The following is a 42,695-nucleotide window of genomic DNA, read 5'->3' as shown; positions in this document are numbered from 1 at the left end:
CAAATGTTGTATCAACGATGGCAACTACGGGGAGCAGGTGCGCTGGTGACGAGAGACCGAAGACAGTACGACTTCGAGACCAAACTCGAGATCGTGCGTCGCCACGTCAACGGAGAGTCCGGAAGGGTTCTGGCCGAAGAATACGACTTACCCTCGCCCACAACGGTAGCGAACTGGACTGTCATCTACCGACGCGACGGTGAGGACGGGTTACGCCCGAAGAGGCGCGGCAGGCCTCCAACCGATCGCGGGGATTCCCCTGACGAAAAGCGAGCGCGAGATCTGCGGTTTTGGTCCAGGCAAAGGGTTTCGGATTCTCGTTCCAGGCGGCGATTCATTCCCGCACGTCCTTCTCGAGTGCTGTGACATAGGTGGGTATTTCCGCGACTGAGCCGGTGCCGGTGGTCGTAGAACGTCGATCTGGGGAGGTGCGCGATCTGAAGCAAGAGGGGTAGCGGGTTGTGCGCCTTGAAATCATCGACAGCTCGAACTTTCAGCGTCGTTCCTGCAACCTCAAGGCCCGCAATTTTTCCCAGTACGCGACCTCAGCGCGAAGCCGTTCGTTCTCCGCGCGCAGTGGAAATCCTCACTTCGCTCGCAAAATATGTTGAACAAATTTCAGGCGCAGGACACTAGTGGCGGACATACCCGCACTCAGCAACGGACCCCGAGTCGTGCGCGCAGAGCGATACGACGAAGTAGGACACCTCTAATTCCCTCGCCGGAGGCTCGGATCATCTCACAGCGTGAACTAGTGCGTTGATCGTTACCCGTTCCTCCAAGGGCGTGATGAGAACTATCTGCGTCGGGTCAATATCGGAGATCGGGCGATACACGATGTCCTGTCGAGAAAATGCGGCGACGAGGCTTTCGGCGGTGACAGCGACTACATCGCTGGTCGCGACGACTTCGAGCATCTCCTCGACTCCGTGCACTAGCGGACCGTAGGTAACAGGGCTTCCATCCGGGCGCGGATCGACTGACCACCATCGCCGCCAACCCTCCGGGACATTATCGGTATCAACCTGAACAACCTCGGCCAGATCGGACGCTTTCAGTTCACTTTTCGCTGCGAGGCGATGATTGGCCGACATGGCCAGGACTCGCTGTTCGGTGAGGACGGGAAATGCGCGAATGTGTGTCGTATCCAACGGTGGGCGTGCAAACACGACATCGACGCGGCCGTCGAGGATGGCGAGGACTTGTTCACCCCAACCCACTTGGAGGAGTTCAATTTTGATATCGGGCACAGCATTTCGCAGTTTGTCCAAAATCTCGCGAGTGCGAGAGCCTGCGACTGTGGCAAAGAATCCGATCCGAATCTGTTGTTGTGCAGCGCGGCGATGCCGGCGAACGACACCGATTGCTTGATCATGCACGGACAGCAAATTGATGGCCATGGGAAGAAACTCTGAGCCCGCATCGGTAAGCCTCGCGCCGCGATGATCCCGCTCGAACAGTCGTACACCGATCTCATGCTCTAGTTTGCTGATCTGCTGGGACAGTGACGGCGTCGCGACGCGCAGAATTTCCGCGGCCCGTGTGTAGGTGCCGGCCTAGGCGAGAGCAACGAAGTAGCGCAGCACCCGAGTATTGAGGTCAGGGATGGATTGCACGCTATCGTCCCCTACTGCGGTTGAAGTGGCACGTTAGTCGAAACCTAACGACCCTGTGAACTCTGGTCATGGACGTCTCCTGTGCGCCGAGGCAAGTTTGTCAGTGGAATGTGACACCCCCCACAGACAGGCTAATCATGACACTGAGCACAGACGCCCGAACCCATCAGGGCCCCAGCCCGGCCCAACCGGCGGTTCCCAACGAGGGTTCCGACATCGACCCGGCACAGAATCCACCAGTTGCCGAAATCTTCAGTCGCGCAGTTGGGCCCGTGACCGAACCGACCAACAGTCTGGCTTCGCGGGTCACAAACTGCGACAGCATTTCGTGGACCCCGTTTCCGATGCCTGGAACCTCGTTCAAGCTTCTCAACATCAATGAGACGACTGGCGCCACCACCATTTTGCTGAACGTCTCCGAAGGGGCTGAGGCGCCGTTGCACCGCCATCTCGGCGGTGCGGAGGCCTACAACATCTTCGGCACATGGGCATACGAGGGAGAGGTCGACCCAATCGGACCGAACTGTTACGTATACGAACCCGCCGGGATCGTGCACCTGCCGAAACAGGAATCCGAATCGTTGATGTTGGGGATCTTCCACGGGCCGATCGTCGGGTACGACGACGACGGCAACGTCGCCGGCATCATTACCGCAGACTTGCTGTGGGATCTCGCCGAGGCCAACGGCGCTATTGCTCACCTACCGGCCCGCACCGGCCGCTGACAAAGGGGCCGAGTCCATGACACGACTGGCGGGAAAGACCGCATTCATCACCGGAGCCGCTCGATGAGTGTCTACACCTATCCGTCGAAGAAGGCGTTGCTTTCGATCATGGCGAAGGTGCGGGCACTGACAAAGAAGGCACGTCATCAAGGCTTGGCTGATCTCCTCGGACGCCTCAATCCGGTGCTCCGAGGATGGTGTGCGTATTTCCGTCACGGTGTGTCGAAAGCGACCTTCGGGTACCTCGATTCCTTTGCCTGGCATCGGGTTACCCAATGGCTGCTCAAACGGCACAAACGGATCACGTGGGCGGATCTCTATCGGCGTTTCCTGACCGGCAGGCCAGGTAATCGTCCGCAAGAGAACGGGATCATCATGTTCGATACCATGAATCGCACCGGCGAGTCCGGAGACTTTGATGTGCCCCGAGTTTTCCGGAGTTCGTTTGTTTTACTTCAGGCATTGATGCACCCGAGAGAGGTTCACGATGCCCCGACGTTATCCACCCGAGTTCCGCCGGAAAGTTCTCGATCTGTTGAAGTCAGGACGCACGGTTGCCGAGGTCGCCGCAGGTCTCGATGTCACCGAACAGACCATCTACAACTGGCGCAACCAGGAGCTCATCGATTCCGAACAGAAGCCGGGGCTGAGCTCGATCGAGAGCGCCGAACTCGCCGCCGCCCGCCGCCGCATCGCTCAACTGGAGACCGAACTCGCCATCGCCACACGGTCCACCGAGTTACTGAAGTCGGTGGTGCTCCCAAAAGGCGGTTCGAAGCGATCGAAGTGATGGCCAAGGAAGGACTACCCGTGCAGACGGCATGCCGGGTTCTGGAGGTGTCCGAGTCCGGTTTCTACGAGTGGCGAAACCGGCCACCCTCGGAACGCTCACTGCGACATGCCTGGCTGACACAGCTGATCACCGAGGTTCACACCGCCTCCCATGGCACCTACGGCGCCCGGCGTGTTCATGCCGAACTTACCCTTGGTCACGGCATTGCTGTTGGACACGGCTGTGTCGAACTCTTGATGAGAACTGCTGGTGTGAAAGGACTTCCGGGAAACAAACGTGCGCGTTCCAAGCATCAGACTCCGACCGCGAGCGATCTCGTGGACCGCAAGTTCACCCGCGACGAACCGAACAAGCTGTGGGTCACGGATATTACGGAACATCCCACGCGCGAAGGGAAAATCTACTGCGCTGTTGTCTTGGATACGTTTTCGAGGCGAGTCGTGGGGTGGTCTATCGATAGTTCTCAGACGGCGACGTTGGTGACGAACGCTCTGGGAATGGCTATTTCGAATCGGGGTCCGACGCCCGGTACGTTGATACATTCTGACCACGGAGTTCAGTTCACATCTTGGGCGTTCACCCGCCGGGCCCACGACTCGGGCCTGGTCCCGTCGATGGGATCGATCGGCGATTGCTATGACAATGCCGTGATCGAATCTTTCTGGGGCAGAATGCAAACCGAACTCTTGAATCGGAAACGATGGAGAACGAGGATCGAACTGGCCAACGCTATGTTCGAGTACCTCGAGATCTTCCACAATCGCCAACGCCGGCACAGTGCCCTCGGGATGCTGACCCCGATCGAGTTCGAGAACGTACACTTCACACGTCAACCCGTAGCCTGAAGTCAAATATGACGACTCCACGAAACTCGGGGCACATCATCTCCGGACTCGCCGGTGCGATTCAGTACAGATAGCCGCGGCGGCCGTGGGTGCGGTGTTTTTACTAGTTGGAATCCTCGGCTTTATTCCCGGTGTGACAACCGATTACGACATGCTGGCCGGAGCGGGCCATCATTCAGGTGCGAAGCTTTTCGGGATTTTCGAAGTCTCCTTTTTACACAACGTGGTTCATCTGGTCTTCGGTGTGGCGGGTGTGGCGATGGCTCGTATGGCTCGCACCGCACAGACGTATCTCATTGGCGGCGGAATCATCTACTTGGCGTTGTGGATCTACGGCCTGCTGATCGACCAAGACAGTTCCGCCAACTTTGTTCCGGTCAACGATGCCGACAACTGGTTGCACTTCGGACTCGGGGTCGGCATGGTGGCACTCGGATTCTTGACTCCCCGTCTCGCGCGGCGAGAAAGCCGCACGGACAGCCCGATTCGGTGAATTCTCCGCAATTGCGACGAGATGCCGGCGGCCACGTTTCTCATACGGTAGCGATGGGCAACCGTCGGTCATGACCTCCCTGTGGCTCGAAGGGGCGCGCCCCGAGTACTCATCCGAATTCACCGAGCGCGAATACGACACCGTTGTCGTCGGGGCCGGTATGACTGGTGTGGTTACGGCTTTGCTGTTCGCACGGGCCGGTCATGAGGTGGCGTTACTCGAATCCAGGACCGTCGGAGCTGTCACAACCGGCAATACGACTGGCAAGATCAGTTTGCTCCAAGGCACTCGACTTTCGAGTATTGCAAAAAAGCACTCACCGTCGGCGGTGCGCTCGTACGTCGAGGCCAATCGGGAGGGACAGCAGTGGCTGCTGCGCTACTGCGCCGACAGTTCTTTAGCAGTGCAACGTGAATCAGCTTTCACGTACACCACCAGCACCGACGGAACCGTCTCCCTACGGGAAGAATTGGATGCAGCGCGTGCGGCGGGCCTCGATGCCCACTGGACCGACGCGGTCGAATTACCGTTCCCGGTGGTTGGCGCGCTCCGCTTGGATGATCAAGCGCAGTTCGACGCAGTCCAGGCACTCGACGCGCTGATCCGGGAATTCGTCCGGCGGGGTGGGACCTTGCACGAAGGGACCCGGGTCAGGACCGTGCACGGCAATCGTCATCGACGTTCGGTGCATACGAACCACGGCGTAGTCACCGCTGCTCGAGTCGTGATCGCCACGGGAACACCAATACTCGATCGAGGCGGATTCTTTGCCCGCTTAGAACCACAACGCAGCTACGCAGCTGCCTTCGCAGTTCCCGGCGATATTCCACGAGGAATGTACCTATCTGTCGACGAACCGAAACGGTCAATTCGTTACGCTCCGCGCAATGACAGCAACTTGCTGCTCGTCGGTGGTAACGGGCATCCCGTCGGGCGCGCAGCATCGCCGTCACAGTGTCTGCAAGAGTTGATCGATTGGACTGGCAAGACCTTCCCCGGCGCCGAACTGACCCATTCCTGGTCTGCACAGGACTACCGGCCTGTGAACGAACTCCCTTATGCCGGGGAACTTTTGCCGGGAGATCCCTCGCTTCTCATTGCTACCGGTTACGCGAAGTGGGGAATCACCAACTCGGTCGCTGCCGCGCTGGCACTGGTCACGAGCGTCCTCGGTACCGGAGCGCAGTGGTCGGCAATCTATTCGCCGTGGGATTGGAATCAAGTATCGGGAGTGCCCCATACTGTTCGGGTCAATGCTGAAGTGGCTATTCACCTGGCGGGCGGCTGGGTAAAGCCTTTGTTCGATCGACTCGCGCGCAAGGACCCGGGATCCGACAGCCATGGCCAGGTCGTATGGGAAGGGCTTACGCCTGTTGCCCGAAGCACTGTATGCGGAGTGACGCAGGAGGTGTCCGCGGTATGCCCACATCTCGGCGGCATCGTGAGTTGGAACGATGCCGAACGATCTTGGGATTGTCCGTTGCACGGATCACGCTTCACCGCGAGCGGTGAGCTTCTGGAAGGTCCTGCAACCGAAGATCTCTCACCTTCGTGAGCTGGATCGCCCTCAGCTCATTCCACGGCCTCGCGCTCTAACCGGCATGGTGCTTTCGGACAGTTCCGCGATACCCACCATTCGGCAATTTTGTCGGATACAGCGTTCCGTCGCCAGCATATCGCTCGACCTTGACCCCTTTACTCACACCGTGATTGGCTTTCGTGGCCTCCTGGATTGCCTCATTGTCCGATCCGAAATACTCGTCGAGAGTCGAACCGTCCGGCATCGTGACCCGATAGAGGTCCATCTCGTCATCCTTGCTTCCGCATCATGGTTGGAACGGGGTACGTCGAGCCGGTTACGGCTCGCGCTTTCCTGTGAATCGTTTGCGCGCGACTACGAACGCGACTGCACCGACCAGAATAAGAATCACCAATATCTCCATGCCGGACAACTACCCGATCCCGGATGAAGGCAATCATCGGTCCCTGAGACTCGTCCATGAGCACAATTACCGCCGGTTCTCGAGCCAAACAGCTGTCGACAAGACCGTCGCAAATGCACACCAAAACGGGTACGGCGCCAATGCCACTCCCGCCGCTCGTCTGATCGGAAGTGTTCGTCGCGCCAATTCTGCGCTGCTTACAGTCAGGATGGCTGCGACGACGGCTGCTGTACGAAGTCGATGTGAGCGGAAGAACACCCAACTCCAGCCGGCGTTTATGAGGAGGTTGATCGCCAGTACTCGGGTGTAGTCGCGAGCGGCGGTCTCGTCCCCCTTCTCGGTGAGGCGCGCAAGAGTCAGCGCCGTGCTGACTGCGATGTCGGCGTACAAAACAGTCCACACGACGGGGAAGGCAACGGGTGGCGGCTGAAATGAGGGCTTGCGCAGCTTCTCGAACCACGCGCTTTGTGCTGGTCTCCCCGATGCAACTGAGCCGACAACGGCGGCCGCCGTCGTCATTGTCGCAGTGCGCGGTAGCCATTTCCTGAAGGAGCGGCGACTCTCGGGCATTGGTCAACTCCTGGCGCCTAATGTTTTGACGATACTTTGAAGGCACAACCACTATGAGCGTCTTCGGCACTCCATCGGTACTCGCGTCGGGCGACCGTCCGCTCTTCGCCGCACGAGGTGATGATCGCGATTTTTCGTCCGATCACCATGTCAAGGGTCTCAGACAGTCGCAAGTGTATCGGTGAGTTTCGCGCAGAACGCGGGTAAATCATCGGGCCTGCGGCTCGATATCAAGGTATTCGGGCCAGAAGTACAGACCACGACTTCTTGGTCTATCCACGTGCCGCCGGCGTTCGTGATATCGGTGCGCAAACTAGGCCACGAGGTCAGCGTACGACCGGCCACCACGCCGGCTTCGACCAGCGTCCACGGTCCGTGGCAGATTACTGCGACAGGCTTTCCGGCATCGAAAAAACTCCGGGCGAACGCCACCGCGTCGGGATTCATGCGGAGAAAATCAGGGTTGGCCACACCGCCCGGCAGGACGAGAGCGTCGTATTCGGACGACTCCGCCGACTCGACCACCGCGTCCACGTCGAAGACGTCAGCTTTGTCGAGATGGTTGAACGCCTGGATTGTGCCGGATTCTGTCGAAACAATCGACGGCTGAGCGTGTTCGGCAACCAAAGCGTCCCAGGGATCCGTCAACTCGATCTGTTCGACTCCCTCCGTCGCCACGAGAAATGCCACTTTCTTCCCTGTGAGTTGTTGACTCATGCTTGAACGTCCTTCCTCATCTTCGTCGCATCCGTTGAGCGACTGCTCAGCTGGATGCGCCCTCGGTGTCGTCGAAGAACGACCATTCGCCATCATGCTGAACTTCCATACGCCATCCCAGTTCCGAGTTGTCGGCGCGGGCATCTACAAACCAGGCGTGGGCGTCGTCAGCGCTTTCGATGTCGCGCGTCGCGGTGACGTCGCCTGCAGGATTGATCACTCTGTATGTAGCCATTCGGGTCGGCTTCCCCAGTCGATGTTTTCTTAATCATCCGTCGGGATGTCGTGGTAGATCTGCACCACGGTGGTTCACGAAGCTCTAGTTCCGAATCCGCACCCAGGTTTGAAGGTCTGGTCGGTACTCCACGAGACCCCTCTCTTCGAATGCATCGATCCATCCTTGCATCGGCCACTGCCCCCAACGCTGATGAAACACCTGCGCATTGGTCAAGATGTCGTCAAGGTGCTCGATGGGTGGATCGGACACGTGGTGGAATTGATGGTAGGCATCAGCTCCTCCGACCCAGGTCAATTTCACGCCCTTGTCTCGGGCGGACCAGGCGAAATCGGTGTCCTCTCCGCCGTACCCGCGGTATTCCTCGCAGAAGCCTTGCAAGGCAAGCCATGTCGGTACAGTGACCGCGAACGATAACGACCAGAAGAGATTGAAGTCGTCCCCGTGGAGGACCGTCCCGGCGGGGGGCGCTGGCCTTGCTGGATGTGGATTGTGCAGCAGTGCCATCTCATCCGGAGTAATCGGCGACGACAACGGCTGCGTCAAGTAAGTAACCGGTCCGCAGAACAGTGAGGCAGTAGAATTCTCCTCACTTGCCGTCTCGTGATATCGAGCGAGCAGTGTTGGCGCCGCAATGCAATCGACGTCGAGAAATACGAGCAGCTCGGCTCCGTGACATCGAGCTTTCGCTGCCCCAATGTTTCGGGCACGGGCGAGCGGAAGAGGATCCCCTTCTGGAACGTCGATCTCCACGACGCGAGCCGAGCTTCTCTCTTGCGCGACTATGTTTTTCACCATCTCGTCGCCCATCGCGACGATGATGTGCGAGTACGGCAGGGTCGTACTGGCAGCGAGGCCACGCAGGTGCATTCGCAAGTGCTCGTGACGCCCGTGCACGATCGTGATCACCGCTGTCCTCACGTCAGCGGGCCGTGTGCCGTCTCGCGACTGACTCGATGACTCGCGCCGCGCGGTCAGCAGCACCCGTGGTCCGCCACTTGGACCAGCCTGCGCGATCGAGAGCCTGCGCCTGCGTGATCAAATCGGGCCAGGATTCGAGTGCCGGCCATTCCTTCAGCGTCACGGCGAGATTGTGCATGGACAGGGCTCCAGCGGTCGCGACCTGTTCTCCGAAGGGACGTTCTTGTGCGATCACGATGGCAGGCTTACCGGCGATCGCGATGTCGGCCACCGCGTTCTGGCCTGCGTGCGAGACCATGATATCGCTCGAGCAGATGTCCGGCCAGGGATCTGCAACCCACGTCCCTCCCGGCAATCCGATCCCTGTCCAGTGGAAGGAACGATGCTGCGCCGCAGCAGCTTGAACGTCAGCGTTCGAGACCGCTGATCCGCCGGCGCCGCTCAACACCACAACTCGAGGAGACAGGGAAGTGTCGACGGTCCGAGATACGCACTCCCGATCCTCGAAGCGGCTGATACCTCCCACGTAAGTCGTCTTGTGCGCATGGGGGTGGAGCCAAGTCGGGTCGTAGACCTCGTGGGGCCAGGCGGCGATGATGTGATCAGCAAGTCGATACGCGAGCTGGTGGGCGGCATCGGTCCTGTCGCCTGGCATCGCCACTACGATGACGGGGACACCCATCAATCGAATGAATGTTGCAATTTCGACGGATACATCCACGACAACGGCATCGGGACGCGCGGTCGCTACCCAACGGGCGACTCGGGCCATCCGAGAACGAAGCCCGGTTTCGTGGATCGGTGCCCAATGAAGAGCATCGTTGGCCGTGGGGTCAACCTCGTGCGCGTCGCCGTAGTCGAGTTGCAACTGAACATGGTCGTCGAAGGCCTCCACTGCAACTGAATGGGCACTGGTGAGCGCGGTGACGTCGAGGCTCAGTTTTCTTGCGATCGACGCGGCACGGGTGAGATGGCCTCGCCCGTGATGGTGGATGTAGTAACCGATCATCAGCTTGCTCGACGCGTTGTGGCAGCGGGTGCCGCTGGGTGTGTATCGGACTGTATTGGAGCAGAGCAGATTTCGTCGTACAGTGCGACATACCGGTCCACCATTCTTCGTTCCGAACAGTGGTTCACAGCTCGCGCCCGAGCGTGCTGTCGAGCCAGCTGTTTAGCCTCGCCGATCGCGACGGACAGCGCAGCCACATCGTCGGCTGGGACCAACCGACCGCAATCCGGCGTGAGTATTTCCGGTATGCCACCCCGACTGTAAGCCACGACCGGGGTACCGCAGGCAAGCGCCTCGGCGACGACCAACCCGTAGGGCTCGTCCCACTGCGGGGTCACAAGTGCCACTGCAGACGTCCCTACCGCGTCAACAAGATCGTCAGTCATCAGATGACCGAGGTATCGAACAGAGCCGCCGAGGTGTGGTTCAATTCGCTCTCTGAAATACGTATGGTCACTGATCGGCCCGGCTAGTACCAACGGCATACCGGCTTCCCTGGCGGCCGCAATCGCATGGTGTGCACCCTTTTCCGGAACAAGGCGCCCAAACCAGATCAGTCGATGTCCGCCAGGTCCCTCAGTCCATTGATCGGTATCAACTCCGTTGTGCACGACCTCGACGTCGCCGGCTGCCTGTTTCCATGAATCGGCGGTGAAACGACTCACTGCAGCAAACCGACCAGGAGACCCCCCTGCCGCGATTGCTGATTCCAGCCACGGAGTCGGCGGCGTGTGCAAAGTGGTGAGCACTGGAGCACTCAGCGTGGAAGCCATCGCCACTGGGAGGTAGTGCAGGCTGTGGTTGTGGATGACGTCGAAGCTCTCCGTATAGTCACGCGAGAGGCGGAGCATCAGGTCGAGATAGGCATGGTGTTCTTGCATGAAATACTCTGCCGGCATGGAGATGTCAGTCCTGGCCGCCGTGCTGATGCGGGCTGGACGGACATCGATCAGCTCGCAAGCGAGTTCCGGATCCGAACCATGCCCGGCGAAAAGCGTGACATCGTGGCCGGCTTTTCGCAGAGCTGCGGCCAGGTGCCATACGTGAGCTTCGAGACCGCCGGCGAACGGTTGGGTGACGGGATAGCGACTCGATGCGATCAGAGCTATGCGTAACGCGCTCATGCGAGAGCCTTTTCATAGATTTCGCGGTGAGCAGAGGCAAGAAAACGACGCTGCCTGGCACGCATTCCCACGGAAAGACGCACGGGCTCTGCCGAATACAATTCGCGAACGCATCGATCCAGCGACTCCTGGTCGAAATGATGCTCGTCGAACCCGTAGATTTTGCAGTCCTGTTGTTGTGAGTAGAACCCACAGCTGGGAGCGATGACGGATGTCCCGAGGTCGTAACATGCCTCCAGCCATCCAGAATGCGTACCAAATCGATACGGCAAGACCGAAACCGACAGAGACATCAGATATCGCCACAGCTCGTCGTCGGTGAAATACGGATGTACCACGACCTCGACACCCGGTAGATCCTCGTATTCCAAGAGTTTCTTCGACGCCTGCGGTGCATACCAGTGATTGTCGGGATCGAAGATCTCATCATGGATGTTCACCACCAATCGCGCACCGGGCAACGTCGCAATCGTCGAGCACAGAGTGTTCAACACCGGAAAGGGATCCATGTTGGGACGCAGGCTTTTCACGTGCACTCCCACGGTGAATTGTGTTCCAGGAGGTCGCGCAAGACCGAATTTGTCCAATTCGATCACATGAGGATGAGGCAGCACTGTACATTCTCTCCCCCAATCATTCGCAACCGATGCCGCCGCCCCCGGTGTCAAGGTGATCAGGGAGTCCGCCGCCGGGATCAACACGTCCAGGATCTCGCGGTGCGGCTCGGGATCGGGATGGTGCGGATTTCGCAGGTCATGCACCGTATAGACCAAGGGGATTTCGTGACTGTGTAACTCGTGAACGATGTCCTCCATAACCTGCGGTGCGATCGCGTCGAAACCGAAGTGAACATGGAAAAGATCAAATAGGTGATGATGCTCGCGGATCCATCCCGGATCGAGCATCACGGGAGGCCACCAGCCGCCGGGAACCTTGCGGCCATCTGCGGGGATCGGATCGTCAAGACGAACGACGCCGTCCGTTCCCATGTGCGGTGCCAGATGCCGTACGTACACGTGCGACGCAGGAACAGACGCAACCCGAATCACGTCTGCAGTTCCGGCCACGTCGTCAACTCGAACCACGTCGACTTGTGTAGACAAATCAAAATCGGTCGACAACCGATCGCCGGGACGTGCTTGCCCGTTCATCTCACTCCTTGCATCAGGTCAGGGCGCGCTCGCGCCGAAGAGACGAGAAGACGGCTGTTTCTCGCTTCAACGGCTGGTTCCTCAACCGCGATACCTCATCACCATATCGTAGATGCGTCTGTTGGATTTGCTTGAGGCGGAACGTGTTTCGTGCCGCACGCCTGAACGCGACGGGCGCACTTCCCGGGGTCGACCTAGCGTTACCCATTTTTCGCGTAATTCACACAAGCGAAGAGCATCCTGCGATTTGGGCTCACCCGAAGCCGCGTTTCATGCACGCGCCTCATTCTCGAAATCGCAGTCGCCTCGGCCGCCGTGACAATCGCTTGGTGCCGGGGAGCGCTCGCCAACGGATGCTGATGCTGGTGAAGAACAGCTCACCTGTACGGCTCGTTGTTTCGTGTACGGGTTCACCCCACCGGGGCACAGACAAGGGCGCGGCACGGACCGGCGGGTACTCGATGTACTCGGGCGGGAGCCGTTCCACGACGACGTTCTCGCTACGTCCGGCCTCGACGACCGCCGATCGTCGAACAACTACCTTGCAGATGCCGAACGATTGATGGCCGATGCGGTGGGCGCGGACTATGCGTTCTTCTCGACCTGCGGTAGTTCACTGTCCGTCAAGGCAGCAATGATGGCAGTCGCGGGCAACGATCCCGGTGGGCTGCTGCTCAGTCGAGACAGTCACAAGTCGATCGTCGCGGGGCTGATCTTTGCCGGCATCACTCCCCGATGGATAACCCCGCAATGGGATGCTGCGCACCATATTTCGCATCCCCCTTCCCCTTCCCAAGTGCGCGACGCGTGGGAAAAGAACCCGGACGCGGCGGGGGCGCTGATCGTCAGCCCGAGTCCGTACGGCACCTGCGCAGACCTAGCCGCGATCGCAGACGAATGCCACCGCAGAGGTAAACCCTTGATCGTCGACGAGGCGTGGGGTGCACATCTCCCTTTTCACGAAGGATTGCCCACCTGGGCGATGGATGCAGGAGCGGACGTCTGCGTGGTCAGTGTGCACAAGATGGGGATGGGTTTCGAACAGGGGTCGGTCTTCCACGTCCAGGGAGATCTTGTCGACACTGCTCACCTGTCGGCGTGCGCCGATCTGTTGATGACCACGAGCCCCAACGTCATGATCTATTCAGCTCTCGACGGATGGCGCCGTCAGATGGTCGAGACCGGACACGAGTTGTTGGATACAGCGCTGACATTGGTCACCTCGCTTCGTGACGACATCGAACAACTCCCAGATCCGTTTGTTGGTTGTCAATGCCTTCGAGGGCAGAGTCGAAGTCTCCCAAGGTGTCTGCGATCGTCCGTCCGTCGTTGACGGTTGCGGCATCGAGGGACGCCGCGTGATAGGAATCGCCGGCGGCGACGATCTCCGCGATCTCGGCAGGTTCCACTTCGAGTTCTTTTGCCAGTTCCGGCACGGTGGGTTCGCGTCCGAGGGCTTGAGTGAGGGAAGAGCGGGCCTTGTTGAGCGCGAGATAGTTTTCCTGCAACGAGCGCGGAACACGGACGTCCCAGCCGCGGTCCCGGAAATGTTTGCGCACTTCACCCACCATCGTCGGAAACGCGAAGGCTAGGAAGTCTTTGCCCTTGGCGAGATCGAAGCGGTTCACCGCACTGACAAGACCGACGCTGGCGGCCTGTACGAGGTCCTCGTGGGCTTGTCCGCGACCGCGGTATCGCAAGGCGATGTTCCGGGTCAGTGGTAGACACGACTCGATGATCTGCGCACGTAGACGCTCGCGGTGCTCGTCGTCATTCGGTATTGAAGCCATCTGTTCGAAAAGGGCCGCAAGGTGCGTGTAGTCGGCGTCTCGCGTGTGGGTGCTCATGAGAATGCCAATCCTTTTCCCCTTGTCATCGCCCTGGCAGAGTGCCTAGGGACAGTGGCCCCTCGCTGAGGTGAAGACACCGTCGTGTTGCCGGAACGGCGTACAGATCGTGTTGCCGACATCGTCGTCTCCTTCATTTTCGGGTGTTGATCGGCAGAACGCTCCAGAAAACCATCGCCGCGGCCCGAGCGACCACAGGCCCGCAGAGCGGCCCCAGCGCCGGGCAGGTGATGCCGTCGCCGTCGCGGGCGGTGGCCATGGCAGTGGTCATTCACGCTCCCGAAGTGCAAGTGCTCCAGCATGCATCAAAGTAATTGACTGTCATAAATCTATATCAGCCGATGCAGATAAAAGGCAACAGGTGAAACAGTGATCGACCCACAGCAATACGACTTCCGGGCCCAAACGTGCCCACTTATGCACGAAACCAGCATGCGCGGAATCTTTTCGGCTCCTTTCCCGGCGAGATCGGGTTCGCACGTCGAATGAAATCTGTGGCGTCGGAGATCAGGTTTTAGGTGCGGGAGGGCGGGGGGACGACGCACCAACATGTTAAGGTCGAGAGATATTCGGCTGGGTTAAAGGAGAGCGCTGAGGCATTGAAGGATCCAGCGCACGCCCACCGAGGGGTCTACGGAATTTCCGTGATGTCGGAACTGTCCGGAGTCGGCCCACAGACATTGAGACTCTACGAACGTCGCGGACTGTTGACCCCCGCACGCACCAGTGGCGGGACGCGGCGTTACAGCGCGGCGGACCTCGACAAACTGCGCCGTATTACCGCGTTGATCGGCGACGGAATCAACTTGACCGGAATCGGTGTCATTCTCTCACTTGAAACCGAGAACGCGATCCTGGCTGAACGGATCGCTCAGCTGAGCGAAACGGCCGTGGACACACCACCGGAAGTCACGCCCGAGACTGTTCAGCCCAGTTCGCGGGTGTAACGAATGCTGCCGAATTCCGCGTCGGCAACGACGATGTTTCCGTCAGATTCAAGCTGTTCGACCGCGGAGTCGAATGCGTCGATGTGAATCGCCCTGGGTCTGATGGAGGCTCTGGCTATTTGATTTCAACCAAGGCCTGCTCACCCTGCTCAGTAGCGTAGAACGTCTTCTCGTACTCTGCTGGCGGGATGTCGCCGCAGTGACCATGCAGCCGCCTGTGATTGTGCCAGTGCACCCACGACAGTGTCGCCAGTTCCACGTCGTCGATGCTGCGCCATGGACCAGGATGCGTTGGGCCGTAGATGAGTTCGTACTTGTAGTAGCCGTTCACGCTCTCGGCGAGAGCATTATCGTAGGAATCGCCCACGGTCCCGATCGACGGTATTGCACCGAGTTCGGCGAGCCGTTCGCCGTAGCGGACCGAGGTGAATTGACTGCCCGCATCGCTGTGGCAGCGCAGCCCGGTCAACCGTGTGCCGCGACTGAAGCGGGCCATCTCGATGGCGTCGAGCACTACCTGGGTGCGCATGTTCGCCGCGACGCGCCAGCCCACGATCATCCGAGAGTAAGCGTCGGTGATGAAGCAGACGTAGCCCATTCCCGCCCAGGTCGGGACGTGGGTGAGGTCGGTGACCCACAGTTGGTTCGGCTCAGTCGCAGTGAAATCCCGCCCAACCAGATCGGGGTGCCGATCCGCCCCGGCCGTTGCTCGGGTGGTACGCACCTTCTTCCCTCGCCGCACACCAGCGATCTGCTCGGCACGCATCAGCCGCGCGACCTGGTCACGGCCGACATCGATGCCCGATCTTCGGGCTGCTTTCCACAGCTTCCGCACCCCATATACCTGGTAATTCTCCTCCCACAACCCCCTTAGCGCCGGCCGCAACCGGCTATCGGAGACCGATCTAGCTGACGGCGGTCGGCTTTTGGTGGCGTAGTAGCTGCTCGGAGGTATCTGCAAGGCCTTGCAGATACGCTCGACCCCAAGCCTCCGACCCGCGATGACATCGCCGCGATTGGCATCGATGAACGCGGTCATCTCTTGTGCTGGCGGCCCTGCTCCGCCCCGAAGAAAGACGCCGCACGCTTCAATATCTCGTTGGCGCGCTGCAGTTCTCGGATTTCCTGCTCGAGTTGCTTGATCCGATCGGCCTCGGCGGTGCTCACTCCCACAGTCAGACCGTCATCGATATCGGCCTGCTTGACCCACGACCTGACGGACTCGACCCCGTAACCCAACTGCGAGGCAACCCGCGCTGTCGTCCCATGCTCGGTCCCCAGCTCGGCCCGCAACGCCCGGACCATCCGCACCGCACCGGCCTTCTCCTCCGGCGAATACCGCCGCATCGTCGGCCTCCCTGACACCCGTTCATTCGGCATGCTTCCATCCTCGTTTCCAAGGCCAGAAGTCTCCACCGAACCCAGAGCGATTCAGAACCCTTTTCGCTGGTTGGCTTTGGCCCAGTCCCGCAACCACTTCCGCAGATCGGCATCGGGATCGTCCGGGGTGTTTCTCGCAAGCTCTTTCCGTTGGGTCGATCGCGGTTGCCCGACGATTCTGCAGGCGAATCGCTGCGAGAGCCCCACTGTTTCCTGGAGCATGACGACAGCGTTTCGTTTGGAGGTCGGGCTCAGAATTTTCCCTTCGCGATCTCCTTGAGGGCAGCCTTTTCGAGCTCGGCTTCGGCGAGAAGCTTCTTGAGCAGGGCGTTCTCGTTCTTGAGTTCCTTGAACTCTTTGGCGTCGTCAGCCTTCATGCCGCCGTACTGTTTACGCCAGTTGTAGAGCGTCGGCACCGAGACATCGAGCTGTCGGGCGATTTCCTCGACGTCGGTGCCTTTGGCGGCGAGTTCGTCGCCGTGGCGCAGTTTTCGAATGATCTGTTCGGGCGTATGCCGTTTACGTCCAGCCACGAGATGAAGCCTTTCATGCCCTTGATCAGGGCGGAAGGATTCTCATAACTTGCTGATCCGTGCCCCCAATAGTGCACCAGCTTTATGAGAGCTGAGGGTACGGTTGGATGTCTGCCCAGAGCTTCTCATACTCGATCAGGCTGATGTTGCCGAGATAACTGTGACGCCGTTCGCCATTGTGAAAATTGTCGATGTGATCGGCCATGGCTGCAGTCAACTCCAGCGTGGTCGACCACTTCTTCGTGTTCAGTAATTCCGTCTGCAACCGCCCCCAGAATGCCTCCATGACAGCATTATCGAAGCAATCACCGACCGTCCCGAATGACTCGAGAAGTCCCCACCTTCGCAGATTCTCGCCGAACCCCCATGACGTGAACTGGGGACCATGATCGGCATGCAAGATCGTTGCCTCCCAACGGATCCGTTCCTGCGCGGCCATGTTCACCGCATTGTTGACAAGTGCCGTATCGGCCGTCGTGGAAAAGGAACGACCCACGATCATTTTACTGAAACAGTCCAAAATTGCACAGCAGTAAACCTTTCCGTCACGAGCGGGATGCTCCGTAATATCCGTGAACCACAACTCGTTCGGCCGGCTTGCCGTGAAGCCGCGATTGACTCGGTCAGAGAGGGTTTCGACGCCCAGCAGGTTCGGTTTCCGCTTGCCCGGACGAGGTAACCCGGCGATACCGAGTTCGGCCATGATCGCCGACACCAGTTTGTGATTGACGTTCATTTCGTACGTATCGAGCAGTTCGGCCCGGATGCGTCGCTTCCCGTAGGTTCCACGCGACCGCTGATGGATTTTTTCGATCGTGTCGGCCACGATGATGCGCCGTACTCGCTGATTGGAGACCGGCCGGCGACGGTGCGCATAAAAGGTAGACCTACTCAAACCCGTTATGCGACATTCGAGTGCGGCGATGCGGGCGCGGGCCGATGCCAGCTCGTCGGACTCGATACTCGGTACTCCGTCCCGCACTCCCGCATCGATCAGGGCTTGGTCTTTCCACCGGAACAACGTCGCCGGCGATATTCCGGTTTCCGAGGCTATATCGGCGACTGCGTCACCGGAGCGAAGACGGTGCGAGATCTGTCGGCGGACCGAGTTTGGATACGACTTTGGCACTGTGACCTCCTGTGGATCACTCTGCCTCATCTCTCGTATAGACGGTTCACTTTGAGGGGCACGGATCATGCGGGTCACTTCACGGGGGTCATGCCAGCAGTTCGCGCAGATCTTTATCGAGTTCGGGGTGCTGCTGGGCGAGTTGTTTCATCAGATCGGCCAGGCCGTCGGCGATGGCGTTCAACTTGTGCTGTACGGCGTCGTCGGATCGCTTCTGTGTGTTCTGCAACAAGGCCACCAAGAGGAACGTGACGATAGTGGTGACGGTGTTGATGATCAGTTGCCAGGTGTCGATGGTGCCGAGAAGGAAGAACGACGGCGCCCAGAGCACCACTATCACCACGCACACTACGAAGAACCATGCCTGCGAGGTGCGTGCACTGACGTAGGTCGCGAACCTATCGAAGACGGAGATGTTCGTCGAAACTTCGGATGGGAGAACTGCAGGGGGCTTCATCGTTAGAACCTCATTCGAATCCGAAACATTGTGCCGATCGTTGCCGCAAACGTCGACGGCGCTCGCTAGTTGTGCGTGGTGAGGCGGGAACGCTGCTTGCGGCGGCGGAGGACAGGTACGAACACCACTAAGAGACCGAGCGCCGCCGCGACGGCTGCAGGCCGCTGCTTTACCCGTTCCACGTCACGCGACACCTCACCCTTGACGCGGGCCGGTACGTCGGCCTTTTCGGCGAGTGCGCCTACGGTTGCGGCTAGAGCCTCACGTTGGGCTCGAACATTGTCGTCGGGTCCGTCTGCGGTAGTGCTCATTTCACGCCCTTCTTGGCAGTAGCGATGTCAGCTTTGACGCTTTCGACGGTCTCTTCCGGAAGTGGTGGCGCCGCGGACTTCGCTCGTTTGGCTCCCACGAGTGCGGTTATTGTTCCGATGGCGATCACGATTGCCGCGATGATCAGAGCTGCAAGCCAAGGTTCGAGGGTTGTGGCCAATCCGAGTACTGCTGCCGCCAGAAGTACCGCGAAGCCGTATAGCAGCAGCAGTGCGCCGGCGCCGGAGATACCGACCCCTACACCGAACCGGGTGCTCTTCGTCTTGACTTCGGCTACTGCGTGCGACATTTCGGCCCGTACGAGGTCGGTCACCTGCTCGGTGAGGCGCTCGACGAGTTGTACGGTCGACAGTGCGTGCGGGTCTACGACCTCTGTGTCGACAGTTTTCGGCGGCGCGGTGCTCGGAACGGTTGCCCGGCTATCGGATCGCTCGGTCATGGTCGACGTCCCTTCGTTGTCTTCGCCGCCGTGCGTTTCGCGAAGTTCGCGACCGGCGGCGATATCGTGTGCGTGCAGACGAGCGTTCTTTTCCGAAACGCTGGTGTCCCGAGGAGGCAGCCGCAGGAATTTTTCGGCTTTGATTCCGGCCTGTAACTGCCGGCCGCGTTCGAGTTCCGCGTCAACTTCTGCTCCGAACAACAACGCAAGATTGGTGATCCACAACCAGAGGAGGAAGATGACCGCCCCGGCCAACGATCCGTACGTCTTGTTGTAGCTACCGAAATGACTTACATAGAAAGCGAATCCGACTGAGGCCACGATCCACACTGCAATAGCGAGTGCTGCTCCGACGCTGATCCAACGAAATTTCGGCTGTTGCACATTGGGAGTCACGTAATACAGCACCGCCACCGCCAACGCGACACAGATCAGAATGACGGGCCACTTCGCAATATTCCACGTCGTCACCGCGCCGTCTCCGATGCCGAGCTGATCACCTAGCGCCTTGGCGATAGGTCCGCTGACGACCAGCATCAAGATCACCGCGGCAACCAACAGAAGTCCTGCGAGGGTGACGACCAGTTGCAGAGGACGAAGTTTCCAGACCGGCCTGCCTTCCTCCACCTCGTACATACGATTCATCGCTCGCCCGAATGCGCCGACATAGCCGGAGGCCGACCACAACGCACCCGCGAGACCGATGATCAATGCGAAACCGGCGGTAGGGGCCGCCACCAGTTGTTCGACGGTGCCACGCATCGTGTCCACGGCCGAGTCCGGTCCGACAGCGGCTACCAGTTCCATCACCGTGTCCACACTGGCACGCCCCTGGCCGACAACTCCCAGCAGGGACACCAGCGCCAGAAGTGCCGGGAACAGTGACAGCACAGCGTAGTACGTCAAAGCCGCCGCCAGATCGGTGCACTGATCGCGAGTGAACTCTCGGGCAGAACGTCGTGCTACGAACTTCCACGACTGCGCCGTCAGGTCGGTCGGATCGGAAGGCTTACGCGCGTCGTCCGCATCAACCGTGTGTGTCACCATGCCCGAGTTGCTACCCAGTGAGCCGGGTGTCGAAACTCGGTCGAGACTCCCCTAGCTTCCGTACTCCTCTCGATCGAGGACAGCGAGCGCCGCAAGTAACCCACGGCTGGAGAGAACTATCGAAGGTGCGACGGACGTTGTGACTGTTCCCTGCTGCACGAGCTTTTCGAGTGCGGTCAATCTTTCACGGGCAAGGGGCAAGGTCGTGACGGAACGATGGTCGGTAGGGTCGTGCACCGGACCTCTTCCCGCATCGGCAAAGGCTCTGGCCATCGCTTCGAGCAACTCCGAGACGGCACTTTGCATACTCCCGTTCTCGTTGAAATCGCTGTCCTCGACGGCAAGGATCAGGCCCATGAGATGTAGCGCTGCTCGATCGAGTGCTTCGGCGGCCGGGCGAAACAACTCGGATCCTCCTATACGCAACCACCCACGTTTGCGAAAGTTTCCGACCAGGCTGGCTTCACCGTCCATCACCGCGGTCTCCGCGGCAACGGATTTGTTCACCGACAGAGCGCGTTGACGCCATGAACCCTGTTTTCCAGCACCGGCTTTCACGTCCGCGGCCATCTGTCGGAGAATGTCCGCGACCTCATGCGTACGTGCCACCAAGAGGTCTCTGGCGTCGGAGAGATAGTCCGGCGGCACCAACACGGCATTGACCGCGATGCCCACGAATACTCCGAGCACTACGTCACCAATGCGGTGCATCACCAAGTACGGGTTGGTTGCTGTTCCGTACAGAAGGACCAACACGGCGGTGACGGCGACCCAAATCCCGTCAGGCGACAACCGCGGAATGCGGCCGACGAGTATTCCTGCACCCGTTGCGATGGCCAATGCAGCGACGGTCGGAAGGGTCACCGCCGCGACGGCGGCCACAACAACTCCGAGGACGACCACACTGACCTGGCGGGCGGCCACCCGCATCGAGTTCCGCACGGTGTTCCCGATGATGAAGAGTGCAGCGTACGGAGCGAGAAATGCTTCAGGGCTATGAAAGACGCTGTTCGCGATCACCCACGCGATGACTACGGCGACTGCGCCTTTCAGTGCTGTGATCAAGCCTATGCTTTCACATCGCTGAATGAGGGGATGCTCGAGAATTGCTTGCTCCTTAACCTTCTACGGTCGTCCGAAGACTCATCTGAACAGGACCTTGTCCGCTGTTACCGGCAAGTCGCGTACCCGCACACCGGTAGCATCGTAGATAGCATTGACAACAGCGGCTGCTGCCCCGACGATCCCGATCTCGCCGGCGCCCCGCGATCCCATCGGGTTGACGTGTGCGTCAGTCTCGTCGAGCCAGAAGGCTTCGATGTCTTGCACATCCGCGTTTGTGCTGATGTGGTAGCTCGCCAAGTCGTGAGTCATCACGTGGCCGAACCTGTTGTCCCGGAAGCTTTCCTCGTGCAACGCCATCGACAATCCCATCGTCATTCCTCCGATGAGCTGTGAGCGAAGCGTTTTTGCATTGATTGCGCGTCCGATCGAGAATGCACCGAGCATCCGGGGGATCCTGATCTCGCCGGTCTCGCGATGTACGCGCGCTTCCACGAAATGAGCACCGAATGAATGCATGGAGTAAACGTCCTCGTCCGGATTCTCCGGCGTCTCAGTTGTCGTCTCCACGCCGGCAAGGGGAGTGGCGCTGTGTTCCGCGCGGAACTGACGGGCAGCCGCGACGATAGTAGAGCCCCACGACGAGATACCGGCGGAGCCACCGGCAACTGTGGCGAAAGGGAATGTGGTGTCGCCGATTTGGAGCCGAACTTCCTCTATGTGGCATTCGAGAGCATCGGCGGCGATCTGAGTCAGAGCGGTCCAGGTTCCCGTGCCAATGTCGGCCGCCCCGATCTGAACAGTGTAAATTCGATCGGCTCCGAAGACGATGCGCGCTTTCGAACCGGGGTTCGTCATTGCCGGATAGGTTGCCGCTGCCATGCCGGTACCCACCATCCAGTTGCCGTCCGGACTGAGACCACCACGCACCGGACGTCGTCCATCACGCCGACTCCGAACTTTCCACCCGAATCTCTCCGCGCCTGCGTACATGCAGTCGATCAAATTCCGCCCTGACCAAGGTTTTCCGCTCTCCGGATCCACTTCGGGTTCGTTCCGAACACGAAGTTCGATCGGGTCGAGGCCACAAGCTACGGCAAGCTCGTCCATCGCTACCTCGACCGCATACATACCCGGAGTCTCGCCCGGGGCACGCATCCAGAACGGGACTGCAACATCGAGGGCTGCAACCCGGTGCGAGGTAGAGCGATTAGGTGTGGCGTACATGATCCGGGTGGCAACAGCAGTCTGTTCCGCGTATTCCTTGATCTTCGACGTTTGCTCGATTACGTCGTGGGACATCGCCGTCAGAAGACCGTGGGAGTTCGCACCGAGGCGCAGGTGCTGAATGGTGGATGTGCGGTATCCGACGATCGCGAACATCTGCTGCCGCGTGAGCGCGAACTTGACAGGTCGCCCCGCCGTCCTGCGGGCAGCAAGAATCGCTAATACGTTGTGCGCGTGAGGTGATCCCTTCGAACCGAACCCTCCGCCGACATGTGGCGCCACGACTCGCATCTGCTCGAGTTCGAGCCCGAACATGGGCGCCAGGGTCTCGCGAACGACATGAACGCCCTGAGTAGAGTCGTACAGGGTGACGCACGCCCGCCCACCCTCGGCGTCGTCCTCCCAGATTGCAATGCAGGCGTGCGGTTCCATCGGATTGTTGTGTTCGAGTGGAGTGGTGTAGGTCTGATCTATCGTCACATCCGCAGCCACGAATGCCGACTCGACATCGCCGTCGGTCGTGTCGGTCGCGAATCCGTTGACGTCCTCCGGGGCGTAGAGGTCGTCGCGATCGGCTCGTAGCTCGGAATCATGAGGGAGTTCGTCGTACTCGACTTGTACCAACCCGGCTGCATGACGGGCTGTCTCGGGTGTTTCGGCAATCACAGCACCGATGAATTGTCCGCGAAAGTGGACGGCTGGGTCCTGGAGTACGGACAGCTCTCGGTCTTCGGTATCCGCCAAGCGTGGGGCATCGAAAACGGTGATCACGGCGACGACACCCTGAAGTGCCTCTGCCAGTTCCGTTTTCATGCTGACGACGCGGCCACGCGCAACCGTCGCCTGGACGGCGTGCAGGTAGGTGGGATTCTCCACGGGATGTTCGAACGCGTAGAGCGCCGTCCCCGTGACCTTCGCGGACCCGTCGAGACGCTCCATCGGATTTCCCAGGTAGCCCGGTTCGATCATCCTCATCACGTCGGCCCTCCGGTGGTGAGTGACCTCAGCACCGAAACCATGACGCCGCGTGTCAGGGGAATCTTGAAAGCATTGCCCGACTGTGGGTTCGCGTTCGCCAACTCGGCATCTGCGGCTTGCACGAACACTTCCTCGGTAGGCGGGGATCCCAGCAAGACCTCTTCCGCCTTGTACGCGCGCCAGGGGCGGTGCGCCACGCCTCCGATGGCGATTCGGGCGCCCGCGACAATACCGTTTTCGAGTTCGATCTCAGCGGCAACCGAAACCAGAGCGAAAGCGAAGGAGGCGCGATCGCGTGTCTTGACGTACGTCGACAGCGCCGCCGGTGCAGGCACGGGCAGCTCCACTGCAACGATCAACTGGTCGGGTTTCAGAACTGTGTCATGTTCCGGTGAATCTCCAGGGAGACGGTAGAATTCGTTGACAGGAATGTTGTGCTCGCCACGGCGGTCCCTTACGACGACCACGGCGTCCAACGCAGCCAGCGCGACCGCCATGTCGGACGGGTGCACGGCGATGCATTTGTCGGAAGCCCCCAGGATTGCGTGGTAGCGCACGTGGCCGCCGACGGCGGAGCAACCAGATCCGGGTTCCCGCTTGTTGCACGGAGTTGTCACGTCCTGGAAGTAGACGCAGCGGGTAGCTTGCATCAGATTGCCGGCTGTTGTCGCGGCATTACGAAGCTGCCCTGAAGCTCCGGCCAGGAGAGCGCGAGCAAGCACCGCGTATCGGCGGCGGATGACGGGGTGGGCTGCGAGATCGCTGTTTCGAACTGTCGCGCCGATGCGGACTCCTCCATCCGGAAGCATCTCCACTCCGGCGAGGGGCAGCCGACTTACATCGATCACCATGCGCGGGTTGGTCACGCCGAGTTTCATACGGTCGACCAGATTCGTACCACCTCCGAGAAAGGCGGCGCCGGGGTTTTCAGTCACCAGGGCCAACGCGCCGTCGACATCCTCGGCGCGTCGGTACTCGAACGGCATCACGACTGCACTACCTGTCGAATCGCTGCGACGATGTTGCCGTACGCAGCACAGCGACAGAGATTCCCGCTCATGCGTTCTCGAATCTCGGCGTCGTCCAGATCCGGGTCAGCATCGAGGTCCTCCGTGACATGACTGGGGTGCCCGGCCTTCACCTCGTCGAGCATCCCCACTGCCGAGCACACCTGTCCCGGGGTGCAGTACCCGCACTGGAGCGCATCCTGGTCGAGAAAGGCTTGTTGTACGGCATGCAGACCGTCGTGGCCCGCCAAACCGTTTGCCGTGGTGATCTGTGCGCCGTCCTGTGCCACTGCGAACGTCAAACACGTAACGGCGCGCCGCCCGTCGAGGAGGATCGTGCACGATCCGCACTGCCCGTGGTCACAACCCTTCTTCGGGGACGTCACGCCGAGGCGATCCCGCAGCGCGTCGAGCAGCGTGGTTCGAGTGTCGACCGTCAGGGTGTGGCTGCTGCCGTCTACCATCAACGTGATCTCGGCATCGATTCGCGAAGACTCCATGACGAGCACCTACCCAGCTCGGGATTACTCAAACGGGTAGCGTCACGATCTGACGAGGCGGCGTTTGCAAGATCGCGACTAGATCGCACTCGTACACACCGCCGCTACACCTCACCCGCTTCGGCAGTATCGCGATCTCCCCCATCTGGGACATGTGCTACTTCGTCATATTGGGGAGGTGGGTCCGATCGGCGGTGGGGACTGGCCACGCGGGCCCGCCCCGCCCCTCCAGGAGGGGTCGATCGTTAGATTTTTTTCTTCGAAATGTCGGAGTGAGGGCGGGTTACCGGCTCATGCTGCGCGTCCGATCTGCAGATTGAGCCAGTCCGAGATCCACTGGATCGCGTTGCGGCCAGCGTTGTCGACGACGAGAGAGTTGTAGTTCTGGTGTGCCCCGGAGGCGAAGAAGGACGCTGCGTCGAGCCCCTCCCCTATCAAGGAGGCAAGGGCGTTGGCTCCTTGTGCACTGGCCATGGCGGTCAACGAATTAGCCAGTGCTGAGAGTTCCAGATTCTGTGTCTGAGCGGAATCGGTGGTCGCGGCCGTCGAGGCCTGTTTGCCGAGCAATGTCGGATCAGTCTTCGTAGCTTTGCCGGCGAGCATGTTGACCGCGACCGTGGCGAGTTCGAGTCCGACTGGGACGAGGCCAGTCATGGTGGCTCCGGCCCCGAGCGGGTCGGGGAGCTGTCCTGGCGGTGGGAGCAGCTTCTCGACTGCGGCCCAAGCGGTTTCCTGCACACGGCCGACGAGGTTTGCCAGGTTGATGACGTCGACGCCTCCCAGGATCGACGCGACGAGCGCGGCGGCCTGCGAGTAGCCGGACGGATCCGGGATTGCCGACAGGACCTGCGAGACCCATTTCAGATCGACGCCGGCGGCCATCTTCACCAACGGCGAGAACTGGTTGTTCAGATCCCCTGCGACCTTGTGGGCACCGTGGGCGTCGAGCGCTGCGACCTTCTGCGGAAGAAGGTTCAGGTTCGCCAGAATCGCAGGCATATCCAGGGAAGTGACACCGGTGGCCACGTTAAGAATTTGGTTGACAACCACCGTGGGCTTGAGCAAGGAGAGGACTCCGGAGGCAGATCCGAGGACGTCACTCGGTGTCGTGGCGAGTGGGGCGATCTGGCGGTCGAGGGTGCCAGCAGCGGTCGACAGGGAGGTCAGGTCCGGAGATGAAGCTGGCAGCGTCGTGGAGCCCTTGCTGGCGAGCGTGCTCGCGGTGTCGGCGATCGCGGTCACTGTCGAGAGCGCACTGCTGAGATCAGATTCTCCGGCCTTGTCTAGAACGTGGCCGGCATTATTTTCGGCTGTTCCGGCGGGAGCTGCAGCGAGCCGCCCCTTCGCCGCAGGATTGGCGGCACCGGAGCCCAGTAGTTCCGCGAGCGGACTGATGGTGTTCGCCAGCGTTCTCGCGCTGGAAGCGACCTTCTCGAGGTCGACTGTGCCGTCCGTCTTCGAGAGTTCACTGGTCAGATTGCCAGTGGCTGTGGCGAGGCTGGGAAGGTCGGCTTGGGAGAAATCCGACGCCAGCGCGGTGGCCAGGTGTGAATTGTCGCCTACCTGGCCGTCAACTCCAGCACTCGGAGCTTTGGTGAGCACCGAACCCAGCGATCCGAGCAGCGGGCTCGAACCTTTTTGGATCGAGCAGTAGAGGTCTTTCGGATCGCAGATCGACGCGACCCGGCCCGACAGCATCCCCATGCCCTGCGGCCGCGGATCGGCGATCCCCTTTCCTGACGGCTTCGGGCCGATGACTGCTTCGCCGTTCGTTCCGGAACCGGGATCGGCGAGAAGCCCGACCGCGAGGACTTGCTCTGCCTTGATGGGGCCGGAGCCGTTGCCGATTTCAGAGGCAAGATCACCTGCGATGTCCGCGCCCTGGGAATAGCCGGTGATGGTGAATTTGGTGTCGGAGCATTTCGTTGCGATCTCGGCGATCACGTCCTTCGCCCTCGTCAAACCATCAGATTTGCTGTCTGCGTAGGTTTTTCCGTTGTCGAAGGCTCGGGCCATGTACGGCAGAGTGTGGACCGGTGCCGCGCTACCGTTCGTGTCCGCGATGCTGTGGGCGATCGGTTTTAGCATACCGACCGGGATCGAGGGATCGGCGTCTTCTGCGGTTTCCCAGGTTCCGGGGATGAACAGGTTGAAAGTCTTCGAGCATCCGTTTGATTGGGCGGACGCGATGCCCGGCGACATCAAAGCGATGGAGGCTGCGACGACTGTTGCCGTCATCAGCATGCATACCGGACGGTGGATGGTCGAACCTAGGAACGGCATGAGAACCTTTCTCTACCAGCGAACACGATGTACCTGTCCGCGCGCGGACAGGCCTGACGCGCCCGATTTCAGGTGAGGGCCGCTATGGTGCTGGACGTATTCACTCCGATCAATGCGCCCTGTGAAGATCTGAGCTGTGCGATGGCCGGGTGATCCTGCGTCTAGCGCGCATCCACGCCCGAGTCGCCGTTCCTGCGAGCTGAGGTGTCCAGTGGGGGCATGTCCGGTGGGCGTTCCCAGCAGCGCTGGGTAAAGATGGATGGGTGAATGCTCCAGCCGAACTGCCCGCCGACTACGCCCAGCTTCTCGACCATCTCAAGTCGCAAGTTCGGCAAGCGCGAGTTCGCGCCACCCGAATCGTCAACACCGAACTGCTCAGCCTGTATTGGGACATAGGGCACGCGATCGTGCAGCGTCAAGAGGCCGAGGGCTGGGGTTCAAAGGTGATCGACAGGCTCGCCGTCGATCTTCGATCGGCCTTTCCCGACATGCGTGGGTTGTCGCGGACCAATCTGAAGTACATGCGGCAGATGGCGAGCATCTGGGGGCGCGATGCAATTGGCCAACAACCTGTTGGCCAATTGCCGTGGGGTCATGTGACGGTATTGCTCGACAAGCTGGATAACCAGTCCGACCGCGACTGGTATGCATCAACGGCTGCTGAACACGGGTGGTCGCGCAATGTGCTGCAAAATCAGATCAACAGCGGTTTACGGCGCAGGATCGGTGCAGCACCGTCGAATTTTCAGGACCATCTTCCGGCCGAGGATTCCGATCTCGCTCAGCAATTGGTGCGTGACCCGTACGTCTTCGATTTTCTCGACATCACCGAACGTGTCGCGGAGCGGGAGCTGGAGTCCGCGCTGATGCGTCGGCTGGAGCAGTTCCTCCTCGAACTGGGACACGGGTTCGCCTTTGTTGGACGCCAGTACCATTTCGAGGTCGGTGATCAGGATTTCTATATCGACTTGCTGTTCTTCAACTGGGTGCAAGCGAGGTTCGTCGTCGTCGAGTTGAAGGTAGGCAGGTTTGAGCCGGAGTATGTCGGGAAGCTCGGCTTCTATGTTTCGTGGATCGACGACAACCTCCGCAACAAGGACATCCACGCCCCGACTGTGGGAATCTTGCTCTGCGCCGGCCGCAACGACAACGTCGTCCGGTATTCACTTGCCGGGACAACTGCACCCCTCGCCGTAGCCGACTACACCTATGAGACTCTCCCCTCCCAGGTTCGCGATCTCGTCCCTACCGACGACGAGATCGCGGCAGCTGTGGAAGCCACTGTCTCCGAACTCGACTCCCAACTGCCCGTCAAACCTGACAACTCCGGCTGAGAGGCGCCATTCGATTCCGAACCTGGCCGACATATCCTCTGGTGCCGAGATCGCTACCGGTGTTTCGCACGAGGGTCTGCGAATGCGATGCCTGGTCCTGCCCGGTGCGTCGAGGGGCAGGGCAGGCGGTTCTATGTCCAGTCGATGTGGACGGATTCGATGGAATCGAAGTGAAATCCGAAAGTGTCGCCGTACTGGTCGAATCCCTTGTTTTCAGGGTAATCCATCGTGGCGTGACGTTCGAGGATGGCAACCACCCGGGCATGATCGTCGTTGGCCAAAGCCATGGCGAGTTCTCGTGTTTCGTCGAGACTGAAGGGGCTGTCGGAGTTCGCGAAATCGAGGGTACGCACTCGATAGTCGTAACCTTCTTCGGAACCGTTGCGGACGGACACTCCCCCGCGGACTCGGATGGTGGCCTTTTTGGGTTGCCCGTCGGGTCGTAGGACGCCGGCGCGGTCCATGATGTCTCGGGCTTTGACGTTTTTGAGTTTCCTTTTCGCGTCAGCGCGCAGTTCGTTCGTTTCGCCGGAACGGTAGCGCGAGACCGCTGATCGTGAACGGCCGATTTTCTTTGCGACAGCGTCGATTCCGCCGAGGCGTTCGATGGCGGCTCGCCGTTGTGCACGTTCGGTGACGTCGGGGTGTGGGATTCGTCCTTGCTGCGCCCAGCGGCGCAGTGTTCGGTCAGAGGGTGGCTTTCTTCCGGCGTCGACAGCTGCTTGCCGTAGGCCTTCTTTGCCGATTTCGGTACGGAGCTGGCGTACGGAGACTTTGCTGGTGAGTCCGGCCAATCCCCCACTTTTGACCGATTTAGATTTTTCGATACCGCTGGTCGCTGCTGTCGAGACGGATACGTTGAGTCCGTCCAAGCCGACGGTCTTCTGTGCGGGTTTGGTTGATCGCGGTTTCGGAAGATGCAGGGCCACTATATGTTTCCTTCATCTTCGTCGGTGAACGCAGCTTTGAGTGCGAGGTTGATCTCGTGGGTGTCGCGTGCGTCGGTCAGCATGACGGTTATGTTTTCGGTGAGCGGGGCGCTCTTTTCCAGAGTCATTTTCCCGAGTGCGTCACTCTCGTCTGCGATGTCGATGCCCGGGGGCAGGGGGTAGACCCAGGAGTCGGTGACGGTGCGCAGTGGCCAACGCCCGGTTTCGCGTGCGATGCGCATCGCGACGCGGCGGCCTCGCCAGCGGCAGTGTGCGATGATCGCTGCTCGCCAGAGCGGTTGGTGGTGGTGTTGCATTTGTTTGGCGGTCCACATGTCGGGGTTGACCATTCGGCCGATGTAACCCTTGTAGCAGGCGCCGATGAACCGTTTCATTGCTGTGTCGCCTGTGTCGACGGCAACTTTGCGGGCTTCTCGCAAGAATTTCGCCCACTTGTCGAGGGCTCGACCCTGTTCGGGGTAGACCCATGCTTCTGCGATGTCGAGGTCGTCGAGTTCTGCGCCGATTCCGCCATCGGCGATGGACGTTTGAAGTGCATCGAGGCTGACGGTGGTGATCCAGGTCTGCACAGGTTGGTCGGCGAGCATGTGTGGGTGAGGCAACGGTAGAGCGGGTGGGAGCGCCAGCATGTCACCCGGTGGGAGGGTTACACGCCAGAGTCCGAACGGGGTTTTCGATTGCCGCGCAGCGTCGAGCGCGTTCTCGCCGCGAAGATGTCGAGGTTTTCCGTAGCCGAATTCGAGCATGCCAGCGGAAGCGAGGTACGCAGCTCGTTGGTCTATCGATACCAGTTGTTTTGCGTCGGAAAGTTCTTCGAGGTCCGGGATGCGGGTCCATCCGACTGCAGGTTCGAGATCTCCGCGGGGTTCGCCGTCCAGCGGTGGGACCGGTCCACCGACAGTGACGACGATTCCTTTACCGCTGCGGGTGCGGTCGCGTTTGATCTTGTCGACGATGGCGGCGCCGGTGCGTGCTGGGGTGGGGCCGGGTAGCACGCCGAGGTGTTGTGCGCACCAGGCGAGTCGGCGTCCCAGTTCCTGCGCAGCGGGGAGGTCGTCGTCGGGGAGGTAGGTTCCGGCGGTGGGTGATCCGAGGATCCCCATGTCCCCCACGCGATTGCCCCATCCGAAGTCTTTGTTCCAGTAGGTCCACACGTAGGGTTCGATGAAAATGTCGACCATGGATGTGAAGTTCCCGGTGGTGCGGGAGAGGTGAACGACGTGGCCGGGTTCTCCGCGGAGTTCCCATCCTGCGGTCAGCATTGGGGTCAGCGTGGCGTGGAGGATCGCGGTGAGTTCTTCGGCAGCGCGGGTGCGGAGGATTTCCATGTCGTCGACGTCGTCTTCGCTGCCTGGGTCGATGATCCATCCGAGCATTTCGCAGGCTTCGATTCCGACTATCCAGATCTGTGCCGGTGCGCCCAGCGGGGTGAGCGTTGCCCATCTGATGAGTTTGTCGAGTTTTTCGATGGAATCGACTGGGCCGGTGAGTGTGTGGCCAGATGGTGTGTAGGTGCCGGCTGCTGTGACAATGACGGCGTGGCCGTCTGCTGCCTCGCTGGCGGGAGGAAGGGCGGCCGGTTCGGTTGCGTCGAGTTCTGGCGCCTGGGTGGGTTCCGTTTCCATTTCGTTGGAGCGCTCATCCGGAGGGGCGACGATGTCGTCGGTCCAGGGGTGCTCCGCAACCCCGGAATCCGTTTCGAGACAAGCGGTGTCGTCAACGTCGAACAGAGAAGGCTGATCGGGTTCGGGAACTTCGTCCGAACGAGTAGCGGATTCTGGTGGCTCGAGCTCGAATAGCGTGAACTGCTCCCCTTTCTTCAGCGCCATGTTTCATCCTTTCCGTTCACTGTCGTCATCATTCGAGATCGAAGGCGGCGCGCACGGCTATGGACAGCGATTCCTCTTGCGCTGGAAGAAGATAACCGATGATGTTGCCGAGTGCACTGACGGGAATGGTGGTGATGTGGTCGCAACTGACCACCGCGTCGGCGGATAGTCCGTTAGCGACGCTGACGGACACCTCAGTGGACAGTCCTCGGATCTCGCCGGTGATGGGCGCTACCGTGACGGTCCCGAGGTGTGGACGGACCATCTCTCGGGTGAGTACGAGGACCGGCCGAACTGTGTCGAGCTTGGCTTCGTGAATTGGTCGCATCAGGTCGAGCCTGTTGGCTGTCGATTCACGGCGTGGTGAGCGAGGGGGCTCAAATCATGTTCGGATGTTGCGGCCGAGAGGATCTCCGCGTCTCGTGCGGCTATCTGACGGCGACGCTCCCGTTCGAGAGCGCGCAACACTAGTGAGGCTCGCGAGGCGGCGCGATGTTCCCTGACTTCGTCGTCGAGAAATTCCACGATCTCGTCCGGTAGTCGTACCGCGATCTGCGTGCTCATATGCTGATGGTACCGAAGTGGGATTCGTTTTGGTACCACCATCGCGTGCGAGTTCTGGAACCGATCATTTCAACGGGAGGCAAGGGCCGATGAAGTACTCAGCGGCCCCGACGCGGCACATCTTGCCACGCACACGGTTTCCGCTGTCTTCATCGGTCGATCTCTATCTGGTGTTCTTCAGTCTCAGTGACGGTCCCATCGATGGTTACGTCTCCACGTCGGTACGGCTCGGATCGCTGAAATATTCGCTATGAGACAAAGCACTTCGGGGATTCGACTCTCGATGTCAGGCACTTTGTCACTCCTCTCGACGACGCGACTGCCTCGCTACGGTCGAGGAATTAGCAGTACACCGTGCACACGGTTGGCGACGTCACCGCGAGGATTGAGTCCGATTCCTCTCCCCTACTCACGACCTCGCCAGCGCGCGGACTACGCATCTGAAATCAAATACGCGTTCACTAAGTCGTCGATGCGTGAAGTGAAATCTCCAGGGTCGCCCAGTACCTGTATGACTTGAACTGCGCCGATAAATCCCGCGCACAGATTCGCTGCCAGGCGCTGGGCGGCAGAGGCGGGAAGCTGTCCGTCTGCGATCGCAGTATCGACGAGTCGGCTAACGAGTTCCACCCACTCACGGAAGCGGGTGGGGCGGTATCGAGACCTGCTTCTGTGGTGAGCCTGAGGCCGGCTCGGGCCAGGGCATCGTCGGCTATAAGCGCCGCTGAACCGTTGAAGAATGCAGCCAACTTCTCGATCGCTGGTATTGCTGATTCATCGGTTGTTTGTCGGATTCCGCCGAGCGCGGTCAACCAGTGGTTGATGAGTTCTCTCGCGATCGTTTCCTTGGAGTCGAAGTGGAAGTACACGGCTCCTTTCGTGGAGGCAGCCTCCGCAACGATGTCGTTCATGGAGGTAGCGGCGTACCCATCGATCGAGAATGAGCGTGCAGCTGCCTTGAGGATCTTGGCCTTCGTCTCGTGCGCTCGCTGTTGTCGGGGTCGCTGGCGCGGTTCGGGCGGAACGATCAAGTGGTGTCGGTCGTCTGGGTCGGTCAATGCGGGTTCCTTACCTGCAGTCTGTGGGCACTCTGCTGTGGTCAACCCCTCCATGATGATGCAATTCCTGGCGCTCGGGAACCTTGGCGTTGGCGGGTTGCGGCGCTGCTCACGTTGTAGTGACGAGTTGGTCGGTGAAGTGAACATCGGAGGCTCGCATGTCGATGAGCGGCGGGTTGTCGAAGCCAGCTGCTCGGGCCGCGGTATCGAACTTTTCGTATCGGCGCCACGAGGTCGATGTTGCAACGGGAGGGTTGGACGTCTGGGCGATCAGCTCCCAGGTGAGAGTCGGGTCTGCAAGCTTGCGTCGTGCGGTGTCCTTGACAGCGTCGGGCAGGTCCGATGTGGCAATGAACCATTCGAGTTCGGCGTGCGCCACCGCCTCTGCGTTCGACGGCTCCGGGTCCACTGAAGACCCCGTTTGTTCGGAGGGGCTCGGATGCGGAGCGCTTTCCGGCGCGTCATGCGTTTCTACGACGCCTAAAGAAGGCTGGGCTCCTACGGCTGTTTCGTTGCACATGACGACGCTTTGCGTAGCGACCGTACCCACACCTGCGGCAGCATTGTCGATCTCGATCTTGTAGTCGGAATATGCAATACCCGTTGCTTTGATCAGGATTCCCAGACCGTGCGTGAAGGCGAGTACGAGCACCGGCGGAATGACCGCGATCATGGCAGCAACGGCCGGGTCGAGAGGCGTGTAGCCGATACTCTGACCTGCCGCAACGGCCTGTTGCGCAACTGTTGCGGAGTGGAACGCATGGTAGGCGTTCCCGAGGATGCTGATCGCGACCACCGCAACAGCAACAGCAACGTAGAAGTACTTGTCGCGTCGATGCATCTTCAGTTTGCTCAGAATGACGATGGCGACGGTGGATCCGAAGATTGCACTGTCAACGATGACGGGAAAGATCCATGCGAGGTTTTCGGGGATGGTTCCTTGGCGCGCGAGGTCTCGTTGGACCGCGAAGGAGAGGACAAATGCGCCTGCGGTGATCCCGATTGCGATGAAAATCGCGATGAGAAGTGCGGCGATCAGTGCTCCAAGCTGGATCCGCGCTGCGCGCAGACTAAAATCACCCATGATCGGGTTTTCCTTCCTACAAGGGGTGTTCTCGGTCTGGAGTCCCGCTGGTTGCCGCCGGCGGGACTCCTCCTGGTTTCGGAAGATTTCTTCTGGTTGTCCTCCTGCGTTTCGTCCGTTTTGCGTGCGGTGAGGGTTGACAGCGATTTCTAGCGGTCGTATCCGAGAGTCGACTGATGTTTTTTGCGTCGCGCTCAAAGCACGTCGGCGATGTCGTTCCAGCTGCGTGCCTGTTGATCTGAGAGTGACGTGGGGTGGTCTGCAATTTTGCGTGAGAATTGCGTGACTGCAGCGGATTGTTCACGCAATTTGCTCCAGGCTTTGCGCTGCCAAGGCTTCTAAGTTCTACAGAACGGACAGTCAGCAGATGAGAGGGACATGGCATTGCGCGCGCAGCAAGGACTTCCCGCCCCGGCGGTTCACCTCCCGCCCGCACCCGACAGCCGTTCTCAATATCGAGGTCCTTGGAATGTCCCCCACATATGCCTACTCGGCTGTCGTGCCAGGCGCCTCTAATTAGGTCTTCCAGCCGAAACACAAGATGCCCTCGCCCGGGGGCCGAACTCCACAATCAAGAATTAAGACAATCCATCATGCGTGCACGCAGTGCATGCCATGCACGCGGGTCCCTTATAGTCCTCTGGCCTTCAAGTATTCGTCAAGCGCGGCCTCGGTCATCGATGCCTCGCTGATTTCGCGATCGCCAGTCTCGTACCGCAATTTGTCGACGCCGCGCCGGAGGCGATCCTTGGTCGATGGTTTGATGCGCGTGTTGTGGGTCATCGACAGCTTCTCCTCCTCATCTTTGCGGGCGCTGAGATCCGCTGAAGGCGATGGTGGCGTAGCTGCAGGTGCCGCGGGGGTCGCGTCTCCCCTGGGCGGACGTTCCGGGATGAGTTCAGCCGGATGTGTCTTACGAATGGCAGGTTCCCGCTTCACGCTCATGCCGGGGCTCCGATCACGATGGGCAACTCAGCGAGCAAGTCACTGTAGGCAAGTTGCAGCGTCAATGCTTTCCCACCCTTGAACTGGTGAATCGGAGTGCGATTCGAGTGCGCGTCCTGGCGGGCCGCGAGTTCCGGGATCGATGTCTTGGCGACGAGTGAGCCGTAGGTTTCCCGTAGCTCGCTCTCTCTGAACTCGTGTTCGCCGGTAGACCGTTTACGACTGATCACGATCTTGTCGAATTCCAGCTTCGGATTCGCCCGTTTACGAACGGTGTCGATTGTCTCTTCGAGCTTCTGAACGCCACCGACACTGTCGATTGTGGGTTCAGTGATGGCGACAACGCCATCTGCTGCAATAAGAACCGCGAACAGCACCTTGCCCATATTGGGAGGGCAGTCGAAAAGCACGGCGTCATAAGGAGAAAGGTCGAGCCCTTCGAACGCAACGTCTAGGCGAAACACCAGGTCATTCGACCCATCCGACTCGATTTTGCCGAGCTCTTCGTCTGCGGGAATGAGGTCGACGCCATCCCATGGGGTGGCAATGATCGCCTCGGCTGCAATGCCTTCTCTGGTCTGGTTCATGAGGTGGTAGGCCGTCATCATGCCCTCTTCGAGAGTGACGCCGAGGCCGCCGGTCGTATTGCCCTGTTGGTCCATGTCGACGACAAGTACTTTTCCGCCGACCGCGGTGATGGCGCTGGCAAGCCCGAGAGTGGAGGCCGTCTTGCCTACGCCACCCTTCTGGTTGCCGAGTGCGATTTTGCGTGGCTGCATTGCGGACCTTTCATCGAGGGCGTTGACATTTGCGAGGCGTGCATTGCGTGTAAACCACGCGCTGCATGCAATATGTGCATTGCTTGCTGTGTGCGCAATCCACGCTGTACGTGGGCTGCATGCAGACTGTGCGTGACGGGCAATCCGAGCTCTGCATGCATTGCGCGCTAAGTCTGCTCCACTCGCTAAACACGCACACTGTGCATTACGTGCGCGCGTAGCATAACACGCATGTCATGCGTGACGTACAAGCCTCGCACTCTGCGCGTGTCATGCACGAATTGCATCAAGTGCAACCCTTGCGTTCAGCGCGTGCAATGCTCATCACGCGTTCACCGCAACCCATGCACGCCATGCGCGACATGCTACCCATGCCTCGCTAGCAAACCCCGCATGCTTTGCACACATTGCGTACCTCGCTAGCCAAGCACTGATCACATACAACGCATGGCGTGCTCTGCACGCACCGCTAGCGGTGCTACCTCCGCACGCACGCGTTGCTCTGCATGCAAACCATATAACGCTCGCAGCGCACGCAGGGCACGCATGACGCGGTATGCAAGGATTGCACGCATGCCATGCACTGCTAGCAGGACATGCCTTGCATGCACCGCACGTCTTTCACTTCTGCATGCAATGCATGCTGTGCATACAGACCACGCATTGCGTGGACGCGCAAAATAGCAGGTCAATGCACTCATTGCCATCGAACGAATCGAAAAACATCTGCCGTGAGTGTCACACACCGTTGCAAAAGGTCGACCGACCAAGAGCAGCTTGGCTGCCACGATCACCCGGTAGCGAGGCGTTCCAGACACGAATCGAAACGTGTGACAGTCCTTCTCGATCAGATTGTCAAGGAAGTCGAAGGGACGCTATTGGGCAGCCAACTGACTAAAGGCGGAAATATAGGGTTCAGCAATCTCCGCTGTGCGCACAGAACAAATTGCTCAACCGTCGCGAGCGGTCCTGCCCAGCCATCCGCCGATGCACCGCCCTTGCGGGATGGAAGGAACGCGCCAACCTTGCGAGGCGGGCAAGACAGCCTGCCACTTCAGAAACTTTCTGATGTTCGCACCGGGGGCACTTCAATAGAACCCTGTACCCCTTTGAAGGCCAGAACATATTTCATTCCATCGGGGTCCGAACATCCAGGGCAGAAGGAAGGACTCACGTGAACCGCACGGATGGTGAAAAAACTGAGACATGCGTGGGACGAACAACCGCACTGATCGAGGGGAGGGGGTTCCAATTCTATTGAGAGATACAGCCGACTGACTGCCAGTCGGGGTGCTCATCTAACTCACGAACAACATTGCGGAATCATCTCAGGACACAGCGGGGGCCCGCGGTGAAACGAAAATTCTGCGCGAAAGGTCGGTCGCGGTGTGAACCCGGACGTGTAAGGGAAGGGACGTGTGGAGATCCGGATCAGTCGAAGTTCGGCCGCGACGGAATGACCGAAGCGAGTCCGAGCAGGCACTAACTTTACGTCACAGTGACGCAATTAGGCTTGGGGACGGGGTGGGAAGAATCAGTTCCGTTAGGCTTGATTTCGCCGCTTTGCGAGCAGAAGTTTCGGGTGGGTGGGCACATTTCGAATACAGCGACGCATGAATCGCAACGCCGAAACACACGCACTTCTCGACCGAGTGGGGAGGGGATGGAGACAGCTTCCCGTCTACAAGTATCCCGTGCACGATGCCGGCGCTGCCGTGCCGACGGCTACGAACGACGCAAGGTGGCCCACCGTTTCACGCAACAGCGCTGCCATACATGCAATGCATGCCTTGCAACGCACGCATTGCATGTATGGCATGCGCGACCAGGATGCCTCGCAAAGCATGCGTCACACGCAGTGATCGCACCATGCTTCTCTGCACAAAAAGCCGTTTACCTGCGCAAATAAAGATGCTCAGTCAGGTACATGTCTCGGAGAGATAGACCGATAGACGATCCGAATACCTACGGGCGCGTCTGCATTGGAGGAAACGGCAGTCGTTTCAATCCCTCTCGGATGTTGAACCCGTACCAGCGCGGCGTTCTTCAAGCGCAGAGAAGCTGACCGCCGGCCCGCCATTGACTGGCTCGGGCGGGGTCAGTTCTCCGAAAATGGCTGTGGAGCTCCGCGTATTAGATCAAAATGTTGTCCTCCGGGTTCTTTGTGTCCCGATCAACGTCGCCATGAGTATTTACACCTGTGGCGATCAGGGTGCTGTGCCACGGATCGCCACACTTCTCGGCAACGCTTGTCGATCATCGTGAGGCGTGTTTTTCGGACGTGTATTGCTTGGCCGGATTGGGGCCAGTAAAGCCTCAATGCTGCTGCGTGCATGTCAGGTGTGCCCGAATGCTGGCTAGGATCTTGGCGCGGTGCTCCGGGTTCGCTGCCATTTTCGTACGTTGAACATGTGAGCTTTCAAGTAATTCTTGTTCCCTCTTTCGCGCCAGGTCGGCCGATTTACGCTGTTCACTGGGCGATTCTCCGGTCCAGTCGATCCCATCGAGCCTGCGTCTGAGGTATGCCAACGGTGAGATCAGGCTTGATCTTGTTGGCCAGATCCACCCCCGGTCTGCTGTGTCTCGGGAAAGCGTCTGTGCGATGTCACGTCCTGTCCATCGCGTCGTATCGATCTTGACATCGCGGAGAAGATCACAGATCGCCCCGATATGTCCGGTCGGTCTGAGAGCCGGCGCATGGTTGACGAGTTCGGCTGCAGTCCTCTGAAGTGCCAGAGGCCGCGGTGTGATCCGAGAAGTGCTTCGTTTTTTTGTTGTGAGCTGGGCTCGCGCGTGCGCGCGTTGGTGAGTTCTTCCTAACGGAAGAACTTCAAAAGATAAAAAACCAACACTAGATAGGGTGTCAGTTCCTATCGGCCCTGGTCGACTGCTGTGGGGCTGATAGACGCGATTGACGTCGGGCCTCAGAGAGTTGTGAGCTCTGTGGCGGGTTGCTCTTTCAGAGGCGCGAGACGGCCGCGTCTTGGCGAGTTTGCGGTGAGGTGTGGTTGCCACGATTGTTCGAGGGGATGACAGTGACCATGTCGATGCAGCGCGGTGCTGTTGACCCCCGTGATGGGCTTCAGCAGCCAGAAATTCCAGGGTTTTGAGGTTCCGTCCCCGGACGTGTTCGATGCCCATTCCCAGCGCGATGAGCACTCGCCTGGCGCGATTGACAGAGGATTCGCTGACTTTGGCCCGGGCAGCGATCGTTGATTTCGCTGCGGAGACCCCGCGGCCGGTGTGGGATTCGGCGAAATGTGCGTGAGCTTGAGCCACTGCGTAAGCCTTGTCGGGCTTGATCAGGTTGCGCGCGCACAACGCCTTGCCGGCCGGGCTGGTGGTGTGATGGCGGAATTGGCGGAGCCATTCCCTGCGTGATGTCCACACTGGAACGCGTGCTTGTTCCGTTGGTTCGACAGGTAGGGACCAAGAGCGTCCACGCTGGCAAGTGGACTCGTTGAGTTGCCGTGTAGCGGATTCGAGGCGCGCGATACGTGAGAGAGCATCGTCGACTGCCGCTTGCCATTCGTCGACTTCTGTCGATTGAGGAACAGCGGATTGGGTGCCGATGCGCGACACGCCGAAGGTTGGTGATATGGAATGAGTTGGGCTGTATTCAGGGTATGCGCTACCCTGAGACATACCTGCCATAGGTAAGTCCCTTCCAGGGGATGCAGTACGAGCAGAGAAAGCGCTAACTTTCGAAGCTCACCTCTCGAGAATGTTCGAGAACAGATGTCGGAGAACCTGCCAGTTCTCAGTCGACGTCAAGGACCTGCCAGTCCTTATTTCGCCGCGATGCGGTCCGCTCCCAATCACCCCCTTCGGGGGCCTTTGTGCTTTTCAAGAGGTCTGCGCTGTTTAGTTAGGTATCGGGGCACTTCGTTCGTTGTCGGCTAGGGGCGGCCTCCCTGTCTGCGGGTCCGCTGTACGCGCGTCACGGCCGCGGTTGTTCGGAAGGTCTGTTCGATCCGGCGGCCGCACATCGGTACCACTATGGGTACGGTGCTGGCTTGCTCGGATGGGACATTCGGGACGCAGAAGTGTGATCCGAGCGCCGCGAAAGCCGAAATGTGATCTGGACGTGCCAAAAATGACACCGCGAATACGTCCGCGAGTATGGCGGAATTGCGTTTCTGCGATATCATCGAGTAAGCACCGCCTCTTCCTTTCGAGGTAGTGGTGGTCACCGCCTCTTCCTTCACTGGGTTAGTGGTGGTCAGGGAGCTGGGAAGCTCTCACAACCGCATAAACGGACAGCCCCCGATGCCGCCAAGCCCTGGGGGTTGTTCGCTGTCTAGGGGTAGTTCATGCGCCGACCGCAAGCTGCTCGATGCGGCGCAGTGATCCAGCGGCCTCGACCTCAAGCAGTCTCAGCTGGTCCGGATGCAGTTTGTCGATGATGTAGTCCGGTATGTCCAGTCCATGGGTGATGGCCAGTATGAGCACGGAGTAATCCCCAGCAGGGATTCCGAGTTCGGCGGCCCGATCCTCGTACACCTTGTGCTGCTTGAGGGGAGCACGAGTCGCGATGTGTCCGCGAGGTCCCTTGTTGTGCTGTGCCATGAGGAAAGACTAGAACCAATCTGTAACTGATACGGGTAGGCGCGCTTGTTCGGTGTGTCGCGTGTGGTTGATGTTGCCATGGAGTTCTGAGGGATTTTGCGGCGGCCCGCCTCACAGGCCGCCGCCGGCCCGACCAGGGAGGGGCTTGACGGACCACCTCTGCGGCTTCGCTGAAGGTGGAGTTTGGGTGCGTTGGCGGTCGGCGGTTCGATGATGGGTCTAGCGTCGGAATCGGGTTGGATTCTTCGGGAACGAATGGAGATGCTTGGCTCTCATGCTGTCAGACGCCGGGGAGGTTCATGTGCGACTGAACGCGGGGGAGGGGTTATGTAACCCGCGTGTTGGACGGCGCTTCCGCAGACTGCTGCCGTGTGTCGTGGAGATGGATGGAGACGGGGGTCTGTGGACAGTCGATGGTGCGTCTGCGAGCTCGATGGCTCGGGTCACGTGTCGAGAGGAGCACCTGAAAGATCCGGAAAGGCACCTTAACCTGTCAGCTGCCGAACGTAGGTTTCCAGCGGGGAGGGTTTGTGCCTTCGTGTTCGCCTGCGAATCGTGAGGGACTTCGGTTGGGGGAGGTCGATCCGCGTATATTGTCACGCGGAATGCTCTTTATCGCAGTTGCGCAGAGGATTTCGTTCACCGGATTCGAACATTAGAGTCGTGCGTCGTTCGACTTCCGTGAGTACATTGCTCGGATCGACGTATTGACGGTGCGCTGTTCGCGCACTCGAAGGAATGCTTCGCATTCCGTCAACATTCGTTTCTCAGGACTCAAAGGTTCCACAACGCCAACAGTTCGGCCCGAAGACTGAGCGAGCGAACGTAGTGGTTGGACCGCAGTTGTGCGCTGGGGTGCCCGACCTCGACGAGATACCTCTCGGTGTCTGCCACAGGAAGCGGTAGCAGGTCGTTGCGAACGCGGAGAAAGAACTGAAAATGACTGGGGGAATCCGGTATTCGATCCTGGTTGGATATCACGACAGCGGGTGGCAATAACAATTCGTTGTCCGTGGAGACGCGGATGACGACGTCCCCACGTGCCATGCTGCTTGGTTTTCCGAGTCTGAGTGTTTCGAGTCGATATCTCACGCTCGGATTGACCGAAAGATGCTTCGTTGAAGTCTGTTTCACAGGTGCGATGCGCACGGAGGGACGGGTTTCGTGATCGCTGACTTGCCTGATAAATACTCGGTTGGTCGGAGCAAGAGGAAAGTCGTTGTCAAGGTTCTGCATTCGGCCAGTGATGCCAGGTATGGGTACGGCACGCCCGATCGCCCATTCGCGCGCGGCGTTGTCGATGAATATTTGGTCTACAGCAGTGGTTTCGTCGATATTGTTGATGAACGCGCGACTGTCGGCAACCACTTGGGGGTCATCGGAAATGACGACCGCTTCATGGGTGAATGTGGAATTTTCGGAAGCATTCGGCGAGCCGATTACAGCTCGTTGGTTCGTCACGATGACCTTGGCGTGCAGTGTTGACGACGACAGGATGCGAACGCCCTTGCTGAGGTAGTGCGCAAGAACGGCAGGTGAAGTGGCGTGGGCGCGGATCGCCGCGGTAGAAGCATTGACGATCAGAAGGTCTCCACTGCGAAGTGGAAGTAGTTCGGGCGCAGGGTGTCCGAGATAGGGGACAGCGGCATAGCGTGGGCCTCGCGTGCGGATCGCGCGAGTGATGTGTGGCCACGGGTTCGGTCCGTGGAAGCTGGTCCCCATAGCCTAGAACGGTAGCGCGAATCGGGCCCGATTTCTGGCGCCTGCGTGAAAGCTGCCGTTGTTCTGCGTCGTCTCCGGAGCAAAAGAAACTTCCGGATATCTGTGATCTGTCGTGGAGGTCGAAGAATGTTGTAGTGATCAACCCTGCCGGGTCAGACGGCGTTAAACCCCAGTGCGACTGCAGCGCTGTCGATTCGGCGTGCGATTTCAATACGGGACGGTGGCAGTAATGGTGCCGGACGGGTGGGAAGGGTCTGCTGCTTGTTCGAGCAGCGCCCCGCACAGTGCACCGGGAAATTTACCGCGGTACGCGATGCCGCGGGGGTGAGGGCGGGCGTGGTGGATCGTGCGGGCCCATGCCTGGAGGGGCGTGTAGGCCTGAGATCGTAGGCGCTCGCCGTGTGGATATCGGGTGGCTGATGTAGTGTGAGGTTCCCCCCAGGTAGTGGACACCGAGATAGCGGGATCACCGGTCCCGCTGGGAGGATGTTCACATGTCGCGGAAGCGTCGGTCGTTCACGACCGAGTACAAGGTCGATGCAGCGCATCGAGT

At 59.7% G+C, this 42,695-nt stretch carries 38 protein-coding genes and 3 pseudogenes; 9 read left to right on the top strand and 32 right to left on the bottom strand.

From position 1 onward, the window contains the following. Window positions 1-734: 734 nt before the first annotated feature. Entirely contained in the window at window positions 735-1,400 is a 666-nt protein-coding gene (locus G8767_RS30780; protein ID WP_042926780.1) for a LysR family substrate-binding domain-containing protein, read from the bottom strand. Between the two features lie 353 nt (window positions 1,401-1,753). Here G8767_RS30780 and G8767_RS30770 point away from each other — a divergent pair, with 353 nt between their 5' ends. The 5 genes and pseudogenes from G8767_RS30770 to G8767_RS30750 all read left to right on the top strand — a co-directional run bounded on the left by G8767_RS30770 (window position 1,754) and on the right by G8767_RS30750 (window position 6,027). After that, a complete protein-coding gene (locus G8767_RS30770; RefSeq protein WP_051649802.1) occupies window positions 1,754-2,341 on the top strand; it encodes a 2,4'-dihydroxyacetophenone dioxygenase family protein in 588 nt (195 codons plus the stop codon). A 63-nt stretch (window positions 2,342-2,404) separates the two neighbouring features. Next, a pseudogene (locus G8767_RS36035) lies at window positions 2,405-2,650 on the top strand (group II intron maturase-specific domain-containing protein); the annotation flags it as partial. Window positions 2,651-2,828: 178 nt separating this feature from the next. Next, a pseudogene (locus tag G8767_RS30760) lies at window positions 2,829-3,979 on the top strand (IS3 family transposase). A gap of 70 nt (window positions 3,980-4,049) precedes the next feature. Beyond that, window positions 4,050-4,472, top strand: a complete 423-nt coding sequence (locus G8767_RS30755) for a DUF4383 domain-containing protein (protein ID WP_042926785.1) — start codon at window positions 4,050-4,052, stop codon at window positions 4,470-4,472. 70 nt (window positions 4,473-4,542) lie between these two features. Then, on the top strand, window positions 4,543-6,027 hold the full coding sequence (locus G8767_RS30750; RefSeq protein WP_149357460.1) for an FAD-dependent oxidoreductase: 1,485 nt from the start codon (window positions 4,543-4,545) through the stop codon (window positions 6,025-6,027). A gap of 37 nt (window positions 6,028-6,064) precedes the next feature. On the opposite strand, the gene G8767_RS30745 is transcribed toward G8767_RS30750, so the two are convergent. From G8767_RS30745 to G8767_RS30710, 8 genes are all read right to left on the bottom strand, one after another. Beyond that, window positions 6,065-6,277, bottom strand: coding sequence for a hypothetical protein (locus G8767_RS30745; RefSeq protein WP_166813631.1), 213 nt, complete (start codon window positions 6,275-6,277; stop codon window positions 6,065-6,067). Between the two features lie 204 nt (window positions 6,278-6,481). Next, window positions 6,482-6,934, bottom strand: coding sequence for a TspO/MBR family protein (locus tag G8767_RS30740; RefSeq protein WP_081377661.1), 453 nt, complete (start codon window positions 6,932-6,934; stop codon window positions 6,482-6,484). 210 nt (window positions 6,935-7,144) lie between these two features. After that, window positions 7,145-7,702: a type 1 glutamine amidotransferase domain-containing protein gene (locus G8767_RS30735; RefSeq protein ID WP_070160368.1), complete on the bottom strand. Its 558-nt coding sequence runs from the start codon at window positions 7,700-7,702 to the stop codon at window positions 7,145-7,147. A 46-nt stretch (window positions 7,703-7,748) separates the two neighbouring features. Then, window positions 7,749-7,937, bottom strand: a complete 189-nt coding sequence (locus G8767_RS30730) for a hypothetical protein (protein ID WP_024488145.1) — start codon at window positions 7,935-7,937, stop codon at window positions 7,749-7,751. A gap of 84 nt (window positions 7,938-8,021) precedes the next feature. Continuing rightward, window positions 8,022-8,747, bottom strand: a complete 726-nt coding sequence (locus G8767_RS30725) for a galactosyltransferase-related protein (RefSeq protein WP_346843054.1) — start codon at window positions 8,745-8,747, stop codon at window positions 8,022-8,024. A 112-nt stretch (window positions 8,748-8,859) separates the two neighbouring features. Continuing rightward, window positions 8,860-9,867 carry a glycosyltransferase gene (locus tag G8767_RS30720; RefSeq protein WP_019749554.1) on the bottom strand — a complete coding sequence of 336 codons (1,008 nt, stop codon included), beginning with the start codon at window positions 9,865-9,867 and terminating at the stop codon, window positions 8,860-8,862. Beyond that, window positions 9,867-10,991 carry a glycosyltransferase family 4 protein gene (locus tag G8767_RS30715; protein WP_042926228.1) on the bottom strand — a complete coding sequence of 375 codons (1,125 nt, stop codon included), beginning with the start codon at window positions 10,989-10,991 and terminating at the stop codon, window positions 9,867-9,869. The genes G8767_RS30720 and G8767_RS30715 overlap by 1 nt, the downstream gene beginning before the upstream one ends. Further along, a complete protein-coding gene (locus G8767_RS30710; RefSeq protein ID WP_042926251.1) occupies window positions 10,988-12,040 on the bottom strand; it encodes a glycosyltransferase in 1,053 nt (350 codons plus the stop codon). Before G8767_RS30710 ends, G8767_RS30715 begins: the two co-directional genes overlap by 4 nt. A 502-nt stretch (window positions 12,041-12,542) precedes the next feature. Between G8767_RS30710 and G8767_RS30705 the strand changes: the two are divergent. Further along, a pseudogene (locus G8767_RS30705) lies at window positions 12,543-13,397 on the top strand (ornithine decarboxylase); the annotation flags it as partial. Here G8767_RS30705 and G8767_RS30700 read toward each other — a convergent pair. Together G8767_RS30700 and G8767_RS30695 are read right to left on the bottom strand one after the other, a co-directional pair. Next, window positions 13,360-13,932: a sigma-70 family RNA polymerase sigma factor gene (locus tag G8767_RS30700; RefSeq protein WP_240952925.1), complete on the bottom strand. Its 573-nt coding sequence runs from the start codon at window positions 13,930-13,932 to the stop codon at window positions 13,360-13,362. The pseudogene G8767_RS30705 and the gene G8767_RS30700 overlap by 38 nt on opposite strands. A 190-nt stretch (window positions 13,933-14,122) precedes the next feature. Next, window positions 14,123-14,260 carry a hypothetical protein gene (locus G8767_RS30695; RefSeq protein ID WP_157838974.1) on the bottom strand — a complete coding sequence of 46 codons (138 nt, stop codon included), beginning with the start codon at window positions 14,258-14,260 and terminating at the stop codon, window positions 14,123-14,125. A gap of 328 nt (window positions 14,261-14,588) precedes the next feature. Between G8767_RS30695 and G8767_RS30690 the strand changes: the two genes are divergently transcribed. Further along, window positions 14,589-14,936, top strand: a complete 348-nt coding sequence (locus tag G8767_RS30690) for a MerR family transcriptional regulator (protein ID WP_019749546.1) — start codon at window positions 14,589-14,591, stop codon at window positions 14,934-14,936. Window positions 14,937-15,051: 115 nt separating this feature from the next. On the opposite strand, the gene G8767_RS30685 is transcribed toward G8767_RS30690, so the two are convergent. From G8767_RS30685 to G8767_RS30635, 11 genes are all read right to left on the bottom strand, one after another. After that, window positions 15,052-16,316, bottom strand: a protein-coding gene (locus tag G8767_RS30685; protein WP_231783803.1) for an IS3 family transposase whose coding sequence is annotated in 2 segments (ribosomal slippage) — window positions 15,052-16,013 and window positions 16,013-16,316 — 1,266 coding nt in all. Because the reading frame shifts where the segments join, the coding sequence is not laid out codon by codon here. A gap of 251 nt (window positions 16,317-16,567) precedes the next feature. Beyond that, window positions 16,568-16,849, bottom strand: a complete 282-nt coding sequence (locus G8767_RS30680; protein WP_042926232.1) for a transposase — start codon at window positions 16,847-16,849, stop codon at window positions 16,568-16,570. Between the two features lie 82 nt (window positions 16,850-16,931). After that, a complete protein-coding gene (locus G8767_RS30675; protein ID WP_206029950.1) occupies window positions 16,932-18,008 on the bottom strand; it encodes an IS3 family transposase in 1,077 nt (358 codons plus the stop codon). Window positions 18,009-18,066: 58 nt separating this feature from the next. After that, entirely contained in the window at window positions 18,067-18,435 is a 369-nt protein-coding gene (locus G8767_RS30670) for a low affinity iron permease family protein (protein ID WP_042926235.1), read from the bottom strand. A gap of 65 nt (window positions 18,436-18,500) precedes the next feature. After that, window positions 18,501-18,746, bottom strand: a complete 246-nt coding sequence (locus G8767_RS30665) for a hypothetical protein (RefSeq protein ID WP_042926238.1) — start codon at window positions 18,744-18,746, stop codon at window positions 18,501-18,503. After that, window positions 18,743-20,251: a YhjD/YihY/BrkB family envelope integrity protein gene (locus G8767_RS30660; protein ID WP_042926241.1), complete on the bottom strand. Its 1,509-nt coding sequence runs from the start codon at window positions 20,249-20,251 to the stop codon at window positions 18,743-18,745. Before G8767_RS30660 ends, G8767_RS30665 begins: the two co-directional genes overlap by 4 nt. Window positions 20,252-20,302: 51 nt before the next feature. Then, window positions 20,303-21,316, bottom strand: a complete 1,014-nt coding sequence (locus tag G8767_RS30655; RefSeq protein WP_051649776.1) for an FUSC family protein — start codon at window positions 21,314-21,316, stop codon at window positions 20,303-20,305. Window positions 21,317-21,394: 78 nt separating this feature from the next. Further along, on the bottom strand, window positions 21,395-23,515 hold the full coding sequence (locus G8767_RS30650) for a xanthine dehydrogenase family protein molybdopterin-binding subunit (RefSeq protein WP_149357464.1): 2,121 nt from the start codon (window positions 23,513-23,515) through the stop codon (window positions 21,395-21,397). Continuing rightward, entirely contained in the window at window positions 23,515-24,507 is a 993-nt protein-coding gene (locus G8767_RS30645; RefSeq protein WP_024488117.1) for a xanthine dehydrogenase family protein subunit M, read from the bottom strand. Before G8767_RS30645 ends, G8767_RS30650 begins: the two co-directional genes overlap by 1 nt. After that, window positions 24,504-25,025: a 2Fe-2S iron-sulfur cluster-binding protein gene (locus G8767_RS30640; protein WP_019749532.1), complete on the bottom strand. Its 522-nt coding sequence runs from the start codon at window positions 25,023-25,025 to the stop codon at window positions 24,504-24,506. The genes G8767_RS30645 and G8767_RS30640 overlap by 4 nt, the downstream gene beginning before the upstream one ends. Before the next feature lie 291 nt (window positions 25,026-25,316). Next, window positions 25,317-27,308: a cutinase family protein gene (locus G8767_RS30635; RefSeq protein ID WP_042926244.1), complete on the bottom strand. Its 1,992-nt coding sequence runs from the start codon at window positions 27,306-27,308 to the stop codon at window positions 25,317-25,319. A 263-nt stretch (window positions 27,309-27,571) separates the two neighbouring features. Between G8767_RS30635 and G8767_RS30630 the strand changes: the two genes are divergently transcribed. Beyond that, window positions 27,572-28,642 carry a PDDEXK nuclease domain-containing protein gene (locus G8767_RS30630; protein WP_003941261.1) on the top strand — a complete coding sequence of 357 codons (1,071 nt, stop codon included), beginning with the start codon at window positions 27,572-27,574 and terminating at the stop codon, window positions 28,640-28,642. A 131-nt stretch (window positions 28,643-28,773) separates the two neighbouring features. On the opposite strand, the gene G8767_RS30625 is transcribed toward G8767_RS30630, so the two are convergent. Genes G8767_RS30625 through G8767_RS30610 form a run of 4 tightly spaced genes read right to left on the bottom strand, consistent with a single transcriptional unit; the run spans window position 28,774 to window position 31,985 of the window. After that, on the bottom strand, window positions 28,774-29,571 hold the full coding sequence (locus tag G8767_RS30625; RefSeq protein WP_042926979.1) for a hypothetical protein: 798 nt from the start codon (window positions 29,569-29,571) through the stop codon (window positions 28,774-28,776). Next, window positions 29,571-31,421, bottom strand: a complete 1,851-nt coding sequence (locus G8767_RS30620; protein ID WP_149357466.1) for a hypothetical protein — start codon at window positions 31,419-31,421, stop codon at window positions 29,571-29,573. The genes G8767_RS30625 and G8767_RS30620 overlap by 1 nt, the downstream gene beginning before the upstream one ends. Before the next feature lie 28 nt (window positions 31,422-31,449). After that, window positions 31,450-31,749, bottom strand: coding sequence for a type II toxin-antitoxin system PemK/MazF family toxin (locus G8767_RS30615; protein WP_007733685.1), 300 nt, complete (start codon window positions 31,747-31,749; stop codon window positions 31,450-31,452). After that, window positions 31,749-31,985 (bottom strand): YlcI/YnfO family protein, encoded by a 237-nt coding sequence (locus G8767_RS30610; RefSeq protein WP_007733686.1) that lies wholly within the window; start codon window positions 31,983-31,985, stop codon window positions 31,749-31,751. The genes G8767_RS30615 and G8767_RS30610 overlap by 1 nt, the downstream gene beginning before the upstream one ends. Window positions 31,986-32,074: 89 nt before the next feature. On the opposite strand from G8767_RS30610, the gene G8767_RS30605 reads away from it, so the two are divergent. Then, a complete protein-coding gene (locus tag G8767_RS30605) occupies window positions 32,075-32,239 on the top strand; it encodes a hypothetical protein (RefSeq protein ID WP_166813627.1) in 165 nt (54 codons plus the stop codon). A gap of 207 nt (window positions 32,240-32,446) precedes the next feature. On the opposite strand, the gene G8767_RS30600 is transcribed toward G8767_RS30605, so the two are convergent. The 6 genes from G8767_RS30600 to G8767_RS30575 all read right to left on the bottom strand — a co-directional run bounded on the left by G8767_RS30600 (window position 32,447) and on the right by G8767_RS30575 (window position 42,142). Next, entirely contained in the window at window positions 32,447-33,043 is a 597-nt protein-coding gene (locus G8767_RS30600; RefSeq protein ID WP_230587716.1) for a TetR family transcriptional regulator, read from the bottom strand. A 109-nt stretch (window positions 33,044-33,152) separates the two neighbouring features. Further along, complete coding sequence (locus G8767_RS30595) at window positions 33,153-34,127, bottom strand: DUF2637 domain-containing protein (protein WP_030537938.1); 975 nt, start codon at window positions 34,125-34,127, stop codon at window positions 33,153-33,155. A 630-nt stretch (window positions 34,128-34,757) separates the two neighbouring features. Continuing rightward, window positions 34,758-35,072 (bottom strand): hypothetical protein, encoded by a 315-nt coding sequence (locus G8767_RS30590; protein ID WP_030537937.1) that lies wholly within the window; start codon window positions 35,070-35,072, stop codon window positions 34,758-34,760. Next, window positions 35,069-35,851 carry a ParA family protein gene (locus G8767_RS30585; RefSeq protein WP_007733691.1) on the bottom strand — a complete coding sequence of 261 codons (783 nt, stop codon included), beginning with the start codon at window positions 35,849-35,851 and terminating at the stop codon, window positions 35,069-35,071. Before G8767_RS30585 ends, G8767_RS30590 begins: the two co-directional genes overlap by 4 nt. Window positions 35,852-40,162: 4,311 nt before the next feature. After that, window positions 40,163-40,420: a hypothetical protein gene (locus G8767_RS30580; RefSeq protein WP_007733695.1), complete on the bottom strand. Its 258-nt coding sequence runs from the start codon at window positions 40,418-40,420 to the stop codon at window positions 40,163-40,165. A gap of 774 nt (window positions 40,421-41,194) precedes the next feature. Continuing rightward, window positions 41,195-42,142: a phospholipase D family protein gene (locus G8767_RS30575; RefSeq protein ID WP_042926643.1), complete on the bottom strand. Its 948-nt coding sequence runs from the start codon at window positions 42,140-42,142 to the stop codon at window positions 41,195-41,197. Window positions 42,143-42,695: the final 553 nt, after the last annotated feature.

It is taken from the genome of Rhodococcus sp. IC4_135, assembly GCF_011602025.1.
Lineage (GTDB): Bacteria > Actinomycetota > Actinomycetes > Mycobacteriales > Mycobacteriaceae > Rhodococcus_F > Rhodococcus_F baikonurensis.
This window is presented reverse-complemented; position numbering and strand designations above follow the sequence as displayed.

Bases quoted from the DNA above. Each gene is read 5' to 3' on its own strand.
- G8767_RS30780 (WP_042926780.1), bottom strand. From the start codon at position 1,400: ATGGCCATCAATTTGCTGTCCGTGCATGATCAAGCAATCGGTGTCGTT.
- G8767_RS30770 (WP_051649802.1), top strand. From the start codon at position 1,754: ATGACACTGAGCACAGACGCCCGAACCCATCAGGGCCCCAGCCCGGCC.
- G8767_RS30750 (WP_149357460.1), top strand. From the start codon at position 4,543: ATGACCTCCCTGTGGCTCGAAGGGGCGCGCCCCGAGTACTCATCCGAA.
- G8767_RS30745 (WP_166813631.1), bottom strand. From the start codon at position 6,277: ATGGACCTCTATCGGGTCACGATGCCGGACGGTTCGACTCTCGACGAG.
- G8767_RS30740 (WP_081377661.1), bottom strand. From the start codon at position 6,934: ATGACGACGGCGGCCGCCGTTGTCGGCTCAGTTGCATCGGGGAGACCA.
- G8767_RS30735 (WP_070160368.1), bottom strand. From the start codon at position 7,702: ATGAGTCAACAACTCACAGGGAAGAAAGTGGCATTTCTCGTGGCGACG.
- G8767_RS30730 (WP_024488145.1), bottom strand. From the start codon at position 7,937: ATGGCTACATACAGAGTGATCAATCCTGCAGGCGACGTCACCGCGACG.
- G8767_RS30725 (WP_346843054.1), bottom strand. From the start codon at position 8,747: ATGGGCGACGAGATGGTGAAAAACATAGTCGCGCAAGAGAGAAGCTCG.
- G8767_RS30720 (WP_019749554.1), bottom strand. From the start codon at position 9,867: ATGATCGGTTACTACATCCACCATCACGGGCGAGGCCATCTCACCCGT.
- G8767_RS30715 (WP_042926228.1), bottom strand. From the start codon at position 10,991: ATGAGCGCGTTACGCATAGCTCTGATCGCATCGAGTCGCTATCCCGTC.
- G8767_RS30700 (WP_240952925.1), bottom strand. From the start codon at position 13,932: ATGGCTTCAATACCGAATGACGACGAGCACCGCGAGCGTCTACGTGCG.
- G8767_RS30695 (WP_157838974.1), bottom strand. From the start codon at position 14,260: ATGACCACTGCCATGGCCACCGCCCGCGACGGCGACGGCATCACCTGC.
- G8767_RS30675 (WP_206029950.1), bottom strand. From the start codon at position 18,008: ATGAGGCAGAGTGATCCACAGGAGGTCACAGTGCCAAAGTCGTATCCA.
- G8767_RS30670 (WP_042926235.1), bottom strand. From the start codon at position 18,435: ATGAAGCCCCCTGCAGTTCTCCCATCCGAAGTTTCGACGAACATCTCC.
- G8767_RS30665 (WP_042926238.1), bottom strand. From the start codon at position 18,746: ATGAGCACTACCGCAGACGGACCCGACGACAATGTTCGAGCCCAACGT.
- G8767_RS30660 (WP_042926241.1), bottom strand. From the start codon at position 20,251: ATGGTGACACACACGGTTGATGCGGACGACGCGCGTAAGCCTTCCGAT.
- G8767_RS30650 (WP_149357464.1), bottom strand. From the start codon at position 23,515: ATGAGGATGATCGAACCGGGCTACCTGGGAAATCCGATGGAGCGTCTC.
- G8767_RS30640 (WP_019749532.1), bottom strand. From the start codon at position 25,025: ATGGAGTCTTCGCGAATCGATGCCGAGATCACGTTGATGGTAGACGGC.
- G8767_RS30635 (WP_042926244.1), bottom strand. From the start codon at position 27,308: ATGCCGTTCCTAGGTTCGACCATCCACCGTCCGGTATGCATGCTGATG.
- G8767_RS30620 (WP_149357466.1), bottom strand. From the start codon at position 31,421: ATGGCGCTGAAGAAAGGGGAGCAGTTCACGCTATTCGAGCTCGAGCCA.
- G8767_RS30615 (WP_007733685.1), bottom strand. From the start codon at position 31,749: ATGCGACCAATTCACGAAGCCAAGCTCGACACAGTTCGGCCGGTCCTC.
- G8767_RS30610 (WP_007733686.1), bottom strand. From the start codon at position 31,985: ATGAGCACGCAGATCGCGGTACGACTACCGGACGAGATCGTGGAATTT.
- G8767_RS30605 (WP_166813627.1), top strand. From the start codon at position 32,075: ATGAAGTACTCAGCGGCCCCGACGCGGCACATCTTGCCACGCACACGG.
- G8767_RS30595 (WP_030537938.1), bottom strand. From the start codon at position 34,127: ATGGGTGATTTTAGTCTGCGCGCAGCGCGGATCCAGCTTGGAGCACTG.
- G8767_RS30590 (WP_030537937.1), bottom strand. From the start codon at position 35,072: ATGAGCGTGAAGCGGGAACCTGCCATTCGTAAGACACATCCGGCTGAA.
- G8767_RS30585 (WP_007733691.1), bottom strand. From the start codon at position 35,851: ATGCAGCCACGCAAAATCGCACTCGGCAACCAGAAGGGTGGCGTAGGC.
- G8767_RS30580 (WP_007733695.1), bottom strand. From the start codon at position 40,420: ATGGCACAGCACAACAAGGGACCTCGCGGACACATCGCGACTCGTGCT.
- G8767_RS30575 (WP_042926643.1), bottom strand. From the start codon at position 42,142: ATGGGGACCAGCTTCCACGGACCGAACCCGTGGCCACACATCACTCGC.